Below are 57,671 nucleotides of genomic sequence, written 5' to 3' on the forward strand. Positions count from 1 at the left end.
CGCCCCGGTCTCTTGTTTAAACCACTGCCTTCGCAGCCGAACAGGCTGCGAAGGCACGGCGCAGTACACGCCGCGGTCTACATTGCTATACCCGGTACCAGCAGGAACACCCGCTCCCTCGCGCGATTAAAATAACGAAACCGCGCATGGCAGGCCACCGGTCCTGCATCTCATAGCGCGACACTCCACGCGCCCCGCCATGAACGACGATCAACTCCTCCGCTATTCCCGCCACATCCTCGTCGACGAAATCGGCATCGAGGCGCAGCAGCGCTTTATCGACGCGCACGCGATCATCGTCGGCGCGGGTGGCTTGGGTTCGCCGGCAGCCATGTATCTGGCGGCGGCGGGCGTCGGCCGTCTGACGCTGGTCGATGCGGATACGGTCGACCTGACCAATCTGCAGCGGCAGATTTTGCATGTGAGCGCGTCGGTCGGGCGCAAGAAGGTGGAGTCCGGGCGCGATGCGATCGCCCAGATCAACCCCGAGGTGGTGGTGAATGCGGTCGCCGAACGTGTCGACGATGCATGGCTCGATCGCGAGGTACCGCATGCCACGGTCGTTCTCGATTGCACGGATAACTTCGCGACACGCCACGCGATCAACCGCGCCTGCGTGAAGCATGGTGTGCCGCTGGTCTCTGGCGCGGCCTTGCGTTTTGACGGCCAGATCAGCACCTTCGATTTTCGTGACGCAGCGTCGCCCTGCTACGCGTGCGTGTTCCCGGAAGATCAACCGTTCGAGGAAATCGCGTGTTCGACGATGGGCGTGTTCGCGCCTACGGTCGGCATCATCGGTTCGATGCAAGCGGCTGAAGCGCTAAAAGTGATCGGCGGAATCGGAACGCCGCTAACGGGGCGGCTCACGATGCTCGATTCGCTGCGCATGGAATGGAACACGATGCGCATTGCGCGTCAGCCGGATTGCCCGGTATGCGGGCAACGGCATCGGGGCTGAGCCTGAGTTGGACGCTGGAGCAAAACGCTGAATGAGAAACGCCGCACATGTGCGGCGTTTCTCATTCATTTAAACCCGATCCGGGCTTTCAGTTTTCAAGCCAACACCACACGCTTGAGCGCCGCCTGCACTTCTTCCGGTTCGAACGAAGCCAACACGTCGGCCACCGGCTTCTCGAGCGTCTTCAGATGCGAGCGCAGAACTTCCTGCTTGACCACCAGCAACTGGCTCGGATGCATCGAAAACTCGGTGAGCCCCATGCCGAGCAACAGACGCGTCAACGCCGGATCGCCCGCCATCTCGCCGCATACCGACACCGGCACACCCGCCCGTTTCGCCTCGCGCAGCGTGAAGGCGATCAGATGCAGCACCGCCGGATGCAACGGGTCGTACAGATGCGCGACCGAGTTATCCGCGCGATCGATCGCCAGCGTGTACTGGATCAGATCGTTGGTGCCGATCGACAGGAAATCGAGCCGCTTGAGAAACAGCGGCAACGCAATCGCGGCGGCCGGAATCTCGATCATCGCGCCGACCTGCACGTTCGGATCGTAAGCAATGCCAGCATCGTCCAGCTGACGCTTCGCCTCGCGAATCAGATCGAGCGTCTGATCGATCTCCTGCGCATGCGCGAGCATGGGAATCAGAATCTTCACCTTGCCGAACGCCGACGCGCGGAGAATCGCGCGCAGTTGCGTCAGGAACATCTGCGGCTCCGAGAGGCTCCAGCGAATCGCTCTCAGCCCCAAGGCGGGGTTCGGTGCGGTTTCGTAGCCGTCGCCACCACTCATCGAATCGAGCGGCTTGTCGGCGCCGACGTCGATCGTACGGATCGTCACCGGCAAGCCGTTCATCAACTCGACCGCGCGACGATAGGCCGCAAACTGCTCCTCCTCTTCCGGCAACTGGTGCTTGTGATTCATGAACAGGAACTCAGTGCGGAACAAGCCCACACCGGTCGCGCCCGAATCGACCGCCGCGCGCGCGTCTTCCGGCAACTCGATATTCGCGCACAGTTCGATGCGGGTGCCGCAGAGCGTTTGCGTGGGCGAAAACTTCAGCCGCTGCAGCTTGCGCTGCTCCAGCGCTTTTTCGCTCTGACGGTACGAGTATTCTTCCAGCACGATCGGCGCCGGATCGACGATCACAATGCCATGATCGCCGTCGACAATGATCAGGTCGTCCTGCCGGATTAGCGCGCTCGCATGCTGCACACCGACCGCGGCCGGAATGCCGAGGCTGCGCGCAACAATCGCCGTATGTGAAGTCCGTCCGCCAAGATCGGTGACGAAACCCTGAAACGTTTGCGTCTTGAATTGCATCATGTCGGCCGGCGCGATGTCGTGCGCGACCACGATCATCTCGTCGCAGGTACCGTGCACGCCGTCCACCAGGGCTCCGGAAGCACCCGCGAGCGCCTTCAGCACGCGCTCCACCACCTGCTCGATATCGGCTTTGCGTTCGCGCAGGTATTCGTCTTCGATATCGTCGAAATGGCGCGACAGGCGCTCGAGCTGTTCGGTCAGCGCCCACTCCACGTTGTAACGGCGTGTGCGAATCAGGTCGATGGTTTCCTGCACGAGCATCGCATCGTTCAGGATCATTGAATGAACGTTGATGAACGCGCCCATTTCGCTCGGCGCGTCTGCCGCGAGATCGGCGCGCAGCGTGTCGAGCTCGTGATGCACATGTTGCTGGGCCGTGCGAAAGCGCTCGATCTCGCCCTCGATCTGGGCGGGTTCGATCAGATAGTGGTCTACGTCAAGTGCAGCCGGGGCGATCAGATAAGCCCGCCCGATGGCGATACCGCGTGACACGGGAATTCCATGCAGCGTGAAGGACACGCGCACCTCCTCTAGTTGTGTGATGCCGCGGCAAACCGCTGCAATGCTCTCAGACACTCTTCGCCATTATAAATTCCGAACCCTTTGTCGATACGTTAGGGCTGTGTGCAGCGCAGCACGAAATACCGTAATCGACCACAACAATGCGCCTTCATCCACTTTGCGCGCGAGCAATATGCACCTCCGTACACCGTCGGCCCGGTCGGCTTACGTGCTCTCCCAGCGCTCATGCGCCAATTGTCGCGCGCTAAAAAAAATGCCGCGGACAGCCGCGGCATTTTGCTTCAGACAAGCGGAATGCGCGAATTCACTGACCCTCGCCAAATTTATCGGCAATCAGTTTCAACAATGCGTCCATCGCGTCTTTTTCGTCGGCGCCTTCCGTTTCGATCAGCACCGTGCTGCCTATCCCCGCGGCCAGCATCATCACACCCATGATGCTTTTGGCATTGATACGGCGGCCATTGCGGCTCATCCAGATTTCCGCCTGGTAGTTGCCCGCAAGTTGCGTCAACTTGGCCGACGCGCGCGCGTGCAGCCCCAGCTTGTTCACAATAGTCGTTTCCTGTTGCAGCATGTGATGGTCCGAAGCGCGGGTAAGTGTTGTGGTGAAAGGTGAAACTGCAAACCAGCTGCGATCGGATCACAACCCGATCGCAACCGTTTAAAGCCGTGAAATCCGTTTACAACCCGGTCGACCCGGCTTTTTGCGTCAGGTCGGCCTCAGCCGGCAACGCGGGCAAACAGTCAGCGGCGGCGGCCTCTGGCGGCAAAGCGGGCAAACAGTCGCCGGACTCAGCGGGCGGCGCAACCGGCGCCGGCGTGGCGGGCCCGATTGCGTGCACGCCCTTGGTGGCCCCGGCGAGCGCTTTGTCGACCAGCGTATCGAGCGGTGTCGCGCGATAACAGACGGCGCGCACCAGCATCGGCAGATTGACGCCGCATAGCACGCGGACATTCGGCACCGAAGCGAGCCGCCCGGCGATATTCGCCGGTGTGGCGCCGAACATGTCGGTGAGCACGAGTGCGCCGTTTTCTTCCTTGAGCCGCTCGATTTCCGAATGCGCGAACGCGACCTGCTGTGCCGGATCACAATCCGGCGATACGTCGATCACGCCGATGCGAGCCGGCAAGCCACCATAGATGTGCGAAATACAATCGCGCAACGCGGTGGCGAACGGAGCGTGCGCAATGATCAGAATGCCTGCCATGTCAGCCTTACTGCAAAAGAACGGCCCCGAACCGTGGACCGGGACGAAGCCCGGTTCCTAAGCGCCCTCGACTGGCCGCGGGTCGTGAGGGCCGGAACGCATCACCTGACGAGCGGCCCGCGGCGCCTGATATCACTACAGTACGCGGCGGGGCGGGAAACAGCTCGTTCACAGTCCGCAATCCATGCCAGTGGCGCCTGACAGACACCTTCCAGTCGGCTTGGCGCGGGAGAGCGGGCATTGTATCAGGCTCATTTTCACGCCAAAGCCGGTGTTTTGCTTGATGCGGATTTACTACACAGTTTGGGGGCCATGCCGGCCATTCAAGGGCTGCGCCTCAAGCTGCCGCGCGCTCCAATGCGTCGATGAACATTGCGGCGACGTCGAAGCCGGTCTGATCCATGATCTCGCGGAAACACGTCGGGCTCGTCACGTTTACTTCGGTGAGCCAGTCGCCGATCGCATCGAGCCCGACCAGCAGCAGCCCGCGCGCGGCGAGCACCGGCGCGAGCGTCTCGGCGATCTTGAGATCGTGCTCGGTGAGCGGGCGCGCCACGCCCAGTCCACCCGCCGCAAGATTGCCGCGCACTTCATTACCCTGAGGAATCCGCGCGAGCGAAAACGGCACCGCTTCGCCGCCGATCAGCAGAATGCGCTTGTCACCCTCCTTGATCTCGGGGATGAACTTTTGCGCCATCACCGAGCGCGCGCCGTCGTGGCTCAGCATCTCGATGATCGAGCCGAGATTCATACCGTCGGCCTTCACGCGGAACACACCCATGCCGCCCATGCCGTCGAGCGGCTTCAGGATCACGTCGCCATGTTCTTCATGGAAGGCGCGCAAACGGGTGGCGTCGCGCGTCACCAACGTCGGCGTGACGAACTGCGCGAACTCGCCGATCGCCAGCTTTTCCGAATGATCGCGAATCGCCTGCGGCTTGTTGAAAATGCGCGCGCCGCCGCGCTCGGCCATTTCCAGCAACCACGTCGACGTCACATATTCCATGTCGAACGGCGGGTCTTTGCGCATCACGACCGCGCTGAAACGCTTCAGCGACTTCGGCGTGGCCGCTTCGGCGGCGTACCAGGTCTCGCGATGCAGGTCCGTCACGTCGCCGGTAATCGCAAAGCGCTGCACGTTCGCCTCGACATCGCCGCCGGTCCACGCCAGATGCTTCGGCTCGCAGGTATAGAGCGTATGACCACGGCGCGCGGCTTCGGCCATCATTGCGTAGGTGGAGTCTTTGTAGATCTTGAACTGCGTGAGCGGATCGGCGATGAAAAGAATGTCCATGAGGATTCCGGTGCGCCCTTAGGGCTTGGCATTGATCGTCAATATAGTCGCTGAAAATGACGATGGCGGCACGCGTGCCGCCATCGACCACCTCGCGAGACTTAAACCTGAATGGCTTCCGGATCGGTCTTTTCCAGTTCGACCGATGCGGCCAGCAGCCCGAGCCGCGCCACCACGCCGTACATATAGAAGCGGTTCGGCACCGCCGCGCCGGGCTTGGCGTGCGCATCCGGCAACGCCGTATGCTCGAAGCCGAGCGGCACGAAATGCATGCCGGGCGCGTTCAGATTCTGATCGCGTTCGCGGCTGCCGTGCACGCGGTAGAAGCCGCCCACCACGTAGCGGTCGATCATGTACACGACCGGCTCTGCGACTTCTTCCCCGATCCGCTCGAAGGTGTACACCCCTTCCTGCACGATCACGTCATGCACTTCCAGGCCGTCTTTGGTGGCCGCCATCTTGGCGCGCTCGCGCTTGGTGAGCGCGGCCACTTCCGACGCGTCGTGCACGGTCATCACGCCCATGCCATACGTGCCCGCATCCGACTTGATGACGACATACGGTTTCTCGGAGATCCCGTACTCGCGATACTTCTTGGCGATCTTCTTCAAGACACCGTCGATCGCATCCGCCAGCGCTTCCTCACCCGTGCGCTCCTGGAAATCGACGCCTTCGACATGCGCGAAGTACGGATTGATCATCCACGGATCGATTTCGACCATCTTCGCGAACTTTTTCGCGACGTCGTCATAGCAGGAGAAATGCGTCGATTTGCGGCGAACGGCCCAGCCGGCATGTAGCGGCGGCAGCAGATACTGCTCGTGCAGATTTTCCAGCACGGGCGGAATGCCGCCTGACAGGTCATTGTTCAGCAGAATCGAACACGGGTCGAAATTCTTCAGGCCGAGGCGCCGCTGCGAACGCTCGAGCGGTTCGAGCACGAGCTTCTGGCCGTCGGACAGCGCGATCGTGACCGGCCCGACGATGCTTTCGTCGAGCGTGCCGAAGCGCACGTTCAAGCCGGCCTGACGCATGATCGCGGCCAGACGGGCAACGTTCTCGAGATAAAACGCATTGCGCGTATGGCGCTCGGGGATCACCAGCAGATTCTTCGCGTCCGGGCAGATCTTTTCGATCGACGCCATAGCGGCCTGCACGGCGAGCGGCAGCACTTCCTGCGGCAGATTGTTGAATGCGCCGGGGAACAGATTGGTGTCGACCGGCGCGAGCTTGAAGCCCGCGTTACGCAGGTCGACCGAACAGTAGAACGGCGGCGTGTGCTCCTGCCATTCGAGCCGGAACCAGCGTTCGATGGCGGGGGTAGCGTCGAGGATCTTCCGCTCGAGGTCGAGCAGCGGGCCGTTTAACGCCGTAACTAGGTGCGGAACCATTGATCACTCGCAGACTGGAGAAAAAAGATTGTAGAGCAAATGCTTTGTCCATTTGGGGACGCTTTCTCCATTCGCAAGCCAATGCGAATGCATTCTCGCTATCGCCATGATAGGCAGGGAAAACTGCTGTTACCAAGATAGCCAGCAAGAAAAAAGCCCGCCATAAAGGCGGGCCAAAGTCGCTGCGCTTGATTCGAGATTCGCAAGCCTTGGAACTTGCGAGGGAATCCTTATTCCACGTGTTCGCCGTGCAGGCTCACGTCCAGACCTTCGCGCTCCTCTTCTTCCGTCACGCGCAGGCCCATCACCATGTCGATGATCTTCAGCAGGATGTAGCTCACCACGCCGCTGTAGACCAGCGTCGTCAGCACGCCCTTGGCTTGCAGAATCACGCTGCCGTCCGCGCCGCCGATGTCCTTGACCGCGAACACGCCGGTCAGCAGCGCACCCACGATACCGCCGATGCAGTGCACGCCGAACGCGTCGAGCGAGTCGTCGTAACCGAGCTTGTGCTTGAGCCACGTGGCCGACCAGAAGCAGATCACGCCTGCCGCGATGCCGATCACCAGCGAACCCGCCATACCGACGAAGCCCGAAGCCGGCGTAATCGCCACCAGACCTGCCACGGCGCCCGACACGATACCGAGTACCGACGGCTTACCCTTGGTGGCCCATTCAGCGAACATCCATGCGAGTGCTGCTGCTGCGGTTGCCACCTGGGTTGCGAACATCGCGAAACCGGCACGGCCGTCTGCCGCCACCGCCGAACCCGCGTTGAAACCGAACCAGCCGACCCACAGCATGGCGCCACCGATCAGCGTGAGCGTCAGGTTGTGCGGCGCCATGGCTTCCTTGCCGTAGCCGACGCGCTTGCCGAGCACCAGCGCGCAGACCAGCGCGGCGATACCGGCGTTGATGTGCACCACCGTGCCGCCTGCGAAGTCGAGGATGCCCGCGCTAGCCAGCCAGCCGGTCGGTTCCCAGACCATGTGCGCGATCGGCGAGTAGACGATGATCGACCACAGCGTCATGAACACCAGCATCGCCGAGAACTTCATGCGGTCGGCAAAGGCACCCGTGATCAGCGCCGGGGTGATGATCGCGAACGTCATCTGATAGACGACGTAGACCGTTTCCGGGATCGTCGGCGCGAGGTGGCTGACGGTCAGCGTCGTGGCCTTGTCGCCCTTGATGTAGTTCATGCCCGCCATGAAGAAGCGCGAGAAGCCGCCAATGAACGAGTTGCCCGGCGTGAAGGCGAGGCTGTAGCCCACCACCACCCAGATGATCGACACGAGGCAGGTGATTGCGAAGCTTTGCATCAGGATCGCGAGCACGCTCTTCTTGCGGACCATGCCGCCGTAGAACAGCGCCAGGCCCGGGATCGTCATGAACAGCACGAGCGCGGTGGAGGTCAGCATCCAGGCGGTGTCGCCCGAATTGATCTTCGACGAATCGACCGAGAACGGCGCGGTCGGTGCAGCAGGCGCGGCGTCCGATGCGGCCGGCGCAGCGGCGGCGGCGCTGGCAGCCGGTGCGGCGGACGCATCAGCGGCCGGTGCCGAAGCCGCGGCGGCAGCAGGCGCTGCCGAGGCGTCAGGCGCCGGCGCGCTCGCCGTCGTATCGGAAGCAGCGGCCGAGGCGGCTGCGGGGGCGGAAGCGTCGTCCGCGAGGGCGGCGCCGATACCGCCCGCGAGCAGCGAACCGGCCATCAGCATGGACATCAATAATTTGCGCATCTTCGTTTCCTCTTGTCGCTATCTGTGTCGTGTGTCGCTATCTTGTGGTTTTACAGAGCGTCCGCGCCGGTCTCCCCGGTGCGAATCCGGATCACCTGCTCGATCGGCGTGACAAAAATCTTGCCGTCGCCGATCTTGCCGGTGCGTGCCGCGCGTTCGAGCGCCTCGATCGCCTGGTCGACGATGTCGTCCGAGACCGCAGCCTCGATCTTCACCTTCGGCAGGAAATCGACGACGTATTCAGCGCCCCGATACAGTTCCGTGTGGCCCTTCTGGCGACCGAAGCCTTTCACTTCCGTCACCGTGATGCCTGAGACGCCGATGGCCGACAAGGCTTCGCGCGCCTCATCCAGCTTGAACGGCTTGATGATTGCGGTAATGAGTTTCATGACATCCCTCGCTAAGTTGCGTAACCCGTTGCGTAACCCTGTTTGCTTACCTGTAACCCGTTCGCGTGGTCTCGTTCCGTTGCCGGTAAAAAGCACCCGGCAGTGCGCGCGGGGCAGTAACAGCAACTCGCATGCCATGTTGTGTCAGACTTCGCCTGGGGCACGCTGCAAAAGGGGCGCAGGCGCCCCTGGCTGGATGGCCAACGTTGACGGGGCACGGTGGCGCGGCGTATGGATCGTTGCTAGAGTGTTCGAAGGCTTTTAACGTTTGAGCGCGCACCAAACGGGCTCATGCGGCAGCAGCAGGCAACAGGTCATGCACCAAGGCAGCCCATTCGACGTGACAAAGCACAGACGTAACGAAACATGCACATTTTTTGTGCATTAAGGGGAACACCATGAAACAACCGAACGATGTCTTTAACGATTTTCAGGCCCGCATGAGCGAGCTGTTCAAGAACTCGCCGGCCAAAGATGTCGAACGCAACGTGAAAGCCATGCTGTCGCAAGGCTTTTCCAAGCTCGACCTGGTCACGCGTGAGGAATTCGATACGCAGACTCAGGTGCTGGTGCGCACCCGTGCGCGCCTCGAGGAACTGGAGCGCCGCGTCGCCGAGCTCGAACAGAAGCTGCCGGTCACAACGCCTACACCCTGAAGCTTTGCTCGCAGCGCTTTAGCTGCGCAGTGCTGCACATCACTGGCAAGCGAGCCGTGACGTCATCAGCGTTTTAGGGGACTCGCGCGCGCCTCGGCGCGCCGTCCGACGGGAGAAAACATGTCGCTTGCCGTGGTGCGCAGTCGCGCGCCGGCCTCTGGCCGCGCGCCCGAAGTAACCGTCGAGGTTCACCTCGCGAACGGATTACCCTCTTTTTCGATCGTCGGCCTTCCGGATCTGGAAGTGCGCGAAAGCCGCGAGCGCGTGCGCGCGGCGCTGCAGAACTGCAGCTTCGATTTCCCCGTGCGGCGCATCACCGTCAATCTCGCGCCTGCGGATTTGCCCAAAGAGTCCGGCCGCTTCGATCTGCCGATCGCCTTAGGCATTCTGGCCGCGAGCGGGCAGATTCCAGCCGAGTCCCTGCTGCACCGCGAATTCGCCGGCGAACTGTCATTGACGGGCGCGTTACGGCCGATGCGCGGGGCTTTCGCGATGGCCTGCGGGACGGCCCGCAGCGGTGCTTCTCAGGGTGGACTGGGGAGCGTGTCTGTTTCTACTGGTGTTACTTCAGCCACACCGGCAACGCCCGTGACGTCCGCTCAATCTACCCCGCAGCTTTATCTGCCCGCGGCGAGCGCGGCCGAGGCGGCGCTTGTGCCGGGTGTCGATGTTTATGGCGCCACCGATCTGCCATCGCTGTGCGCGCATTTGGCCGGAGCGCCCGACGCTCGCCTCTACCCCGTAGCGGCGCCCGACCTCAGCGAGACCGCGCCCGCCGCCGTTGCCGACATGACCGACGTGATCGGCCAGCGCGGCGCGCGCCGCGCGCTTGAAGTCGCCGCAGCCGGTGGACACCACGTCTTGCTGATCGGGCCGCCTGGCGCAGGCAAATCGATGCTCGCCGCTCGCCTGCCAGGCCTGCTCCCGCCCATGACCGACGACGAGGCACTCAGCTCGGCAGCACTGCTGTCCGCTAGCCGCGCCGGCTTTACGCCCTCGCAATGGCGGCAACGGCCATTTCGCGCGCCGCATCATTCGTCGAGCGCACCGGCGCTGGTCGGCGGACGCAATCCGCCGCAACCCGGCGAAATCACCCTGGCGCATCTGGGTGTGCTGTTTCTCGATGAGCCGGACGGTTCGCTTTTTGGGTCGTCTTTATCAAATGGCCAGCTCATCGCTGCAGCCGGGCGGCCGAGTCGCATCCCTCGGAAAAAGTCCGTTGACAATCGTCAAATCGTCGTATGTTGACAACACCAGTTAGCAAGCTGCGCCGACACTCGCGAAAGAGCGCTAACGCTTCTAGAAGCGACCTATGAACCCCCACCGTTAAACAGTTAATAATAATTATTGACATACGGATTCAATAGTTATTATTTATTTTAGATAAAATTTTGCGACAAGCTCCGGTGCATGACTCTGTAGCACTCGTGCCCTGCCCGTATGCCAAAACCTAAGGATTCCTAAGTCTAGATACGATAATCGCGGACCCGTATTCCACTTCCGAATTGACAACGTTGCTCTGCTGGTTCCTGCAACTGACCACCTTTAGATTTTTGAGAAAACCTCTAAAATTTTAGCTATCGAACTTAAATTTTAAATAGTTAAAATCTTTTTAGATTGGATTTCGATTTGGCGAATCAACTGGCTGAGGGGAGGCGACGAAGTTAGAAAGGGACATTGCGTCCCGAATGTAAACGCCATGAAAACGAAAGCGGAAATCCACTCACCAGCAATTATTCGCGATGTTTCCCTGCTCGGGCAACGCCTTCCGCGCGACCTACCGGGACACGTGCGTGAAAAAATCGTGAGCACTTGTGAGAACCTTCGCCAGAAGTCCTATCGCGAATACGGCAGTCGTTTGGTGACAACGTTCTCCTGCTATCTGGCGGTAACCGGAGATGCTATATCTGACCATCTCCCAGACCACAAAAACTCCGTCGTGTGGTTACGCCTCATCGGCGCCCTCAACTCCGCCACGTTCGTCGAGTTACCTGCACAGACCCGTTACCTGTATTCGCGGGTTGCTATCGAAGTCGGGAGAGAGCTTTGGCCCGAAGAAGGAGCTTTCCACAACATCACAATATCGTCACTCGCGCCGACTCCATCGATAAAAGCGCTGGTGAAGAAATTTGAAGCAATCAAGCTCAATGATGAGCAAGTACTGTTGTGGCGCGGCTGGCCACTTGAGGATGCCGGCGGTCACATACGCTGGCTTCCGTTGCACTCAGTAGCCATTCGGCACGGGATGCCATTCGCCAGCAAGCTCTACGAAATCATTGCCAATTACTGGTCGGGTAGCCGGCGTCAAAAAATTGGCGCGTTGGCGCTGTTCATAGAGGCGTTGGCTACCTTTCCTGACCTAACGACGGAATGCCTTCGTAACCGAGAAACCGTGCGTCCATTCTGGCAGAAGTTTTGGGATTTCTACACAGAAAAACGAAGTGAGACTTGCAGACAAACAACGGTTATCAATGACTGGACGCGCGAATGGACACAGTTCGTTCGAGGTGTTCTCGAAGGAAGCGGGTTATTCGCATATTGCGTTGGACAATTCCCCGGTCCGGACAGTGACAGCGACAATCGAAATCCAAAGTCCTTAGAGAACCTGTTATGCGCTCTGCCCACAGAGCGTTTGAGCGACGAGGAAGCACTTAAATTTTTGAGCATCAAAATACCGGAGGCGCTCGAATGCGTAAAGGCGTGGGCCCAAAAAAAGACGTCAGAAATAATGGGCCGGCGAAGGTCCCGCAAACGAGCCGCACTTACCGGACAAATTCGTGTGCTTGGGAACTCGAGGAAACTGGTCAGTCGGGACAATCCCGACCACTATGCGAATGCCTGCGCCACATTCGAACACCACGGATTCCTGACGAGAAATGAGATGAAAAGTCTGTTCGTTCTATATCCGGCCGACTTAGGGTTGGTTGCAGAGGAACTAGGCTTACCCACTACTACGTCCTTGCTCCCCCACGCTGCTTTGCTAGTTGCCGAGCATTCTGAGTTGACGCCGTCGATGCTTGAAAATCTCGAGCTTTGGAACGAGCGAGGAAAGCTGACCGGCCTATCACGTCAACAGCAGGGTCTCTACTACCTCAGAGCCCCCAAATTTCGGTCAGGCAAAAGGACAGGATATAAGACCATCCTTCTGAATCGCCGGTCACTTCGCATCATTCGCGAGATTCTTGTACTGACTCGTGAAATTCGCGACTACCTGCGCGTACGACACCGTCCCGATTGGCGCAAGCTATTCATCACTTGCGGAGAAGCATTCTCACCCCCAACGGCGGTCGGCCGCTTCAGCACCTTGACATCCTCGGGTGAATACACCGCAAAGCTGGTCCAAGAGTTTTCGAAAACTCTGCGCATCCCCACCGCTTCGGCAGCCGAGTTCGTTCGCCGTTTCAGCCTGCGCTCCGTTCGCTCGACCAAGGCCCTATGTGTTTTTCTCAACACGCATAGCGAGGCGGAAATGGCCAAGGCACTTGGACAGACCGGTGTGAGAAACGACGTCCTCGAGCGTTACCTCCCCCCCACTCTCAGGATGTTCTTCCGTGAGCGATGGATTCGAATATTTCACTCATATCAAATCATATCGACAATGAGAGGGAGCCCGCACCTGCTACCGGCGACCGGCTTCAAGAACGTAGCGGAAGTAGACGCGTTCATGCTGAAGCACGCTTTTCCCACGGTCAGCACTTTCGCATCAAGCATGCGCCCCCCTGAAGAACCGGCTCGCCGACAACAGGCCCGCGTTGTGTTCAATGCAAGCCCAGACGTCTTAAGACTGATGGCAAGCCTGGAACTTGCGAGCAAGCAGAATCGGCCTGTCAGTAACGTCGTGTACGAGTACTGGAGCGACGTGTCTCATGCGGTCCTTTCTTATCTTGGGGAGCGCATTGGACTGCAGCCGTCCATCGACCGAGCGCTGCAAGCCGCTCGTGAAACCGCAGACGTACAACTGGTTGCAAACATGCTATGAACGACGGCCTTAAGAGTATAGCGGCAGAGCCTTGGTCAGATAGGTTCCTATTAGAGATACGCGACGCGGCCAGCTGGTTGCAGTCTCCTTTTAACTCGCCTGTGCTCAAGGCGGATTTCGGTAAAGGTCAAACTCTCCTCGTTGACTTCCGAATTGACGTGGGCGGACAAGGACAGCTCGTCGACTCGCGCCACAGGGTACTTTTCGAAGATATTCAGTACTTCATCCTTTTACAGACGCATCCTTGCGTCAGAGGTCGCGGATATCTGTCACCGGAAACTCAGCGTCTGCACGTCATCCGTGGCCTTCACGTCGTCGACCACTTCCTGCTCAACTCCAATAGCACGAAGCTAGCGCAATATGGATTTCGGGGCGTCGTTTCACATGAATTGAAGTCGATGCTTGCTGAGCGGGCATGCAACCCTGACGTAGAAGAGTCAGTCTATCGATGGAAGACATTTCTGGCAAAGACGTTGAGGGAGAAAGGTGCGACCCTGACTCAGGCAGATATCACGGGCGTCTCTGCTTCTCACCCTGAAATTCTCGATGTCCCAATTCACGAGAACGATTGGTCTCTTGACCTTGAGCTCAAAGAGCTTCAGCGAGCCAGAATCTGGCTTCTCCTTAACAAAGGCTACGTTAAACCACACAAGGTCGACTATCGCCTTTCGCCATCCGGCTCGTTCCTTTCAAAACTGATTTATCGCGACACTCTATGGGGCAGTAATCCACAGGTTTCACGAACGGCCTTCGAAGAACTTTGTGTCTCCCCAAAGGAGAATACGTACCGAGAATACGACGAAGTTCCCGTTAAGCCCGGTTCGCTAGACGAAGCATGTTCGCGCAAACACTTCGAGAAGTATCGGAGTACGTTGGTTTCATTCCAACACTTGTCACGTCTAGACCGCGGTATCCCAGAGTCATCGCTGGTTGGATTATCGACCTTCGATATCGAGGCTGCCCAGCGATTGAAAGCAGACTGCACCATCGGTATCGCGCCATTCGACTATGTGCAGAATGTCGTGAGACAAGCAATTGATTTCTATTTCGCACGCAACGCTACCCTGTTCACATGCTGCGCCAATGTACTCAGGGCGGCCAGACAGGCTGGCGTTTCTGCCAAAAAATTCTTCTCCTCCAGGTCCATCCAACCATACCTAACGAGGAACGGGTGGCGTCTTGGCATTCGTTTCTGGTCGTTGGCTTATCAGATGAGCTTCATCGAGAGCAATCCGAACCGGAATGAAACTCACCTGCCCAAGCAGGACTACTTCGACAGGCTGCGCCGGAATGAGGGTCTGCTGGAGATGATGAGGGTGTTGTATGGTGCCATGCAACTCATTGTCGGATGGTTGATGGCACTTCGCGTTGGCGAAATGATTGACCTGAACGCCTTATCTCTAAGCGACAACAACAGATGGCTTGCGGTGCAAACCCGAAAAAGCGGGCCCGGCAAGTTTCGGCGAACCGACCAGATTCCGGCACCAGCATTAGTCGCGCGGATAGTGCGTCGGCTTATTGCATTCAGGAAGATGCTTTCCGCATGCGGTGTAACGATACATGAATCACTATTCGCGGTGCCCACCTTGGACGGAGACCGTCTCACAATGGCTTATTCGGCGTACAACGCGCGAATCGATTGCTTCATCGACTACATTGAAGCACCCGTGACTGAATCCGGATTACGCTATTACATCCGTCAACATCAACTACGGAAGAATTTTGCCTTATGGTTCTATGCCGAGGCGCCGTTCGAAACGACGGATACTCTGCAGTGGTTCCTTCGACAGAGCGACTCTGAGCAAACGGAACACTATCTCAAAGCCAACTTCTCCGGCCAGGTTCTCCGAACGCTGCAATCAACAGCGGCAACGTTGATGGTGAGGGATGGGAGAAAAGAAGCCGACGACTTGGCGGCAATCGCACTGCGAAGATTTGGCGCCGACCGCCATAGCGTAATGGATGAACGCGGATTTGCGGAGTACACGCGATACGTAGAGAAGCTTCGTCAAGAGGGTTCACTTATCTTCAACGTCCATCACATGTGTGATTCAGACCAAAAGAGTCATGTGGTTTCGCTAGTAGTATTTGACCATGAAGAAGAGGATGTCGATGATGAATCCGTTAGCTCTTAAACAAGTAACGGCGCGCGAGACATTGTTAAAAGACGTTGCAAAAGAGCCCGCACTGTTCGCACATGACACTGTCGTGAGCGTCGCTATCCAGACTCAGGGAAATCTCGCAAAACTAAAGTACCCCGCGCGAGAAATCTTACCCATGTCTTTGAATACGCTCAAAGCGCATGCGAACGACTGGCAATTGCAAGGATGGCAGGAGCTCGATGAACTACGCCTGCACGCATTCGAAAAGGTCATCTCCACGCGCGCCGCGGACAATAGTCCGAAACCCGGAACCAAGGCCGACCTCGAGCAGCGCGTCGACAATCTCACCAAAGAGCGCGACGATGCATTGGAGGACCTGGCGCTTCTCACGGCCGCTTACCATCGTACGATGCAAAATGCCCGCTCCTATGCCAAAGGGTCCAAGAGGCCGGACCTAATTCAGAGGTGCGCAGACGATGAGGTCGAGCTGCGCGCGATGACTGCTATCCTTCATACCCGGCTTGGAGGCAAGAGATGAAATTTGAGCGAATAAACGGAGAACCATTACTCGTTCTAGCTTCACAACTGCACAGCCATGCTCGCGACGACTTCAAATTCTTCAGCCACTTTCTGGGAATGGAGCCGGAGTTAGTGGCAGCAGCCCGGTTTCCGTTGGCAAGGTGGCCGAACGGGCATTGGTGCATGGAAGTAAATCTCTTTATGACAGAGTGCTTCAAAAAGGGATTCTCACTTCGTGGCTCACAGGGCGGAACGCTCGGCACATACTGCTCCTACCTCGCTCCGCTTATCCGCTATGTGAACAGCAACATGGACGGGTTTGCCAAAATGACCGATTCACACTTTGCTCTCGCCGTCCGACAGCTCAGAGTGAAGGTAGCAAGAGGAGAAGACTTCAGTCCAAAAAATAAGGTGACATCGACGGTAAAAATCGCGTCGGTCTGGCTGGACTTCCTCGTATTCGTGGGCGACTACTATGCAACTCCAAGCTTCGTGTCTAAAGAAGGAACAATTAGAGCCTACCGCATACGCAAGTCACACCGATTGCCTAACGGAAGAACCATCGAAACATATGCGTGGAACCACTGGTCTTTCCCAACGGAGGAAGACCTGGAGCATGTACGGCTCCCGATAGACGATAAAACTCTTCTCGCGCTGCGTACTGCGGCCGACGATGTGTCGCGCAACACTTCCGAGTCCGCGTACATCCATTCACGCAGGCTCGTCATGTTCGCACTCTTTGATGAAGTTGGGCTCCGCAGAATGGAGTCTGCTACGAAACTGACACGACGTAATGTAGTTGAAGCTCTCGAAGCGCGTGACAAAGCACGTGCATCCGGCGAGCATCAGGTACCCATGCTCTCGTTTGACACAGTTAAGCATACGCGCTCCCCGCACAGAGAGGTCCCTGTCAGTCCGATATTGCTAGATTTCCTAGAGGAATATCTGGTTTCGAGCCGTCGCAGGCTGAGGCATATAGGCGTTCGAGTTCGTCTAGATACCCCCCTGCTGTTCAACGCGAAAACCGGGGAAGCACTACGCCCGAACACCATCACTCAGGAATTTGCGCAACTTGCTAAGCGAGCCGGCATAAAGGTCCCCGCAAGCCCACACCTGATGAGGCATCGATACATCACGAATGCCCTCGTTCGACTCATCATTGCCCATAACGTCAACACGAAGTCAGATTTCCAAAAGCTTATCCTCGACGACACAGATTTCAAACGAAAGGTTAAAGAGGTGACCGGCCACGCCTCAGTTGCCGGTTTAGAGCCGTATCTGACGCTTGCCTTTGATATTGTCGGAAAGCTTGATATGACGGTCGAGCGCGCACGCATACTGGCTGCACTCGACGCCTTGCATAGGGCGGTCGAGGACCATGATTCTTGCGTCAAACGGGGGGTTGATGCATCAGGCGCCAAGGCGCGCCTTGCGGAAGCGTCGATTGCGATTGACAGCATGTACCGCCATTCCGACCTGTATCCCGACTCGCCGACGGTCTAGTACCGGAGCCTATCGATTGTTGCGGGGGCATCGCGCATTCGGCGCAGGTCTGCTCATGCAACCAGCGGCCTCGACATCAACCCAAGTCAGAGCCCCGCACCTCAGCCTCCGCAAGCCGTGAAATCCGTCCCGCTCGGAAATGGATGGCGCGACATATTAACGTCTGGAACACGATGCGCATCGATTGCAATAAAAGTCGCCGATGCCATGGTGCGCGCAACCGCGCCGACCAGACTTTACAACGCAGACACAGTAATTTGCCACAATCCCATTACCGTTCTCGCCGTAGACGCTTGACTGGGGCAGCCGTTGACCCTCGCGACTCGTCCCACCGACCTCGCAGTTTGTCCTTCCCGACGAAGCTCACGCAGGCCGCCACACGGCCCCTTCACGACTGTCGCTTTGGGACACAGGCCGCCCGGACTTTACCTAGTTGCGCTCATGTGCCTGAACTACGTCTTCGGCGCCGAACAAATCGAGTTCAAGCATCGTGTCGAGCACGTCGAGAATCCGTGTCCGACGTGTTGGATTTCTCTCTGACCCCGCGTATTCGCGGCTCAGAAGCGCTCGAACCTGCTGAAGGTCTGTCGCGCGTCTGCTCTTTCGGTCCAACTTGCGGGCATTTTTAACGACCTGCTCGGCTACCCTGACGACAATCTCGCTGACATCGCCGGTCGCCCGCTCCAATCCATACAAAAGTGAGAACGCACCGTGTTGCAACGAGGTCGACGCAATGTACGCCAGGGCCAAAGGGGCGATTCTGTGGAAGCTTACAGGCGCCACATTTCGAAACGCCTCGCTAGCGCTCTCATGAACATCTGCATCTGTAGATTCAAAAAATTCCGTTAGTTTCTTAAGTGCTCGCTCGGTCAGTTCGCCGTCTTTTATCGCATGCGTGGCGCAAGTTGCACCGAGACGAGCGTAGTCGGCACTGGTCCGCATCAATACATCGGCCTCCGTGATGTACTCGTCAAAGTAAAAGCTCGCATGAATGATGTGCCATGCTCCCAGAGCCCGCAAATCTGCCTCCTCAGAGGCCAACATTGCGTCAACAAGATAGCGCCCCGATTGGACAACGTTACGAAGCAGATATGCGACGACATGAGTCGCTTCATTGGTGGCCAGTACATGCACGCTTGAAGGGAGCAACTTTGCGCCCGAACTCGACGGTCGTTTCACCAATTCCTTCAACAATTCAGCGCTTTGATACTTATCATCCTGAATCAGCGGTTTGATGCAAGAGACGAGCACGACTCGGACACTGGCGTCTTCCTCCCGAAGGACGCGACTCTGCAGCAGGTCCCATACTTTTGGCAGCTTGCCGTTTACATGCCATTGCACCGCGCTGAGGGTACGGAGCGCTTGCCCTCGCTGCCCACTCAACGCTTCTAAGTAGAGTCGTTCGCTACGAGCCATCAACCGCTGAATTGTTATCGGGCCGTCCTTTTCCTCGGGCGTTTCTCTCTTCATATCATGCAACGTACCGTTCTCCGCATACCAGTAGAGAATCTCAAATACGTCAGCTTCGAGCGCAAACGTCGGATGTTTTTCTATTACCCCTGCGATTGCCTCTCCGAAGTGCTGCCCTGGCCGAGAATGGGCATTTCGAATCGCGTCGAGGACGAGCCGTTTGGTTGTCCGCGCCGATTGCATACTGCCCAACCTCTTCCACCGGAGCTTTCCTTGTACTCGTTTGTGTGAGGATGTTTTGTGTCGGCGACGCTGCGGACAGCGCATCCCGTAACGCCGGTTGCTCTCATCTTTAATACTGGCTGCAGCAATACCCGTCAGGATACTTTGTATATAGACTGTCGGATACTCATTCGGGATTTTTGGTACCAAGGCAGCAAAACGCGCGGGTTGTTGCTCCGCCACATGAGACAGCTGACTGGCCAGATGAAATGGAGCGGAGTCTATGGGAAGGCGTGCGTTGCTTTGTGATTTCGCACGATAAGTATCGAAGGCGTTGAGCCAATCGTCGTCCCCCATTTTCTGCACGGCCGATTGGCTGATAGGCGAGCCAACGGTGTGTACCCGCAACGCCTCCGGCTTGGAAACGGTTCTCCCGACGAACTTCCGGCGCAGTTCGTCTAGCCTTTGCCGCGCTCCAACTGAGAGGTTTTCTTCTCCGAGCATTTCGAGGACCGTCCATACTTCCTCCCCCGAGAGGCTGAGTAGGGAAAGTGCATATTGCCTCTTGTCGCCGCCCCAGTAGAAGTGCGTCGCGGCCAACGCCGAAGAAGCGGCATCAAGCTCCGGCTGATGTCCGAGAATTCTCTCCTCTACTTCCGACCATTGCGCGCTATCGAGATGAGGTCTAGTCGCATGCGCAGCATTCGCGAACGAAGCTGCTGACGCGTTGCTCCATCCTGCCTCAAACAGGCGCTTCTGTTTGAGAAGAGGCAGTAACATAACACCCAATGCGCGACCGTTAGCTGCGATTGTCTCAAGATGAAGATGAAGAATCGCGATGTGGATTGCCGGGTTCAATCGGTTCAGGTATTCGATGGCCTTCGTCACATCATCTCGGGCCAGCGTTTGAAGCGACCTTCGGAAGAGCGCTAGGAATTTATCGTCGGACAAGTACTGCTCGCCGAACTGACGGTAGTAAAAAGTCGCGTCTGACTTCCTTGAATCGAGTCGCGTGGACACGCAGTCGACCGTCCTGCGTAACGCTTCGAGTGTGGCGGACAGAAATGCATCGGGATTCCTGGTCGCCAATTTTTCCAACGCTTCGATGTCGAATCGAATTTCTCGTTCGAGAAAGGGATGGTCATCTGGATGCCGTGCAAACCAGGCGTCAAAGTACGTCTTGATGGCGAAGACAACAAAGTCAGTGTCGGTGTTACCCAAGGAGTCAAGCAACGGAGCAGACCGGTATCTGTTTTCCGCGACAAGCAAATAATCGGGTATCGCGTGTACTGCCTTTCGGCCCAGCTCCAGCAACTGTGGAGCGATGGTTGTTCCTCGCAGCGACGTGAGCCACTCGAGAAAGCGCTCAGTTCGACGTGCGTCAGCGTTCAGCCAGTCATCCAATAATTCGGCAACTTCCGCCGGTCGGGTCTGAGCTGTCTTTGTCAGAAGCCACAGGACCATGTCCAACCGCTCATCGGTACCTTCCATCAGAACTGTTTTGAAGAAGTCAGACCCGGTGAAGAACAGGTCGAACCAGCCGACGCTACCAAGCAACACAGCCCGAAATAGAGGATTTAGATATTCCGGGGAATCGTCCAGACTCAACGCTATCGTTAGCTCTTCGAAACTCGGGTCCCTTATCGAGCCTAACCATTGGGCAACAGCTAGCTTAATATGGAATCTGACCCGCGCGTTCTCCAGCAGCATCCGAATCTCGTCCAGATACCGAACGTAATCATCCTGACGAAGCACTTCCAGAATCTGACGGACCTGCGTTCTGCGGAACAGATGTTGCTCGCCCCTTAGCAGCAAATCGACAAGTGTCTCCGAGCCATTCTGAAAGTGACGCGCGAACAAGAAATCAAAGAAACTCTCGTGGAAGAAGTTTGCGTTGTTCCCGGTGATTGCAATGAGGTTTGCAGAAGCTAGGATGTCTGCAGCGCCGTCGAACTCATTGAGGGTGGACAACGGAGCCTGCAAGGTCTGGTTCTGGCTCATCCTTTGCGCGAGTCGCTGCAGTGCGGCTTCGACGCTCCATGCCGGATTCGCAATCCTCGCAATATCCCGCTTCGCTTTCTGCGTCAGTTTTCGGAACAGGTCGGTGCGACTGATAGCCAGGTCTTCGTCGCATCCGACCTCTAGAAACAATGAAAGATTCAGCGGTGAGGACAGCAGGACTTTCTGTGACGGCGAGAACCGACTAGCGGCGATACCTTTTGCTCGTAAGACTGGTTCGACATCCTTTTCCCAAACAAGCGGTGGAACATCGATACGTCGAACGATGAAGTCGTCGCCCATTGCCCTGAGGCGCTCATCGGTTTCTATATCGAACGAGCGGCACACGCAAACAACCCGTACCGAAGGAAGATGATTGGCATCGTGGACCATTCTTAAGAGATGCTGCTTAAGGTTGGGGTCGCGTCCAGAGACTTCACTCACCGCATCAATTTGGTCAATTATCAAAACAGCTGTCGAAGACTCGGAGATACGCTGTAATGTCACGACAGGGGACTCGCGTTCTCCGGTCAGGTTTTCGCCAATATCCTCTGGGCGTTGTCCCATATGGGCGTCTGCTCTGAACGCCAGATGCGTTATCTGACGCGTGCGCAACTCGTCGATAAGAAGGCGAATAACCCCGGACTTGCCACTACCTGCCGTTCCCGTCACTAGGATTGTTTTTGCTCCGCCGGGGGCCGATAGCTCCTCGGCCGCGTCCAAGGCTTCCTGACGAACTATGCGCGACGCAGCCGGAAATGTCGGATAGCTGGAAAGGTACTGATTTGTCGCTGTCGCCAGCCGCTCCTTTACCGTTGGGTCCAAATCCCAGGCCCGGATGGGAATTCCGGCGCGTGGAAGTTCGTCCCGAACGCTTTCAATTGTGAGCGTACGATTCATCCTCTGCTCCAAATAGTCACGGAGCAACGCGAATATCTCCTTGGTGTGAGCAGCGACACAGATTCGTCCGTGGGACTCTATCGCCTCCTCAATGGCCTGCTCGCTTTCTATCCGAAATGCTGACCTGCGCAGCCATTCGAGAGCCTGGTCATCGCTCACATCCCAACATTCGACCAAGTCGTTGAACGCCTTGGTCAGGACGCTGCTTAACGATGAACGGAACTGCTCGAGCGAAGATATGCGGAATGCACGTTCAGCTAGGTCCCGCAGAGTGTGCGCAGCGTCTTGCGAAACGAAGTGACACGTGTCGAAATCGGTGGTCTTAAATTTAGCCTTGAAGGACCCCAGCACCCCTTCGCTTCGTAACCGGCCGACAGTCCAGTTCCCACTAGTCGTGGAAATCTTGGCTTGATGCCACTGGGTATTACCGTCGACGACGACTGAGAACTCAAAGCCGGCAAATTCGTCACCGATACCCTCGAAGTGCAAATTAGTTGCGCGCCCGAGAATAACGTCAATCAGCTTACGAACCAACCATTTCGCTTCGTAGCGGTTACCGAGCTTGTCCGCAATTCCACCTGGTATCATTTTCTTTGGTTCTAACTTAGGTAACGAGTGAAGTCTGGGCCGGACCATCGTCCGCGAGCCGAGTGGGTAACCGGAGTTCGTCAAATATACAATGGTCTACGCGTCTTAGGTCGTGGGACGCCCCCAGGCGAGCAACCGCGGGAACGCAATACCCTCTGGCAGCAAGAAGTAAGAGTAAGTCGGCGTCGCGCGGTACCTCGCTCAAGTAAGTGCCCGGTCTGCCGTTATCGTATGCGGGGCAATCACAAAGAGAGAACAATGGCGCAGGAGTACAACGCAGAAATCGGCCGCGCGCTTGGCTGGGACTTGGCGTATCACGGCTGGGAGCCGAAAGAAGACGCACCCGCTGATGTCATTGAAGGGCGCACCGCAGGCAAAGCTCACTTTGGCGGTAAGCGCAAGCACCCGACGCGCTTTGAGCGTAAGTGGCTGCAACTGCGTCAGAACGCCCTCCGACGAGGCCGAGTCGTTCACGAGGCCGTCACTCCTGCATACATTGAGTTCATTGATTACCCGACATGCCCGGTGACGCTGGTCGAATTGACCCATGGTACCGGCGAAGATACCGACTGGTCCGTGGACCGTGTGAACAATGACGCCGCTTATGCTGACGGCAACCTCATTGTCATGAGCACGCGAGCAAACAAAGCCAAGGGAAACAAAAGTTTCCTTGAACTATCGTCGCTTGTGGCTGACGGCGAGTCGCTACCCGGTCTCTCCAATAGGGAAACGGTGCGTTTGCGCTGTTTGATGGAAGGTCCATGCGGAATCGCGGAGACTGGGGAGCGTAGGAATGTGCTCTGGACTCTATCTGCCGGGGAAGCACCCGCACCAACTATCATAGTCTTCAACATATCCTGTTGATGGCGACAAGCGTGGCCTCGTCTTCGCGCAACGTTGTCTTTCGCAAGCCGGTGGCTCTCGCGCATACCGACAGTCGCCAAAGCGCGAATCTTTTACAAGTGGCGTTCGAGAAGTTAAAAATCCGCCTCAGGACAGCCCAGTATCCGTACGACGCGTGCGGGGACGAAGATTTTCAGACGATATTGAAGCGATGGGTCGAAACTATCCCGAGCAGCCGGAAAGCAGAATTCGACACGGAGCTTGAATCGCTCACGGGCGGCCGCCTCATTTCTAATGAGACTGTTCGAAGCTGGTCGTTGGATACTAGGGGACGATACGCCGTCTGATGGCGTTGCGTCACCACTCGATGTTGGCGCTACCGCAATCATCCTTGCGTTCAAGCCGCCCGCCAGCGACAGGCGCAGACTACGACACCAATTTGGACGACGGGTCCCGGTGCGGATTGGTGAGAGCTATTGAATGAGCAACGTGATTTTCATACCGTGGATTGGCTCCAAGTACGAGGCAGAGGGGTTTCGTGGATTGCGGGTGCTTGTCGTTGCAGAGTCCCACTATGGAAACAGACGAAGCGAGCGGCCAACAGCAACGCCCGAACTCGTGAAGGCACTGGGTCAACGGCTCAAACATCCGGACGCAACTGCGCGACTGCGGAAGCATCCGCACTTTGCGCGAATCGTCACCGCGGTGAGCGGTGCAGCGAGCGCATCGGTATTCACGACGCAGGAGCGGGCGGACTTTTGGGAGCGCGTTTGCTATTACAACTTCCTTCAGGAGTTCGTGCCTGCTGCGCGCGTCGCTCCACCGGCTGAATCATGGAGCGCTGGCAAAGCGGCGTTCATTGATGTGCTCGCGACTCTGCGGCCAGATGTTGTCATTGCTTTCAGTAAGCGCCTCGGCCGAACTTTGATACCGCTGTGTGACGAGGTGCCCTTGGCAAGGGTGCGCCATCCCTCGACTGGCTTTGCCTACGTGAAGTGGAACCCGGTTATTGCGGAAGCCCTGGATGAAGCAGGTGCTCGGCGCCGTTCGTCGAATGCCGGCGTTCTCGCCTTAACTGAGAGCGCGATTTACCGGGCATGGTACGAGGCGTCGGCGAACGCGAGGCCTGCTCATGGCCCTCACCTGCCACCAGAACAGCTCGCTGATGTCCATTCTCGATGGGCTTGCGAGATGGTGGCAGCAAGGGAAGGTGCCATGACGCTTGTCTAGCCCACCCGTCTGCTAAATTAGAGCGTTCAACCTTCCCCTCTATTGTGGAGTCGTCGACAACGAACTCGAAGCGGACATCGCCTTGCCGGGATTATTCGCCAAGTTCGCAGCAATAGGTGATGAACTCGGGTCAATCCTTAGGTTTCTCAGTTGGTCGACGTTGCTCGACTCGGCGGTCGCCGATGCGACTGCCGGCTCGGAACCGGACTTCAAGGCTAGCAGGTTGGGATAGAAGGTCAGGGCAAGGGTGAGCACAATCGTCGCGAATGCTGCGGCAATGAGCGCTTTTTGAGCGCGATGAACCCAACGCGCCTTTTCACTGCTGACGCGACTCACGGAAGCGTTGGCCTGCAACAATTTCTCGAGTAGGAAATCGAGAAGCTCAGTTTCTGCGACGCAAAAGTTATCGGTTGTAGTCTTCGTTATTAAATTTTTGTACTTTGGCTCCGTCTCGGCGCCGCTGGCCGGCAGTTCCGAATCGCGCGCATACATCGCATATAGCGCCATTAGAACGCTGCACCCCAAGGTCAGCGTGATTGCAACCAACATGAATTGGGCAATAAGGCTGGGCTCACTGAGCCTGGATACAAAACCCAAGTCTGCCGCAAGTAGCGCACCCGCAATTGTCGTCGTCGCCTGGCCCTTTCGGTCGGCCGTGTCAAACACGTCGCATTGGACTTTGTATTCTTTCTCCGCCCGCTCGATTGCCGAACGGCGGGCGGAGTTGTGCAGGTCCGAGAGGTCTGTGCTCAATTTATTTCTCACCGATTTGAAATGTGCCGCCTAACGATGGGGCTGATAGCAAGTGAAACAAGCGTATGATGGACCGGACCCGGCTAATGAGGACATCAAATGAGCGATGCGAGCTGCCGAGCTTGAGCCGCATTCACCGAGCCTACATATCCGAGAATCCCCTCTTGCTGGTGCTCGTTTGTCGACGCCAGTAGGGCCTCAAGGAACTCGCGCTGCCTCTCGGCAGTGATGACCAGCGAGTTTTGGGATAGCTCGATGTTAAATGCGTTGATGGCCGGTGCCGGGCCCTCCTGCTTCGTCGGATTAAGCCGAAACCCGGATTTGTCAGCGGCTGCCTCGGCGTTGCGAAGAATGTCTTCCGCAGAAGCATCCGTGCACATCGAGATTATGATGTCGTCGACATACACGCTGACAGCGATGTCTTTGCAACGCGAAAGGTGCTTTATGTAATTCCCGAGTGCGCTTTTATGAAAGCAAAGGGCCGCCAAAATCATCGATTGCACAAATCCATAAGGCAAGATGAATCTGCGCTCGGTCATGTTAGGCCGTATGACGGTGGACGCGCTGGCAATGTCACGCGCCTCACTATAGCTGTATAGGCCCTTCAGGCATCGTGTGACCCGGGTTCGGTTGACGCTGCCAAAGAAATCCTGAATATCTAGGTGGATAAAGCTGGCGTGATGCATGTGCGCCTTGAGAGCTGCTACGTGACCACCTTTCTTCAAATGAAAGAAATAGCTAGGTGGTTTCCAGCGGCCTTGAATGTCGGATTTTATGTCTTGGCCAATTTTGACCGTTTCTTCGGTTGGGACAAACACCCACTTGCCGGGTTTTATCTCAAACTTGGACGTCCACCTTGGTTCCATACTGTTTGTAATTATTGGTCAAGTACTTGAGAGCAATCTCTGCCAGTCGAACTAATTCGATGGCGAGAGTCATGCCCGCAAGAACTAGACGCTGAGTGAAAGTAAATTTTTCCATTTCAGCTTCTCCATTCAATCCCGGCTTGTCTAGCGCAAAAACGCATGACCTACAATTAACTAGATATGACATCATGAAATACATAGATTCCGGAATGCTATATCGCGATATCACATAGTGACGGAATGGAGGATAGGCGGCCCACAATGTGCCTATCGCCGGGAACGTGCACGTTATCAAGTCTCATCGAACTGTGCAACCTAAGCGTGGCCGCTAGCCGTCAGTAGGTGCGATGGCGTCGGGAAGGCCGGCGAAACGCTTTGCGATGTGAGTGAGCGGAAACTTGCGGCAGAATACATTGTTGGCGGCGGTTGGTGTTTCCGTTGTCACTATTGCGATGCCATTTGTGGGGGAGGTACCGATGAGCGAGTCGGCGTCCGGTTTCCCAATCCAACGAACTGCCCGCAGAAGGCCCCTCGCTTCACCAATTCAGACGTCGTCCACTGCGCGCAGACTTGCGTTCGTGGGAGCAACGGCAGTTTGGGCGTTCGGAAGCGATTTCGGGTATCTGCGCGGCGTCGGCTTAGTCACGGAAGGGCGAGGATAGCGGCAATCTGAACCGGCTCCGTTCCGAGGTCACTTTCTTTCGGCCGTAATATACTTCCCGAAAATGACGGCGATGACCGAATGAGTCAACCCGCATAATCATAAGACGCGAGAGATTGAGACCATGGGCCGGAAGGCGAAAAAATCGGGTTCTGGCGCGGGCACGCTGGTTGTGGCCATTGTCATGGCCATCATATTTGCCCCGAAGGACGAGTGGACCGTGTTCCTCGTCTTTGTGCTCGGCTGCGTGCTTGTGGCTATCTTCGGCAAGAAGAAGGAACAAGGACCTGCTACCAGCAGCAACCATCCGCCTTCTGCCGTACCACACGGCCCTAGCTCAAGCTCCGCGATGCCGCCCACTCACCTCGGCCCTCGCGTTCGGTCCGATGACGGATTCTTGACTGTTTGCCGGGCGCATGCCGCGAACCGTAAATCCCGAGGGCTAGGTCGGACGCCTTTTAACTTGGGTTATCCAAGCTATCTCGCATTCCGGACTCGAACAGACCAGCGACGCAGATTCGTTCTAGTCGCCGTTTTTTAGCGTTCCTGATAACTAGGATTAACCGGGGAAGACCTTGTCGGTCATCAAAGAAGAATATCAAAGTCTCGCCCCCCAGGGCGAGTCCCTTTCAGACATTGTCGTTCTAGCGCAGGCTTGGAAGAAGTCGCACACTTATATCCGCCGCCACAACTGGTATGCAGATGTCCTCGAACTGGATAGTTCTACGGTCGACCTTGAAAGCCGGCTCGGACAATGGGCAAACGATGTCATCCAGCCATACTTTTTGCCTACCGAGCTTCTCCTCGTCCCAGCCCCGAAGAACAAGCGGTGGGAATTCAGGCGACGTCCGGGCTTCCCTGCAGCAGCCGATTTTCTAAACTTCAATCTCGACGATTTAGGCTCGGAGCCGTCTTTCGACGATTGGACCCCAAGCCCAGACGAAAAGAGCTCGCCTCTTGACCCGACCTCGCAGGAGCAAAAATTACGCCCACTGGCCCATGTGTCAATCCGCGACCAAACGCTAGCTACCGCCGTGATGATGTGCCTAGCTGAAGTTGTCGAAGGGGCGCAGGGTGACCCGAGCGAGAAGGACGTAATGAAGGCACGCGAGGCAGGTGTCGCGAGCTATGGCAACCGACTGCAGTGTCGCTGGATAGAGAAACCCGATGGCTCCAAACGAGCTCACTTTTCGTGGGGTAACAGTCGTACATACCGACAGTACTTCGACGATTACCGCAACTTTCTCGCTCGCCCCCGCCGCGTTTGCGCGGAACTATCGTCCCGGACAATAGGGCGTAAGGAGCTATTTGTTGTTTCACTCGATATCAAATCGTTCTTCGATTGCATCGACAGAACCGCGTTGCTCCGCGAACTCTTCCGGCTAGAGACCGCATACCAACTAAGTCAAGGGCTAAACACGCGCTCAACGTCGGACCAGCTTTTCTGGGACCGAACCTCCCGTATTTTCAGTTGGCGTTGGCGCGACAGTGACAATCAAGCCGCCGGGCTGATATATGAGCAGGGTGCAAAAATGCTGAAGTTGGGCCTTCCGCAAGGATTGGTCGCTTCGGGGTTCTTTGCAAATGCGTACCTCTTGGGTTTTGACGCAGACCTTCGGAAGTTTTGCAGCGATGGGTTTGAAATCGCAGAGGATACGAAGGTACTGGATTACTGTCGATATGTGGACGACCTGCGTATCGTTGTGGAAGCGCCGTCCTCGTCTAATTCCACCAAGAGCGAGCGCACGCTTCAGTTGGTCAAGGATTTTGTTAGCCGCCTTTTACGAGACCACTGCATCCGCCTAGGAGCGCCAGAGGCACTCCTGCTTTCGGACAAGAAATGCACCATTACGCCGTATCGGTCTATCTCAGCGCAGAGTAACGTGTCCACATTAATGGAGGTATTGAACGCCGAGCTAAGCGGCACGTTCGACCTTGAGTCGCTCACTCAAACCGCCGGAGGCCTAGAGGGGTTGCTGTGGATGTCAGACCAAATTGAGGATACCGGTCCTCCAAAGCTATCAAGGCTTGCTCTCGCAAGTATTGCCGTCCCTAACACTGACGTTCGAGACGACACTGTAAAACGCTTCGTCGCCACAAGACTAGCTCAACTGATGCGCCATCGGTTAGCGATGACGGACACCTCGGCGCCGTCAGAAGCAGACACGTCCCTATCCGAGGGTGTAAGCAATGGCATCGCTCTTTCGCATGAGTTCGAGCAAACTGCACGGAAACTCATAAAATGTTGGGCAGACAATCCCTCACTCGCATTACTTCTCCGATGCGGACTTGACCTTTTCCCGCATCCCAAGTTGCTCGCGCCAGTCATAGAGGCATTAACATCAAAGCTCCCAGCTACCTTGGAGTTCCTTACCGAAGAGCAAGTAAAACAGGTGCGGACGGCCGAGTATGTCGCGGCTGACTTATTGCGAGCCGGAGCCGTCGAGACAGGGTACCGCGAAGCAGAGGAATACCCCGAGTCAATTGACATCGACGGATATCGGGAAGACTTAGGTTCATTCGCACGTCGAATCCTTTTGGAATATGACAACGCTCCCTGGTACCTAGTTCAGCAGGCGCGCCTGTTTCTGTGTTCTATTGCCGACCTTTCCCTAGCTCCGAAAAGCGCCCCCCCTGGGCTGCAGGATACGTACGCTACACTTCAGCAAGCAATGCTCTATCAATCTGCCCAGTCGGCGGGATTGCTTCAAGTGCTGCCCTTCGCTCTCGTAGCACAACAATTAAACCCCAATCCACGACGGTTCGGGGTTTGGCTGACAGAGTGCCTTCGTCTGACAAAAAGCGAAGAGGAGCAAGCAAGAGCCGTAATGACCGTGGCTCTGAACCGACCAGATTTGGTTTTAGAAGCGCTCACTTCACGGGCTATCAAAACGACTGGATGGAAGAAATTCGTCCCAACCGCGCTTTTAGAAACGAGCCGCAGAGAAACCAAGCAAAGCAAGACGAAGAGTGGCGAACGTACCCTCTTGCGCTGCATGCTAGACGACGAAAATGTCTTCGGCCAAGAAAACGGGCTACTTGTCCTAGCCCGCGCGTTGCTACTCGTTCCCAATGTTCAGGAGCGCTTGTCAAGTGGCCTCAGTGCAAGCGAAATCACAGTTCTTTGCAATGATTGGTCCCGAATCCAGTCGATTCCGGAGAGTGCGGACTATCTCACCGTCCGCTTGCACAGCGCCAAGGAAATCTCGAACCCTCTATATGCAACTCCGCAATGGGTTGAAGCGGATAAAGCATGGCTTTATGGACTCGGTCGCGTCCTTCGCGCGGCATTGACGGGTGAATTCGACTTTACGAGCCGAAGATACCTCGTTACGGAAGAAGGCGGCAGGTATGCCGGTCTCCGAAGCACGTGGTTCAAGCGGCGGTTCGGCATGTTGAACTCAGGCCATGGACTACTCGACGAGCCTGCCCCCCTCTCGCCCTGGCTTTCCGGCCTCCTATCGACGTTACTTCAATGGCCAGGCGTCGAATTCAAAGCTAACGGCGCAGCGGCGGCAGCCGCCGCCAATACGCCGACCGAGTTGCTCGCTCTGATTGAGCGGAGAATAGACGAGCAGAGAGTGCTGTATGGCTCGCGCTGCAAAACACCGATGTACGTTGTACCTGTAGCGGATGGTGAGGCGCCGCTCCAAGACCGACCATTACGCATTGCAGTCGTGCAGCCGCTCCGTCCGAGACATGAGGATTTTGACGTCAAGGACCCAACGCACTGGACGCCTCGCCTGCTCAAAGAGCACCGCCGACACCTCGCCGAGGTTTGTAGGCTTGCCCAACAGCAGCTTCGCGCCTGGGCCTCGGCCCAACCCATTACCGATAAGACCGAAGAAGGACCGATAGTCGATGTCATCCTTTTCCCGGAGCTTGCAGTACACCCCGAGCACGTGGCATTGCTTCGACGGCTATCTGACAAGCTGCGGGCGAATATCTTCGCCGGTCTCACATTCATACATTCTGCGAAGGTTGGGGGTCCGATAAACCAAGGGCTCTGGCTGCTCCGAAACGAACCCCCCGGACACGGACGAAACATTCAATACGTGTGGCAAGGCAAGAAACACCCGATGAAGCTGGAGCGCCTCATGGGCGTGAGGTCCTACCGCCCACACATAACGCTTGTAGAACTTCCTATAGGTATCAAGTCGTCAACCCGGATAGCGGCGGCCATTTGCTATGACGCGACAGACTTGGACCTAGTAGCGGACCTGCGAGATAAGTCTGATGTTTTCCTTGTCGCCGCATTAAATCAAGATGTTCAGACGTTTGATAACATGGTGGCCGCTTTGCATTTTCACATGTACCAACCCGTCATCCTTGCAAACTCTGGCGAGTTCGGCGGCTCTACTGCGCAAGTGCCGCTTCCCAAGCATGAGCGCCTCGTCGCCCATGTGCATGGGAACAATCAAATAGCGGTGAGCGTCTTCGAAATCGACCCCGCCCCCTTCAAGACGACAGCGGTACCGAAAACTGTTAAGGAGCTAAAAGCACCCCCAGCTGGTTATACGGGGCGTCCCGGCTAGCGGGGGAGAATGAGCGCATGTCGCTCGCGAGGCAGCGCAAACGCAGGTCGTCTCGGCCAGACGCAGAATACTGATGTCAGGCCGTCGCAAAGAGCCATAGGGCGGCCAACGTGTCGACGGAAAACTCATGAGCATAAAGCAGATTATCGTCATCGATTGTCCGCAATGCGAAGTCCGCATAAAATCCGAGGCGACCACATGGGTTGGCGATGCAGAGGAGCATGCGTACGTCCTAGTCGAATGCCCCTCGTGTCACCAAGCTCTATTTGGCGCGACGTCCGTCTTCAGGGACGAATACGGTAACTGGGGATGGGATACCGCTGAGCGCCTATGGCCCGCCCCCGCAGTGGCCGCCCTTGGACCGTCGGTGCCGGCGGCCGCACGACGTGACGTCAGCGCAGCGCAGAAGTGTTTCAACCACGGAATTTACCCCGCAGCAGCCGTGATGTGTGGGCGTGCGCTTGAGCGACTCATCAAGGAAAAGACCGGGAAATCACAGATGCTTGCCAAGGGTCTAGCCGACCTGAAGTTGCAAGGTGTAATTGATGAACGCCTTCGTGAATGGGCTGATGCCTTGCGTGTCGAGCGGAATATCGGAGCACATGCATCCGATACCGAGACGACGAAGGAAGATGCGCAAGACATTATCGACTTTACGGTGGCAATCTTCGACTATGTCTACACGCTCGCAGAAAAATACGACAAGTACCTACGCCGTAAGTCACCTAACGAATAATCGGGCAGTCGTGCCGCAAGCGTGCGTGCCTTGACGGCACATCGCAAACGGATGACCACAACAGTAAAAAAGACACAATTTCGCAGGCAGAGCAGGAATGAAAATCAAAATCGAATGGACCACGCCGGTTACGCTCAGGAAGGACCCCGCCCTCATCTATAGTACTGCCGTGGTCGAAGACATCGTCGACGCCCCGGGCGTGTATGTATTTGCTCGCAGGTACGGAGACAGCATCACACCACTATACATCGGCAAGGCATCCAACCTAAGAAGCCGAATCAAGCAGCAGCTAAATAACCTCAAGCTGATGCGACAAGTCCAGAGTTGGAACAAAAATGGGGCCCGCGTGCTCCTGCTTGGTTATCTGCAGACTCACGGCTCACAGGATGAAGGTAAAGTCCTGGATATCGCCGAACGAGCTTTGATTGAGCACGGGCTTGCTGAGGGTCACCCGCTGGTTAATGTTCAAGGCACTCGCAAACCAGTACACACCTTAAGCTTCAGTGGTGGCAGGCTTTCCGAACAGGTTGCACCACGAGAAATGTTTTTGAAAGCATAGCGCGTCAACAACAACATACCCACGCCGCCGAGCGCGGCATTGCTCGAAACGGGGAAAAGATGGCAGAAACCAAGGTAAATGTGCACACCCCGACGCTCGTCGGCCTGTGTTCATCCAAATCGTTGCGGATGCCCGTTTTTCAGCGCCCATACGGATGGCCGCCTGAGAAAGCGGTCGAATATTTTCGGGATTTCCTTACCAACACCGCGGCAAACAATCTGTTTGGCTCGGTTTTTGGCTACTCACAACGGGCGTGGCTTCGTTCACCCCGCGACGCGGGCGAGAACGAACTATACGTGACTGACGGCCAACATCGTTTGGTTACCTCGGCAGTTGCGGCGATTGCCTTGCTCGCCGAACGTGAAAGCCGTCTTACTGTCGCCGAAACGTTGGATTCGATTAGCCCGGACACGGCGTATGCACTCGAACAGTTGCGCAACAGCGCTGAGCTCAACGACTTGCTAAAGATTGCTGCGACCAATCTCGAGTTCATGGTCGATTCTGACGGCCGCACCGCCTCCGTGCATGACTTTCTTGTGCAAACCGATGGCGCGCTCGCTCAGTTGCACGCCCAAATCGAGAGTACTCGCCGCCCCTTGTCAGAAGCGAAGGCGCGTGTGACTGGTCGCCGTCGGTCCCCAATCTACTTCAGACTGCTGCAGAAGCACGCTGCACAGGGGCTAACGCCGGAAGAGTCTGTCGATTTCGAGAGACATGCAGCACTCGCCAAACAAATTCAGGATGAACGCGACATCCTTGATGTCCTGTCGCGTCACACATCCGCCGAAATTGCGCGGCTCGAAACCGAAGTTAGAGCGCTGTCCGATATTCCACTGTACGCGGCATACGTTGGCTTAAAGACTTTTCTTCATGCCGCGCCGACGGCACAGCTATCCGCACTGCTGACAAATTTCTCACGTCGACAGAAAAGTTTCGCAGTCGCGCTCCTTATTCTCGAGCCGAGCATCAGCGAAGTCGACGATATTGCGGTCATGGATGACGAAGCAGCTGAAATTTTCGCCCAAATCAACGGCCAGACCAAACCGCTCACACCGGGTGAGCTGCTGAATTCCCTGTTCCGCAGTTTCAAGGGCTTCCATGGCGATAAGCCAAGCGAAATCGTCGACCACTTGAATAACAGCGAACTGTTCGCGCTCGACGGAGAACGCATCGTTGACTATCTGGCTAGATACGTCACCACCAACGGCAACACCAAGACATCTCAGTGGGTGCGCCAGCTGCTTGCCAATGTGCGTGCGGTAGGCGGCGCCACAGCGACGCAGGCCCGTCAAACGGTCATAGCGGGACTGCACGCGCTAGAAGGCTTCGAGAAGCACCTGCTCGATAACGCAAATACAACGATGGCAGCCTATGCGCATCTCTACAAGGCTCACGCCCGCGCACCTTTTGTCTCGTCCCTATGGGTCATGGTGGCGCGTATCTGGGAAGCTGCTCAGAAAAGCGACCATCCTCTCGCAAAGAATACCGTCGTCCAAGACCTGTATCGGGTCATTTTGCTTTTACGTCTCGCGAGCATAAATAATCGCAGCACGGTTAATCTGACGCGCGACTTGGCCAACAAGAAGTCACTGGAAGAAGTGTTCATCTATATTGCCAACGGCCTTGGGTACGGACGCGACAAGCCATCAATAACGCCCGAAATGGTTGAACACGTCCGGCGTGAAATTCGCGAGGTTCTGGTCACCGGAGAGTTCGGCTTGAGTCAGCATCGCAATTTTGCACGTGTACTGCTCGCGACGGCTGATTTCGAGGCGAGCAGTCTGCGTGTGTCGTTCCAACAACTCTTCCAGTATCAGTTTGAGCACGTCTTGCCGCAATCGTTGAAGACGCTGCAGCTCAATCTTGAAACTGAAGACGATACATCTGACGTCCGGCAAGCGCAAAGTTCAATTGTCGCAATGTTAGAACTACCCGAGACAGAGCGCGCATCGCTCATCAATCGATTGGGTAATGGCGCGTTGCTTGAGCAGGCGGCCAACATCTCGCTTGGAAATATCTCGCCCTACGAAAAACTGCTCGCCATCGACGCGAAGGGATTGCACAACGGCTACTGGCCGTCACACCTGCAGGCTCTGCGCGACTCGCGTGGCATTATTGGCAAAGAAGAAATCGTTTCGCGTACGGAAGCGCTGTCTGACCAAATTTTGGAATTCCTGTTCAACATGAGCTTCCTTCGCGAGGTTATCGCACTCGCAGCCTAAGAGCGTGCGGCGCAGTCGGCTTGCAACCCCTCGTCGGTGGTGATTTCATGTGATTTCCGATTACCCAGTTGGGAATTGCCCAAACAAACGTTTCCGTGAAATTCGTCGCTCAAGTGTTTCGGAAGTCTTGCTTCGGGAAAACGTCGAATGCTGGAGGTCGACCGATGCTATTAGGCTGAAAGCCCCACTGGCATCGGCCTGTGCATGCTGGCTTTAAGCGCTCATTTACTGCGCTACTTCTGGGACAGCGGTAGCGTCAGTTGTTGCCGTAGCCTTTTTAACGACAGACACTTTATCCACCGCAGCTTGCTTTGCAAGCGGCGCCGGGGCCTTCTGCGCTGCGACGACTTTCTTTGCCACTGCCTTCTTGGCAACAACACCGCTCTTGCGGGCAGTCATCGGCATGCTCGCGTTGCTGACAGCGCCAGCTTCCGACGAAGCCATTGCCGGCCCAGCATCAACTAAAAACTTCGTCCGGTCTTTGGCACCAGCCAGCCACCCGGGCGCCCGTCCACGCCCACTCCAGGTCGCGCCGCTCTCGGGGTCACGGTAAAGCGCCGGCTGCGGTCCTTTGTGTTGCCCCTTACCACCGGTCGCGCCAACAGCTTTCGATGCCTTCTTTGTCGCAGCCTTCGCCTTGCTCACAACACCGGCCGTCGCCGCGCCAGTCGCTTCGGCACCACCTGCAATCAGAAATTTGCTGCGGTCCTTGACGTTAGCAAGCCAAGCCGGAGCGCGACCGCGGCCGCTCCATGTCGCGCCTGATTTGGGGGCCTGATGCATCGCCGGCTGCGGACCGCGGACATAAGCTCCCGCCGACTTCGCCTCCTTGGCAGGCAGCGGCTTCACTGCGGCCGCACCCGCATCGACCAAGTATTTGTCGCGGTTCTTAGCAGCCGCAATCCATTGTGGCGCGCGCCCGTGCCCAGACCACGTTGCGCCGCTTTTCGGGTCCCGGTATTTGGCGACAGACGTAGCGGGCTTCGCGGCGGTCTTTGCCGTCGCGTGTTTCGCGCGCTGCTTGCCGCCAGCGGGCGCGCCAATGTCAGCGGCGGTTATGCCGTGTTTTGCCATCAACTCGCGAATCTTTTCGATAACGCCCGACGATTGCTTTGCAATCAGCGCATCCGCTTGGGCCTTCAATTTATCCATCTTCGCTTGGATTGCTTCCAAAGTCGTTGCCATCGAGTAACCTCCTTATGAACGTGGCCGCAATATGCCACGGTCGCGTTAGAAAGCGCTAGTACAGTGACTGGAGCGGCTTATCAGGAAAAATCACACGACTGCGTCATCGCACTCCACGCCCTCAATGTTGTCCGTTCAAGGCTTGCCCTTGCCGCGAACATTACTTGGTGGTTCCGTTCGTCGACCAGTTCAAGACGCGGGTTGCGCTGCTTGCCCTCTTTGTCGGCTCGATGTGGGCGACGTTCTTTCTGTCGGTTTCAATGCCTTTCCTGCACCTAAACCGTCACGGTGTTGTCCCGCGCACGCTGGGCGGCCTGCGGGGCATCCCGTTCGCGCCGTGGCTGCATGCCGGGCTCTGGCATATCGCGGCCAATACGGGCGGCTTGCTCGTGCTCGGCTGGCTCGCGATGTGGCCGCGCATCACCAACTTCTGGCAGGCGACGGTCGGCGGCCTTACGACGGTCAGTCGCAACTTCCGCTGAAAAGTGAGGAGTTTTTGCTTCACTAGGTTAGCAAAAGTACAAACCTTGCTAGCCCATAGCGAAGCAGAATGGCCGTTCGACGCGTCGAAACTCTGACACGAGAGCCAGTTGATTGGTATTGAAGCGCGCGCCCGAACCAGCGGATAGAAATCCAAAATTGGCTGGATAGTGGGCGCAAGGCATTCCCTGTCCAATGAGGTCATTCGATAGCCCACGTCGCAGGTGCGACAAGGATGACCCCACATGAATGACACGACCTCGACTAAAGATTGGAGCCAGTTCGTCGGCAGCTGCCTCGACTTCCGTCCGGCGGAAGGCGTCTACCGCATCGCTCGCGAGATGTTCACGGAGCCCGAGTTGTTCGCCCTCGAGATGGAACACATCTTCGAGAAGAACTGGATTTACGCCTGCCATGAGAGCGAAATTCCGAACAACAACGACTTCCTGACGATGCGCGCCGGTCGTCAGCCGCTCATCATCTCGCGAGATGGGAACGGCAGTCTGAACGCAATGGTCAATGCCTGCCAGCACCGCGGTGCGACGCTCACCCGCATGACCAAGGGAAATCAGACGACGTTCACCTGCCCGTTCCACGCATGGTGCTACAAGAATGACGGTCGCCTCATCAAGGTCAAGGCACCGGGTGAGTATTGTGAGGACTTCGACAAGAACCAACGGGGCCTCAAAAAAGCGCGAGTATCGAGCTATAAAGGCTTTGTGTTCGTCAGCCTCGATGTGGAAGCGACCAACAGGCTCGAAGACTACTTGGGGGACGCACGCATCTTCTTCGACATGATGGTTGCCCAGTCGTCGACGGGCGAACTCGAGGTTCTGCCTGGTCGCTCGACGTACACGTTCGACGGGAACTGGAAGCTCCAGAACGAGAATGGCCTCGATGGCTATCACGTCAGCACAGTCCACTACAACTACGTCGCGACGGTCCAGCATAGACAGGAGACCAACTCCAAGAACGGCGAAGCGGCGAATGGCACTCTCGATTACAGCAAGCTCGGTGCCGGCGATGCAGAGACCGACGACGGCTGGTTCGCTTTCAAGAACGGTCACAGCGTATTGTTCAGCGATATGCCGAACCCGGAGGTGCGCCCCGGCTACGACACCGTTATGCCCCGTCTCGTCGAGGCATACGGTCAGGAAAAGGCTGAATGGATGATGCATCGGCTTCGAAACCTGAACGTCTATCCGAGCCTGTTCTTCATGGACCAAATCAGCTCGCAATTGCGTATCGTTCGGCCGCTCGCTTGGAACAAGACCGAAATCATCAGCCAATGTATCGGCGTAAGGGGCGAGTCGGCGAAAGACCGCGAAAGCCGCATCCGGCAGTTCGAAGACTTCTTCAACGTCTCCGGCCTGGGCACGCCCGACGACCTGTCCGAGTTCAGAGAGCAGCAGCGCGGCTTCCAAGCTCGACTTGAGCGTTGGAGCGACATCTCCCGCGGCCATCACAAGTGGGAAACGAATGGCACGACCAGCACCGAGCTGCTCGGAATCTCGCCCGCGTTGACCGGCACCGAGATGACGCATGAAGGCCTGTACGTCAATCAACATAGCGCGTGGCGGGATGCACTGCTGAATGGCCTCGCCAAATCGTCGAACAAAGAGGGAGAGTAACCATGAGCGTGCTGCGAGAATCAGTCGAGGATTTCCTGTACCGCAAGGCCGAGCTCTGCGACCGTCAGCAGTGGGACGAGTATCTCGAACTGTTCGACCCGACGAGCGTTTTTCACGTTCCTCAATGGGACTCCGAGCATTTGTATACGGTGGACCCGAAGCAAGGCATGTCCCTCATCTACTATGCGGACCGCTCGGGTCTCGAGGACCGCGTCTATCGAATCAGGACCGGTAAATCGGCTGCGTCTACCCCGCTGCCTCGGACGATGCACCAAATCACCAACGTCCGAGTCACTGAACTCTCGGCGACGACCGTCCAGGCAGGTACCAACTGGTCCACGTTCCACACTAGGCATGGCGAAACTGGCTATTTCTACGGTCACGCTACCTACGAACTGCGCCGCATCGACGATACCTGGCGTATCTCGAGCAAGCATGCCCTTCTGCTTAACGACAGGATTAACGAAGTCCTCGACTTCTACCATCTGTAACTGGGGAGCAACGACCATGATGCATAAGGTCGCGTTGAACTTTGCAGACGGCAAGTCCGTCTTTTTCAACATTCGGGAGAACGAGGTCCTGCTGGACGCCGCGCTCAAAAATGGTGTCAAGATTCCCTTGGACTGTCGCGAGGGCGTCTGTGGGACCTGCCAAGGTCTATGTGAAAGCGGCGTCTACTCTCAAGACTACGTTGATGAAGAAACGCTGAGCCCAGATGACTTGAAGCAGCGCAAGATTCTTTCGTGCCAAACGCGCGTGAAGTCTGACGCGTCGTTCTACTTCGACTTCGATTCCACTCTTCTCGAAGGCAAGGGGACGTCTTCGATTTCCGGACGTGTCAAGAAGGTCGAGCTTGTGTCGCCGACGACCGCCATCTTGCACCTCGACGCAAGTGGACATGCTGAACAACTCGACTTCCATCCGGGACAGTATGCTCGCCTGAAGGTACCTGACACTGAGGAGTGGCGGTCGTATTCGTTTTCCAATTGCCCCAACGCACAGAACCAGCTGCAGTTTCTCATTCGGCTGCTCGAAAACGGCGCCATGAGCAACTATCTGCGCGACCGCTGCAAAGTTGGCCAGACAGTCGAAATGGAAGCACCGTTCGGCGCCTTTTATATGCGCCACGTCGAACGCCCACTCGTCATGGCGGCCGGCGGCACGGGCCTCTCGGCATTCCTCGGAATGCTCGACCAGTTAGCGAAACATGGCGGAGCCTCAAAGCCCATTCGACTGTACTACGGTGTCACTAACGCTGCGGACCTGTGTGAAGTGGACCGTCTGCGCAAATACGCAGAATCGATTGGCCAGTACCATCTCGAAATCGTTGTGATGCGTCCGGACGCAGGCTGGACTGGTCGGACCGGCGTCATCCCCGAGCATTTTGACCGGGCTTTCCTGGCAGCTAACGAGTTCGATATGTATGTCTGCGGGCCTCCGCCGATGGTAGAAGCCATCAAGACCTGGCTTGTAGATGCGAATATCACAGGCTATCGACTCTTCTATGAGAAGTTTGCTGAGAGCAACACTCGATAGTGAATTCCTGCGAGGGCGGCACCCGTCGGCAACGTTGGCGAACACACCGGCTCGCAACTAGACGGCAGACCCGCCCGATGGTCGCCGCTCCTCAGACACATCCCGCTTTACTGGCGAGTAGCTGCCGGCCTCGTTTCAACGTATCCGACGGTGACTCGCCGAACATCTCTTTGTATTCAATCGAGAAGCGTCCCAGGTGCGTGATGCCCCAGCCCATAGCGGTTGCAGACACGCTTTGTACCTGTTTGCTGGAGCTGAGTTCATCGCGCACCGATTTGAGGCGATACTTTCGCAAGTAGCCCATGGGCGGGCATCCAAGATGCCGCTTGAAGCCTTCGAATAGCTTGGGCCGGAGCACGCCCGCTGCGCGCTCAATATCGTTCAAGGTGATTGGGTCCCGTGCATTCTCGTGAACGAAATCGCGAGCCTTTGTGACGTAGTGAGGCGTCGCACGCTCCAGTGCCTTCGAAAGGCTGTCCGAGTAATTGTTGGGTTGCGATAAGAGTAACGTCTTCAGTAGCGTTATCTCGAACTCGCTCGACATGTACAACCTGACCAGCTCCGGGCTTGCTCGCTCCAATTCCCCAATTAGAAACTTCACCATGCGCCACCAAGATGCCTGGTCACCCATTGTCGCGTCCATCTCAGGATGAAAGACAATGGGCGCGTCGGCGGAGCGTCGCAGCATAGTTTCGAGCACGTGGTGGATTGCGCTTCGTGAAATTGCTACATGCACTTTCCGGCAGTTGCCTGAAATCTCCAGGTCCTGACTGTCGTCAGGGCTCACAATCAGCCCGTGGTTTTGGTCGGACAGCCAGTGCTTGCCGCGCGGGCTGAGTTCTTGATGCCCGACCACAGGTAGGCTGAGACTGTAGCGAGATAGCGGCTCTTCCTTTCGCACTGCGACTGTCACATCTGTCCCATACTCGACGTATCCGAGCATCGTAGACATCGTCCCGAAAACCGCTCCGGACTGGTGGAAGTGCAGACCCTTGGGTCGCATCGCCCGAAGCGAGTGAGGGCCGCAGATGGCTGCCATCCAGTCACGCGCACCATTCAAATCGTCGTGAGCCGCGCAGAGCTCCCGATTGGTGCCTGTTATGCTCGTGTGCATATGATGCCGCCTAATGGAAATCGCGCACCTGCGTCAGTACGCCTGGTGCGCGGCAAGTTGCAAGGCCGTCCATGAATTCTTTCGAGTTCAGGGCAACTCTTGCCCCACGTCGAAGATAGCAGAGAAAATTCAGAACCGGTGGGCAATACCGGCCGTAAGCGCAAGCTGGTGATTCGTAGCCGACGGGCTCATGTATCCGATTTGAGCGACGGCTGGCTTACCCAACGAATTCGTTCCGGCCGCCTGTTCCCAGGCAGCAAGAACGTACAAATCGGTCCGCTTACTCAACGCATAGTCGCCGCCCAGCGAGACTTGGTGGTAATGCGAAGTGCCTAGGTTTCCGACGCTCGAAACCCACGCATAGTCGTAAGCAGCGCCCACGTAAAATAAGGGAGTGACGTGATGTTGGATGCTAACCTCTGCATTGTTCACATGAACGCTTCCTTGAAGGTGCAGCGAATTCGGCCCGGATTGACTGGTGTTGCCAAGTCCTTCGAATGCAGTTCGCGTGAATACAGCGCCGAATTGCTCGGCGCCCATTGTGTACGTCATGCCGACGGCGACTTCTTCGAGCGTGTTCGCTGACGCAAAGCCCGCAATGATGGGAGCATTCTGCGCCGATGTGGCTGACCCGGCCGAACCTAGATTATTGCCAGTGACGCCGCTCGAACTCGGGTTGATTCCATATGCAGAGATATTTGGATTGCGCGCGTTGAGGTAGCTCACGGCTGCCTGCAGGCCGGAAACGTTGTAACGAAGTCCTCCGCTGACTACCGAGTTTTGCGAAACCGAACCCGGTACTCCCCCGAGGCCAACGAGCGCACCAAAACTCAGTCCATGAAAATCAGGGCTCTGGTACTTGACCGAGTTGTTCGCGCGCCGGATGTTCAGAAGCCCGTCCACGTTTCCCGGATGCGTCGAGAATTCGCCGCCGAACGTCGTCACTGCGGAGAGAGCGCCGACGTATTCCGTGGTGAATTCGTACTGGCGCCCTGCCGAGAGTGTGCCGAGCTTGTTTGATTTCAAGCCGACCCACGCTTGCCGTCCAAACTCAGCGCCTCCTTGTGCAAACGCTCCGTTTGCCATTGAGAAGCCATTTTCAAGGTTGAAAATGGCCTCAAGCCCGCCACCGAGGTCTTCTTTACCACGGAGACCCCAACGACTTCCCATCTTGCCCGCGTTTAGGCCGTCGGCTACGTAAACCTGCCGGTGCCCGACCGGAACACCGTTCGCACCAACCGACGTCTGTGTGTTCGATGAATAGTTAATGCCGATGTCGACGACCCCATATAGGGTGACTGCAGATTGTGCGTGACTCTGAGCTGCGACCGCGAGTGCGACAGCAGCGACTGCCGCTCGAATCGGAGTGAGATACGTTTGCATGTTCGTACGCCTTGAAGTTATTTGCGGTTTGCGAGGTGTTTAGACAGGTTCCTTGAACTTGGCGTCGGCGTCGTACGGCAATTGATGCACGCCGGTATCGTCGACAACGAACGACATCAGGTCATCGCCGATGACAAACGGACCGTCGTAGTGCTCCGCGATTCGGCTGCGCAACTCGTCCATGCTCGCGCGAGGAATGCCGTAGCGGCTGTAGAGCGAAATGTGCGCGAGGACAGCAAGTTTCGGCCGTGATTCGCTGAAAATCTTCGCGGTCGTGTCCGGATTCGCAAGATAGCTGTAGAAGTGGTTCGCGTAGGCCATGTCACGCTTTTCAAGCTCGCGGCTCGCAATGGCGACGCTTTGAACCATCAGGTCTGCACCCCTCGCATTTTTGGTCAAATTCTCGGAGTACGAGCAGTCGTCCGTAATGACGACCGAGTGACCTTGATACTCAACGCGGTAACCATAGTCCGGCTGGGTTACGCCATGGGGAATCAGAAACGCACTCACCTTGACACCGTCTTTCTCGTACACCAAGCCAGGATGCGTGGTGTGGGCTTCGATAGAAATCGCGCCAGGGTTGGTTTCGTGAGCGAGCAGACGCAGTCGATTGTTATCCTTCAACATCAGCTGCAAACCAGCGGCGACGTTATCGATGCCAACCGGGCCGTACATGATGAACGGCCTGGTCCGTCGTCCGTCGTCGGTGGGGTGCGGCGCCGAAGCGTAGAGGTCCGTCAGCCCGGTGACGTGGTCCGAGTTCATCAGGCTGATGAATACCGCGTCGACATCCCGCAATGGCACTTTGGCTTGGTGGAGCCGCATCGCCACGCCGCGGCCCGCGTCGAAGAGAAGCTTCTGGCCGCCAGCCTCGACCAGCATGCTGATACCGAAGCGGTTGATGTTGAGGATAGGGGTGCCAGTTCCGAGCAGGGTGACCTTGATGGATTGGCCAAAGGCCGACGTCGCTGCCGCAGCGGTCAGGACCAGCGCCGCTGCGAGTTTCGCTACTTTATTCATGTAGTTTTCCTACGTTGTGTCAGGGGGATGACGAGAATCTACCGGTCGCTGAAATCCGTAAAAATACTCAATTTTTATCGGGGGATAACGAGCCGTTATGCACGCCCAAAAAGCCGAGGACGCGACGCGCCGGCCGTTGCTTGCCGGCGTCGTTTTCACGTTGCTCTGAAGTCGGGCCCACCATTGCGGCCTCAAGGTCAAGATGTCGTGCGCGCCTCGTCCCCGAGCATGGAGACCTGCAATCGACGTTCGCGCTCATGCGAAGCGGACTTGCTGTGGTTAATCGCAAGGACGGCCAGCGACGCAATCAATCCGGTGCTAGAAATCAGAATGAAATTGGCCTGCATCGTGAAATTCTGCTCGACGAAGAAGCCGATAAGCAGCGGCGAAAGCATCGCGCCCAGTCGCCCCATTCCAAGCATCCAACCCACCCCGGTCGCTCGTGTAGCGTTCGGATAGAATTGACCTGCGTACGCGCAGCCAACAATCTGCGTGCCGATAGTCGATGCGCCCGCGAGCGCGACGAAAACGTAGAGCAGCCCTTGGCTCAACCCCAACCCCAGTACCGAAATCGACAGCGCAGCCACGAGATACATCGAAGCTAATACGTACTTGATGTGCAGCTTGTCGGCTAACCAGCCTCCACCGATTGCGCCAACGATACCTCCGGCATTCAGCACAATAATGAATGTGAGAGCAGAGCCGAGGCTGTATCCCGCACTCGCCATCATCTTGGCAAGCCACGAACTCAGCGCGTACACCATGAAGAGACACATGAAGCACTGGACCCAGAGCATGACGCTACTGAGTGCCTTTCCCCCTGAGAAGAGGCTCGGCACTGAGGCCACTTTGCTGCTCTTTTGTGTCTGAGCCGAGAGCTCAATCTCGGCCGACGCGACTTCTGCGTCTGGAGCAACGCGTCGCAGAATAGCCTTTAGTTCAAGCCCTTTCTCCTGCTTCCAAAGGAACAAAGCCGACTCGGGCATTGCTGCGAATAGAAGCGGGAGCAGGAGGAGCGGCACGCCAGCGGCGAAGAAGAGATAGGACCACCCGTACTCAGCCATCACGCCCTTGCCAAGGCTAGCTGCCAAAACTCCCCCAACGGAATACCCGCTAAACATAAGCGTGACGAGTAAGCTTCGCACCCTCTTCGGGGAATACTCCGTCATCTGCGCGATGACGTTAGGCATCACGCCGCCGATGCCAATCCCTGCCAGGAACCGGGCCACAACAAACTGCGTCGGAGACGTGCTCGCGCCGGCCACCGCCGTGAAGAGGCTAAACAATGCAACGAAGAGCACGATGGAGCGACGCCGGCCGAAGCGCGTGGCTAGGGCACCACTCGATAGATTGCCGAGCATCATGCCAACCAAGGCGCTGCTGACCATTACTCCGGCAAACGTAGGTGTCAGGTGCATCTGCTCCATGATTTTCGGCAGAGCGATGCCCACCACCGCGAGGTCATACCCGTCGAAGACGATGATGAGAGCGCACCATAGAAGAAGCTTGAGGTGAAATGAATTAAATCTCGCGTCATCGATGACGTTTTCGGCAACTATCTTCATGTTTGCTTTTCTGTGTGGGGCGTGGGGAAGTCCGCCGCAGCGTGCAATCGCCTGCGGCGTCCGTGGCTACCTGGAAGGAGAAAGTAGCTTCGACTGTTTAGTTGATGGGCTCGAGCTGACGCTGCGCGGGTTGATAGGGCGTACGCACGACGCCGTTCGATGACACGACAAAGCGCATCAGGTCTTGGCCGACGACAAACTTGCCGTCGTAGTTCTTGCTGATACGCTCAACGATTTCCTGGTCGGTAGCTCGCGCAATGTTCCCGCGGCTATAGAGAGAGATGTGGGAAAGGACCGCATCGCGCGGTCGTGCTTCGCCGAGGATTCGTGAGACCATTTCGGGATTGGCGAGATAGTCGTAGAAGTGCTTCACGTACGCCGGGTAGGCGGCCTCGAGTTCACGACTTCCGACGGAAACGCAGTGAACAAGCAAGTCGGTGCCCTTCGCGTTGGACACCAAGTTCGGCGCGTAGGTCGTGTCGCCGGAAAGGACGACTGACCGGCCGGCGTAGTCGATGCGATACCCGTACGCCGGATGAACGTGACCGTGGTCTACGAGAAATGCTCGGACGACGACACCGTCCTTTTCGTAGACCACGCCACCGTTTGCGGCAATCGCATGGGCGTTAATCGAAGTCGCCTCGTGGTCGACTTCCTTGCCGCCTTCCCGAATCCGATTGTTCTCGACGAACATGGTCTGAATGCCGCTCGCAACGGAATCGATTCCCTCGGGGCCATACAGCTCCAGCGGCTTGGTCCGACGCCCGTCGTCCGTCGGCAACGGCGCGCTGGCGTAGATGTCGGGAAGTCCCGTCAGATGGTCTGAATGCAGGTGGGTGATGAAAACCGCATCGAGGTCGCGCAGGGGCATCGAGATTTGATGAAGACGAATGGCTGCGCCGCGCCCCGCGTCGAAAAGAAGCTTCTGCTTGCCGGCTTCAACGAGAGTGCTCATGCCGAAGCGGTTGACGTTCAGGATGGGGGTACCGGTGCCCAGCAGAGTAACGGCAATCTCGCCTTCCGCGGCATGTGCCAGCGGCGCAGCGAGGAGGCTCAGACAGGTGGCCAGCGATGCGGCCAAGGTTTTTATCAACGTGGCTGTTCGCATAATTAGACGTATAAAATGGTTGGGTCGGTTCGTCCGGACCTTACTGTCGCGAGCGGTTCGAACGGTTGGTATCCGCGAGCGCTGTGCGTCTCAGCTCATCGCTGCTGATAGCGGGATGTAAGAAATTTAGCGCGCACCAGTGAACATAAAAATACTGAATGCTCATCAGGTGATAACAGCAGGTTATTGGGGTACACATGAACGAACGACACCTCATCGCTCGGCTGAGAATCAAGCATCTTGAAATGCTTCTGGTGCTGGCAGAGGAGCGCAGTGTCCACAAAGCAGCGCAAAAGTTGCAGATGAGTCAGCCCGGGGCAAGCAAGATGCTTCAGGAGCTCGAGGCGTTGTTTGAAGCCCCATTGTTTGTGCGAGACGCGAGCGGGCTTGAACCGACTGCGGTCGGCGAACGCCTTATTGACCGCGCGCGGATTATGTTGGGAGAAGTGCGCCTCATGAAGGCTGACACCGACGAAGCCGCATTCGGAGTGACGGGACGGGTCCGCGTTGGTATGGCGGCTGTCGCGGCAACGACGCTCCTAAGTACCGTCGTCCACAGCATGCGGAACGAGGCGCCTCGTGTGACAGTCGAACTTCAGGAAGGGTCCATAACCTGGCTTATTGAAGCCTTGCTCAACGGTGTCGTCGACTGTGTGCTCGCGCGCCTGTCAGAACACACGTCATCGCCGAAGCTGACGCGCGAGAGTCTTTACGACGAACGAGTTGCGACTGTTGCCAGAGTTGCCCATCCAATCCTTGATGCACCGGTAGCTTCGGCCAAGGAGCTCGCGAACGTAGATTGGATATTGCCTGCCCGCGGCGCGCCGATGCGAGAGTCGATAAACCAATTCTTTGCCGCTCATCGTTTGCTGATGCCACAACCAGTTGTCGAGTCCGTCAGCGTGGTGGCAAATCTGTCCATCGTTCAAAACTCAGACCTGCTTTGCTTTTTCCCTCTCCCAGTGGCGGAAGAGTTCGACCGTTTGACGGCAGTCAAGATTGTTCGAACGGATTTGAATCTGGTGATGCCGCCCGTCGGCTTGGTCACAAGAAGCCAGTCACCCTTGTCGCTCGCAACGCAGCTCTTCGTGAAACTGACCAAAGAAGCCGTCGCAAGCAGCGACAGATGGAAGCTGGATTAGCGGCCGAGGACAATTCCAGCACACGGGGCAGCGACGGGACAGCGCTGCCGTGAGCATTAGATTGTCCGGTGTGCCAAATCGTATGCTTAGTGTCCGACGCTGGGAATTTCCGAACGGTTGCGGAACATGGCTGGGCAGGGGACGCAGATAGTCCCCTGTGCTGCCATTCATAACTGGGCCTCGAGCAGTTTAAGTGTGATGGCCGCAGTGCCTTCTAAGCCAACACCATGCGCTGAGTTCGTATTCGATTCTCGAGGATTTATCCGAATGAGCCTCTGGTAACTTCGGCGCAACCAGAAACTCCGGCGTGTATTACGCAAACGGTACGGTAGAGGGTATGTACGGAAGAGCGTTCGTTGCAATGTTGTATGCGCCTGGAACAGGGATGGTCTTGATAACGGCCAATGAGGTCGTATCAAGCACAATGACCTGTCCATTACCCGGGTCTGCGACGTATACTGTTTTCCCATCCGGGGATAGCGCAATCCCTTCAGCGGTCGAACCGCTTGGCAGCTGCATCGTCCCATTCAGCGCGTTCGTGGCTGCATTAACAATCAAGACCCTGCCATATTGCCCAAGGAAAATGCTTTTCCCATCAGCCGTCACAGCAATACTATCGATGTCAAGATTGTCGAATTGAGTCGCGGGCTGTGCGACATATGAGTTCGCGTTGACGACCGAAAAATTACCAGCGAGCCCGCCAGCATATGCAATCGGCTGCGAAGGCGACGCTGCGACGGCGTAATAGGCGTACGGAACCGTCACAGATGCCAAAGTCGCAAGAGTTGTTGTATCGAATACCAAAAGAACCGTTGTACTCGTGTCAACCAGGAAAAGCTTTTTGCCGTCCGCACTTAGAGCCAAGAATGGAAGTCCGTTCTGCTGCGCCGGCAATGCCACATATTGCACGACGGCTTTGCTTCCGATGTCGATGATGCTGAGATGAGGCGGTGTGCCACCTAGTCCAAACGTGATGTAAGTGGTCTTCCCATCAACGGACAGAGCGAGGCTGAACGCGTAAGCGCCTATCTGTATCGGGGAATCGATATTTGTCGCCGTGTTGATAACGTGAATGACTCCAGCCGTATCCCCCGCCTCTAATACCACAGCGCGAGAGCCGTCGGAAGAGACCGCAACACTCGTTGTGTCGTTTGTAGCCGGGATACTGGCCATAACAGTGGTGGTCGCGCTATCAATCGCATATATGGCATTCGGACTTGATACAGAAGATACATAGAAAAGTGCTGCTTGCGCCGAAGACGAAGCCATGAATGAAGTCACGACTGCCACGAGAAGACATCTGCACAGCGCATTTCCTATTCTCCGACTTAGCGGGTCCTTGACGTCTCCCTTTCATGTTGATTGCAGACTTTTCTCTGCCGCGCAGGTAGTTGGCGCCGCGTGAGAGGATATTAGGAGACGCCATCGGCGCGTTCTGCGCCTAATGCTACCTGTCCGTGCGGTACCGAACACTTCGATAAGCCAGGCCCTCGAGTGCCTTTCCTGACTCGAGGTTCCACGCATCGACAATGAAATAACGAAGCGCTTAATCCGCGAATCTCTGTGCATTCGACATGGAATTTCGTGGGATGGCGAGTCTGCGTTGCGTCACGGCTTGCTGACATGAAGCAACTTAAATCCGACGCCTGTCTTATAAACTCGAGGAGTCTGGCGCTGTTCTCTGGCAATGGGCGTGCGTGCCGGTGAACGGTCAAGTTCCTTTACTGCAGAACTCGAATCGGCGACCGGAGGCCGCGGCCTCCCAATCAAAGCAGAGTGCATCTCCACAGCAGCGGCAGTCCAGGCGGCGCGTCTGCACACATCCGTCGACCACGAGTCTGGTAGTCGGAACCGAACTGCGCAGTGCTTTATCATCTTTGCAAGCTGTGTTGGACACGCTGCACATCCTTGACGGCGACCAGCGATAGATATGTCTGTCCGGATTGGGTAACGTGACAATGACCGCTTGACCTGCGCCGAACCGCGGTCACGGCGGTGATTCGCGGAGCTGCGAAAAGCCAACGTCCTCATCTTCCAACTTGCACACAGCTTAGGTCCGGCCGAACGACGTACTTGAACCACAACCGCTTCCGCACAAGACTCGGTCTTGTGGCGTTGTGACACGACTCTCCTTGACTTCCCCTGCAAAAACACTATCACTGACCTGTGCTGCAACCGGACATGTCAAATGCCTTCCGGACGGAGTCGACGAGCAAGTCCATCTGTGCCTGTCCGTGCCGCGCAGTACATACGCATGTCTACGGACCACCAGGAATACTCCCCCGTCTTCCAAAGACAAGCTATCGCGGCGTATGCCGTTGCCCATCACATCCGCATTGTCAGTGTGTACGAAGACGCTGGCATAAGTGGCTTAACGTTGCGAGAGCGTCCTGCACTCATCCAGCTGTTGTTGGACGTTGATAACCCGAAGCGCAAGTTCACCACGGTGCTTGTGTACGACGTCAGTCGCTGGGGCCGTTTTCAGGACGTTGACGAGGCCGCATTCTATGAATATGCCTGCCGGCGTGCAGGAGTCAATGTTGTATATGTTGCGGAGCCTTTTGAGAACGACGGAAGTCCAGCAACGTCAATATTAAAGGCGCTAAAACGGGCGATGGCCGCAGAGTTCAGTCGCGAGATGTCCCGCAAGGTTTTCCTGGGGCACTGTCTCAATGTCGAACGAGGCTTTCATACCGGTGGTCCACCAGGCTACGGATTACGCCGCATCCTTCTCGACGCTGACCATCACGCCCGACACCCCCTCGACAGGTACGAATACAAAAGTGTTCAGACCGACCGCGTCATCATCGCCCCGGCCCCCGGTGCCGAAGCGGCAGTGGTTCGAAAGATTTTTGAATGGTACGCGACGCAACCAGTCACCGCGGCTGCCATAGCAAGGCGCCTAAACGATTTCGGAATTCACAACGGCTTCGGTCGAGTGTGGCAGGCGCAAAACATTCTGAACATCCTCCGCAACGAAATGTACATCGGCACGAATGTCTACAGTCGCACCACCTCCAAACTGGCCGGTCCATGGGCGCGGGTTCCAGAAAAGGATTGGATTCGTGTCCCGGGAGCGTTTGAGCCGGTCGTCGACAAGCACATCTTCACCGCTGTTCAGCAAAAAATGGAACGAGCCCGGCGTAGGCCCACGAGGGATGAGATTACCGCCGGTCTACACAAAGTCATCAAACGAGCAGGCAAGCTCAACCAGGTAACACTGAGGCACTACCGCAGCGCGCCATCTGTCGAGCAGATAATGCGCGAGTTTGGAGGCATGAACGAGGCATACAAGGCCATAGGTTACGTACCGAACCTCGACCCAGCCCGCTCTGAGAATCGTTCGGTCGAACGCCGGATGGAAAAGCGGGTCGCCAACGTGACCATCGAAGTTCTGCAAAGTCTGGGTCACGAGGTGCGATACGAAAAGCACACGGATACGATGTGTGTCGACGGCTCGTTGAGACTGAAGCTCGTTGTTCGCAGTCCGTGGCTTATAGGCGGCAGCATTCCCTACTGGGTCGCACGTTGGCCAAACTGTTTCCCCATCGATTTCCTTATATATGGCCGCATAGAGCGCGCGCGTTCGGAGCTCCTCGACTTCCATATCTTCCCGCGTGGAAGCCTCGTTCCCGGGGCGTACACGGTAATCTACCGGCACGGCCAGGCACATTTCAAAGCGTATCAGCATTCAAATCTGACACGCTTGCTTGACATCGCTGAGAGCGTCCCCCTGGTAACACTGGTAAGCACGACATCCTGTGGGAGAGCCCCTTGATACGCCCGCGTCGACCAGGCATCGGTCCCTCTGGAATTAAGCCAAATCTGCTCAAGCAAGATGGCAAATCAAACCGAGCAGAGCTTCGACCTGAACGTCGTCGTGCCGGTGGACGCGCGACACCGGAGACGAAGGCCAAAGAGGTCCTCATGCTGGAGCGTGCGCGCCAGCAAACTACAATCAGACATATGAGGGCGACATGCGGCGAGGCGACCCTGACGACAAAGGTCCTGCTGGAGCTGCTGTCGGACCCAGCCTTCGTGGCGCTGTTACGCGCCGAGGGGTTCACCTCAATACCGAAGCTCCTTCATCAACGGCTCGTGGAGCAACACTGATGACCCAAGCTCAACCTGCAAGGTTCATACGTCGCTCAAGCACTGTCCGCGGCGGGTGCGAAAAGCCGTCCGAAATCTGTGCGGAGGCGTTCGCGCTGGTTGCCGGGAAAACGCTTCCGAAACGGACAGTCGCGGCCCTCGCGAGGATGACTCCGGCGCGTCAGGTGGCAGCTGTCCAGACTATGACCGCAGTAGACAATCTCTGCGGAGATTTCGCTCGGGCCCTGCTGGCAGCGACGCCATCCAGTGAGAGGGTCGATGATGCACGGGGACGACAGTCTCACCCTGATTACGCTGGCCGACTGGCCAGGATGGAACGGGGACTTGTTCAAATGCAACTCGAAGCCACAGAGCTGCGCTCGCATTACGACGGAGACCTGTTTCATCTGGCACTTGCCGCCAGTTATGTGCGGGGCTGGATGCGGAATGAAGTGGTTACAACCTGGCTTTCCTCGCACCATCCGGAGTTCGCCGTCGTACTTGAGCGTCTGGCGAAGGCCGCGGACTCTGCAATTGAGCCAGCGCGCTCCATGAAGCTCCCATACTCGCCGGCTGCCCGTCCCGCAGTGTCGCGCAAAGGCAAAGCAGGAAGACACCCAACGACAGGCATCCAGACCCGTTAAAACCACCGCGTACCAGCAAGGTGGGTCAAACAGTGCTGGTAGATGGTCCGCGCCATTTCTGAACGAAAATCGAGCCTCAGATTCTCACAGAACAGCGTGGTAATCATCTGCCGCGAAAAAACGGGCAATCGTGCCGTCTCCAACTGTCGGGCCAGTTCCAGAGCGCGACTCGACAGCATGACCCGTTGCATGACATCAGCGCCGCCACCATTGGTCTTTAGCCACAAGGTCGTGGACTCCACGACGTGGCCATGTGACAGCCATTCGCCAGTCAGTTGCTTCGCGAGCAGGTGAGAGGAGACAAGATAGGCAAGCAGTTCGGCTCGCGCCCGGAGGTCGAGGTTGAGTGGATTCTTCACGCTTTGACGCAATCAGTGGACCCAATGAAGATGATACAGCGGTCATGGCCAGCGGCAGCATTTCTGGTGGTGGCTGATTCGAAGCGGCAGCAAAGGACAAGGAATCCGGTCCATCCGATTCCGGGCATCTCGACTTAGGACACGCAACGAACATGTCCTGTGCTGGATGTGTGCGGAATTCCAGAACCACGTTCACGTGTTTCTCCTTCTGCAAAATCTCAATCTTCCAGTCAGATTCAGCTTCATGTCTGTAACCACATACGCGGCAGACGCATTGGGGCATGACCGGCGCGCGAATTTTCTTTTAGCGTTCTCGCGGGGCACTGGCGGGTCTTGCGGTTGAGGCCCCAACTGAAACGCCGGAATGCGGCATCTATCTTCCTTGACTTGGGCTACCACAGGCCTATCACTAATTACCGCGTCAGACGGGAGATGGAAATGCCGCAAGCGGATGGAACATTGACGTCCCTTGCTGGCAGGCTCGCAGCGCAGTATGTACGGATGTCTACGGACTACCAGCAGTACTCAACTGAAAACCAGAAACTGGCCATCGCTGAGTTCGCCGCAATACAGGGAATATCCATCATCGCCACCTACGAGGACACAGGAAAAAGCGGTGTGACACTTAAAGGCAGACCTGCTCTGCTTCAGCTACTTCAGGATGCACAGGCTCCTGGACATGCCTTCAGTCTGGTGCTTGTGTATGACGTCAGCCGTTGGGGCCGCTTTCAGGACACCGATGAGAGTGCACACTACGAATACCTGTGCCGACAGGCTGGCGTACAGGTTGTGTATTGTGCAGAAATCTTCTCGTACGACGGTGGCGCAGCGGCGATGTTGATGAAAACGCTCAAGCGCGCGATGGCCGGAGAATACAGTCGTGAGTTATCCCGCAAGGTTTTCATCGGCCAATACAAACTTGCTGAGCGAGGTTTCTGGCAAGGTGCGGCTCCGGGATATGGCCTGCAGCGCGTACTGGTCGACTCCGATGGGAATGTCAAAGGTCCTTTGCACCATCGGGAGCACAAAAGCATCCAGACAGACAGAGTTATCGTGACGCCCGGTGATGAACATGAAGTCGCGCTTGTTCGCCGCATTTACGACTGGTACGTTTGTCAGGGAGTGGGGTGCAAGCGTATCGCGGGCCGGCTAAACGCATTCGGAATGTGCAATGCTTACGGTCGTCCGTGGAATCCACAGAACATCACCGGAATTTTGAGTGGCGAAAAATATGTCGGGACCAATGTCTACGCCAGGACATCCAGGAAGCTCAATGCCAACTGGCATAGGAATCCCCCCTCCGAGTGGGCTCGTTCGGAGGGCGCATTTCCACCTCTCGTTGACCACGCAACGTTCGAGGCCGCTGAGAGAATCCGGACGAACCGAACACAAAACCTCAGCGACGACGAGATTCTGAAAAGATTGGGCGAGTTCGTGCGCTCCTCTGATGTAGTGAACGCCAAGGAAATCGACCGGGCCCGGGCACTTCCCGCAGGAAAGACGTATTCCGTACGATTCGGCTGCATCAAGAACGCGTACGCGCTGGTCGGATACGAGCCAAGCTATCACATGGGGGGGCCTGAAGTCTTCCGGGCATCCCGAGCCGCCCAGCAGGAGTGCATTGGGAAGACTACCGCTGCCCTGACGGCTCAGGGCCATCGCGTGGAAATTTCCGCGGACGAAACTACCATACGGGTAGACGATGAACTGGTCATCAGATTCGCCGTTCGTCCGATTCTTCATTACGACCGCCGTGGCCCGCGCTGGAGAGTGCGCTGGCCAACCTACTCGTCGCCCGACCTTCTCGTCGTATTGAGGTTGGACTCCGCGTTTGAAACTCCAATCGATTTTTATATTTTTCCTCGGGGCAGTCTGGTGCCCGGTTACGATTTCTCGCTGTCCATCCGCAGCGGCAGTAGCGAACCTTTCGAAATGTTCCGGTTCCCCGACGAGAGGATTGTGCTTGAACTGACAGCGCGGACTCGCATGGAGGCATTCGATGGAAACCAATCCCCTCATTCCAATCGCAGACATCCAGATTCACCAGATTCGGGTACTTAATCCCCGGACCCGCAGCAGGCGTCAAAAGCAGGCACTTATTGATAGCATTGCGGCGGTGGGATTAAAGAAACCGATAACCGTAAGCCGTCGGATGGCCTCCGACGATACGGCTGTGTTTGACCTGGTTTGCGGCCAGGGACGACTCGAAGCGGTGCAGGCTCTCGGTCATGACACCATCCCCGCACATGTTGTCGACAGTGCCGAAGATGAGTGTCTCGTCATGAGCCTCGTCGAAAATATCGCGAGACGGAATCATTCCACTCTGGAGTTACTCAGGGACATTCAGAGCCTCAGGACAGGCGGATACACGGACAGCCTCATTGCCGGGAAGGTAGGCTTGTCCGTTGCTTATCTGGAAAGCCTGATGTTTCTCCTCGACCGCGGGGAAGAGCGGCTTATAACAGCCGTCGAGGCCGGGAGCATCCCCATAGCTATCGCGATGCAAATCGCGCGCGCCGATGACACAGAGGTGCAATCTGCACTGGTTGAAGCCTACGAAGATGGAACGTTGAAAGGGCGACAACTTGCGGTAGTCCGTAAGCTGCTTGACCGCCGTGGAAGGTCAGGAGGCAAGCTGCTGCCTGTTTTCAAGGGCCCCAGCGCTCCCCGGTCCCGCGAACTGGCTCCCGAGCAGTTACGTCGTCTGTATATGCGCGAGAGCGACCGGCAAAGAGTGCTTGCAAAGAAAGTCGAGGTTACTCATGCGCAGTTGCTGTTCATTGTTCATGCCCTTCGTCAGCTGATGCGCGAAGAAGGTTTCATCGGCCTTCTCGAACAGGAGGGACTCACAACACTCCCACGCGTGCTCGACCAGCGTATCAGGGCGGAGGCACAATCATGGTCCAGTTGACCGGGCAGCCCCTCAAGGCAGCATTTGAGCGCCAGCCGACAATGTTGCGGCTGGATGCATTGGTTTCATCACGGCCCCTGCCCCACAATGTCATATCGAGTAGGAAGTTCCTGCAGATTCTGGCTTCCGTCGCTACCGTTGGTCTTGTCGAAGCAGTTATTGTCGCGCGCATCGCAGACGACGAAGGCAAGTTCCGGATTCTCGATGGTAGGTTGCGAGTGGAAGCTGTTCGTCGCCTGAATTTCACAGAAGTCTTGTGTCTTGTCGCGACTGACGATGAAGCGTATACGTACAACAAGCATATAAGCCGGCTGACTTCGGCGCAGGACGCACGCATGATTGCCAAGGCAATAGAACGTGGCGTCCCACGGGAGCGGATTGCCCTGGTACTGGGAATCGACATCGGTACGGTCAAGCGCCGGGCGCAGCTGCTGGACGGGATATCCGGCGAGGCCGCAGCCCTGCTCGCAGACAAGGCATGTCCGGCGACGACCTTCAATACCCTGAAGCGAATGAAGCCGCTGCGGCAGTTGCAGGCGGTGGAGCTTATGTGTGGCCAGGGAAACTTCACTTCAGCTTTCGCGCGTGCCATCGTGGCTGCGACGCCACCAGACCAACTCGAACAGAGTCCCGGTACCCGCAAAAAATCGGAAAACGAGGTGATGACGCAGCTCGGCAAACTCGAACGGGAACTGGCTACGCTTCAGGCCACCGTGGCTCAAACTGATGAGAGGTACGGCATTGAGCACCTGCATCTCACGGTATCGGCTGCGTATGTCGCAACGCTTGTAAGCAATGAGCATGTGTCTTGCTGGCTGAACGAGCGGCATCCCGACTTTGCTGCGCAGTTCGAGACTATCAGCAAGGAAGCGCGCAACGCCCGTTCAGCATCCAACTCGAGCGGCCCAAGGTCCAAGAGTTTCCGACGCGTTGGTGGAGATACTGCTCAACCACCTCGCTAAACCGGATTGCGCCGAAGGTGAACGTGAGGCGCAATCGCGTTATCGCGTTGTGGGCCAGCGGCCACGCAGCCAGCCGATGCTCGTAGTATGGACAGTCCCTGTCATCAAGAATCGCATACTGCGTCGCCATGTCTGACGCATCAGGGTTGAGCCAGGCATCTATGCTTTCCGGCTTAATAGGAATAATGCGCCGGTCGTGTCTCGCCGCCACGACCTCCAGCGGCTCGTCGGTTACCGAACTTGACGGTGGTGTGAACGGATATTCTTTTACATCGGTTACTAGAGTCAGCGGTAGCTCAATGTTGCATCGTCCGGGACACTTCTTCGAATACGGCGGCCGCAGCCGCATGAAGTCGCGGCAGTGCGTCGCGCACTGCGTGAGGCTCGTCCCTGACGCCAATGGCACCGGCAGCGTCAATCATGTCCACACATGCGGCCATAGCCCGCGAACAACCCTCATCAATTACACGACCCGCCTCGAACCGCTCAGCGGTCGACTTTGGTTCACCTTTTCCCGTCTGATGCCCTCCGTCCTTTGAACGATGCAGTCGGGATAAGCCATTTTGCCCATCCGCCCAAAGTCTGCATAAAAATGACCGCTTACCTGGAACCGCTTCAAAGCATCCTTACAGAAACTGAGCGCCTCCAACGATACCTTTGAAAAAACCTTCTCAGAATACATGACCACGAGGGAGGAAGAAAACTAGGAAGTCGACGGGTCCGGCCACTGCCGTTGCCTCTAACGGTCCCATGCGCTTTGCTCTCATTGCAGATTTTTGAACAGCTGCCCACGCAAGGTCGACGCTATCTGCTCCAGGATATCGGGCAGCAAAACTTGCGCATCGAGTGGTCCTACGACGGAATATCCTGAGCCCGCATCGCCTTCGATGATAACGACCGCAGCGCACCGGGCACCCGTTGCCTGCCGAACGTCATTACATTCTCCATCGAACTGGCCTGCTTCGCCGCCGCCTTTCACAACTTTCGCGCCCGCCTTTTCCATCATGTCAGCCCCTCAGAGTGGTGAATAGCTCAGGGGCATTCTATGCCGGCAGCGTGGTGTCCCGATTCATGGGAACGAGGGCTCCAGTCTTACTGCAGGCGGATGGGAGCAGCACTTAGCCAAAATGCCGTTGTTACTCGAAAAGGTGCTCGTGCCGGCGGTCAGCAGAAGTTCCGGCTCGCAGTAATCAAGTCACCAAGCAGGTGCGACATGTCGACAAGCCGTTGCGCGACGAGGTGGCGAACTTCACCCTGACATTGCCAGGTTCCGTACAGCGTCTCGGACGATTGCGCCGCAAGGTGTAGAGGCCGAAGCGATGAAGCCTGTGCGTATTGCGTCCAAAAAATCAGCGCACTGCAGCTACCTGCACGGAGAATTTGCTCCGCCGACCAGAGTGCATCCGCGGTCTTCTGCGCCTTGATGCGCAG

General features: G+C 56.8%; 42 protein-coding genes and 3 pseudogenes (1 of these 45 running past the window's edge). 23 read left to right on the forward strand and 22 right to left on the reverse strand.

Translation table 11 applies throughout. The features are described 5' to 3' along the window. Nucleotides 1–199 precede the first annotated feature (199 nt). Complete coding sequence (locus PQQ95_RS20890) at nt 200–958, forward strand: HesA/MoeB/ThiF family protein (protein ID WP_408440084.1); 759 nt, start codon at nt 200–202, stop codon at nt 956–958. A gap of 95 nt (nt 959–1,053) precedes the next feature. Here the strand turns inward: PQQ95_RS20890 and ptsP are convergent, their stop codons facing one another. From ptsP to PQQ95_RS20925, 7 genes are all read right to left on the reverse strand, one after another. Next, nucleotides 1,054–2,802, reverse strand: a complete 1,749-nt coding sequence (gene ptsP, locus PQQ95_RS20895) for a phosphoenolpyruvate--protein phosphotransferase (RefSeq protein WP_408440087.1) — start codon at nt 2,800–2,802, stop codon at nt 1,054–1,056. Nucleotides 2,803–3,109: 307 nt separating this feature from the next. Further along, nucleotides 3,110–3,379, reverse strand: a complete 270-nt coding sequence (locus PQQ95_RS20900; protein ID WP_085482323.1) for an HPr family phosphocarrier protein — start codon at nt 3,377–3,379, stop codon at nt 3,110–3,112. A 106-nt stretch (nt 3,380–3,485) separates the two neighbouring features. After that, nucleotides 3,486–4,013 (reverse strand): PTS sugar transporter subunit IIA, encoded by a 528-nt coding sequence (locus PQQ95_RS20905; RefSeq protein WP_408264359.1) that lies wholly within the window; start codon nt 4,011–4,013, stop codon nt 3,486–3,488. Between the two features lie 337 nt (nt 4,014–4,350). After that, nucleotides 4,351–5,307 carry a glutathione synthase gene (gene gshB / locus PQQ95_RS20910; RefSeq protein ID WP_408440090.1) on the reverse strand — a complete coding sequence of 319 codons (957 nt, stop codon included), beginning with the start codon at nt 5,305–5,307 and terminating at the stop codon, nt 4,351–4,353. A 101-nt stretch (nt 5,308–5,408) separates the two neighbouring features. After that, nucleotides 5,409–6,698: a glutamate--cysteine ligase gene (gene gshA, locus PQQ95_RS20915; RefSeq protein WP_028199027.1), complete on the reverse strand. Its 1,290-nt coding sequence runs from the start codon at nt 6,696–6,698 to the stop codon at nt 5,409–5,411. 230 nt (nt 6,699–6,928) lie between these two features. Further along, nucleotides 6,929–8,437, reverse strand: a complete 1,509-nt coding sequence (locus PQQ95_RS20920) for an ammonium transporter (RefSeq protein WP_408440093.1) — start codon at nt 8,435–8,437, stop codon at nt 6,929–6,931. A gap of 50 nt (nt 8,438–8,487) precedes the next feature. Continuing rightward, the gene (locus PQQ95_RS20925; RefSeq protein ID WP_006048089.1) at nt 8,488–8,826 is read right to left on the reverse strand and encodes a P-II family nitrogen regulator; all 339 of its coding nucleotides are present in this window, start codon (nt 8,824–8,826) and stop codon (nt 8,488–8,490) included. 398 nt (nt 8,827–9,224) lie between these two features. On the opposite strand from PQQ95_RS20925, the gene PQQ95_RS20930 reads away from it, so the two are divergent. From PQQ95_RS20930 to PQQ95_RS20955, 6 genes and pseudogenes are all read left to right on the forward strand, one after another. After that, on the forward strand, nt 9,225–9,482 hold the full coding sequence (locus tag PQQ95_RS20930; protein ID WP_175051982.1) for an accessory factor UbiK family protein: 258 nt from the start codon (nt 9,225–9,227) through the stop codon (nt 9,480–9,482). 120 nt (nt 9,483–9,602) lie between these two features. Next, nucleotides 9,603–10,610 (forward strand): annotated as a pseudogene (locus PQQ95_RS20935) (YifB family Mg chelatase-like AAA ATPase); the annotation flags it as partial. Between the two features lie 571 nt (nt 10,611–11,181). After that, nucleotides 11,182–13,461, forward strand: coding sequence for a hypothetical protein (locus PQQ95_RS20940; protein WP_408440095.1), 2,280 nt, complete (start codon nt 11,182–11,184; stop codon nt 13,459–13,461). Then, nucleotides 13,458–15,596, forward strand: a complete 2,139-nt coding sequence (locus PQQ95_RS20945) for a site-specific integrase (RefSeq protein ID WP_408440097.1) — start codon at nt 13,458–13,460, stop codon at nt 15,594–15,596. Before PQQ95_RS20940 ends, PQQ95_RS20945 begins: the two co-directional genes overlap by 4 nt. After that, the gene (locus PQQ95_RS20950; protein ID WP_408440099.1) at nt 15,568–16,101 is read left to right on the forward strand and encodes a hypothetical protein; all 534 of its coding nucleotides are present in this window, start codon (nt 15,568–15,570) and stop codon (nt 16,099–16,101) included. The genes PQQ95_RS20945 and PQQ95_RS20950 overlap by 29 nt, the downstream gene beginning before the upstream one ends. After that, entirely contained in the window at nt 16,098–17,585 is a 1,488-nt protein-coding gene (locus tag PQQ95_RS20955) for a site-specific integrase (protein WP_408440102.1), read from the forward strand. Before PQQ95_RS20950 ends, PQQ95_RS20955 begins: the two co-directional genes overlap by 4 nt. 429 nt (nt 17,586–18,014) lie before the next feature. On the opposite strand, the gene PQQ95_RS20960 is transcribed toward PQQ95_RS20955, so the two are convergent. Next, nucleotides 18,015–22,703 (reverse strand): AAA family ATPase, encoded by a 4,689-nt coding sequence (locus PQQ95_RS20960; protein ID WP_408440105.1) that lies wholly within the window; start codon nt 22,701–22,703, stop codon nt 18,015–18,017. A gap of 258 nt (nt 22,704–22,961) precedes the next feature. Here PQQ95_RS20960 and PQQ95_RS20965 point away from each other — a divergent pair, with 258 nt between their 5' ends. Then, the gene (locus PQQ95_RS20965) at nt 22,962–23,567 is read left to right on the forward strand and encodes a hypothetical protein (RefSeq protein WP_408440108.1); all 606 of its coding nucleotides are present in this window, start codon (nt 22,962–22,964) and stop codon (nt 23,565–23,567) included. Between the two features lie 459 nt (nt 23,568–24,026). After that, complete coding sequence (locus PQQ95_RS20970; RefSeq protein WP_408440110.1) at nt 24,027–24,776, forward strand: cytidine/deoxycytidylate deaminase family protein; 750 nt, start codon at nt 24,027–24,029, stop codon at nt 24,774–24,776. A gap of 39 nt (nt 24,777–24,815) precedes the next feature. Here PQQ95_RS20970 and PQQ95_RS20975 read toward each other — a convergent pair whose 3' ends face one another. From PQQ95_RS20975 to PQQ95_RS20985, 3 genes are all read right to left on the reverse strand, one after another. Then, nucleotides 24,816–25,529, reverse strand: a complete 714-nt coding sequence (locus PQQ95_RS20975) for a Pycsar system effector family protein (protein ID WP_408440113.1) — start codon at nt 25,527–25,529, stop codon at nt 24,816–24,818. A 95-nt stretch (nt 25,530–25,624) separates the two neighbouring features. After that, nucleotides 25,625–26,347, reverse strand: a complete 723-nt coding sequence (locus tag PQQ95_RS20980) for a reverse transcriptase domain-containing protein (protein ID WP_408440115.1) — start codon at nt 26,345–26,347, stop codon at nt 25,625–25,627. 19 nt (nt 26,348–26,366) lie between these two features. Further along, nucleotides 26,367–26,510 (reverse strand): hypothetical protein, encoded by a 144-nt coding sequence (locus PQQ95_RS20985; RefSeq protein WP_408440118.1) that lies wholly within the window; start codon nt 26,508–26,510, stop codon nt 26,367–26,369. A 1,121-nt stretch (nt 26,511–27,631) separates the two neighbouring features. Between PQQ95_RS20985 and PQQ95_RS20990 the strand changes: the two genes are divergently transcribed. The 4 genes from PQQ95_RS20990 (at nt 27,632) to PQQ95_RS21005 (ending at nt 35,108) form a co-directional block, all read left to right on the forward strand. Next, nucleotides 27,632–31,591 carry a reverse transcriptase domain-containing protein gene (locus PQQ95_RS20990; protein WP_408440121.1) on the forward strand — a complete coding sequence of 1,320 codons (3,960 nt, stop codon included), beginning with the start codon at nt 27,632–27,634 and terminating at the stop codon, nt 31,589–31,591. 127 nt (nt 31,592–31,718) lie between these two features. Then, nucleotides 31,719–32,327 carry a DUF4145 domain-containing protein gene (locus tag PQQ95_RS20995; protein WP_408440124.1) on the forward strand — a complete coding sequence of 203 codons (609 nt, stop codon included), beginning with the start codon at nt 31,719–31,721 and terminating at the stop codon, nt 32,325–32,327. A gap of 97 nt (nt 32,328–32,424) precedes the next feature. Then, on the forward strand, nt 32,425–32,886 hold the full coding sequence (locus PQQ95_RS21000; RefSeq protein WP_408440127.1) for a GIY-YIG nuclease family protein: 462 nt from the start codon (nt 32,425–32,427) through the stop codon (nt 32,884–32,886). 59 nt (nt 32,887–32,945) lie between these two features. Then, nucleotides 32,946–35,108, forward strand: a complete 2,163-nt coding sequence (locus PQQ95_RS21005) for a GmrSD restriction endonuclease domain-containing protein (protein ID WP_408440130.1) — start codon at nt 32,946–32,948, stop codon at nt 35,106–35,108. A gap of 225 nt (nt 35,109–35,333) precedes the next feature. On the opposite strand, the gene PQQ95_RS21010 is transcribed toward PQQ95_RS21005, so the two are convergent. After that, nucleotides 35,334–36,293, reverse strand: coding sequence for an H-NS family nucleoid-associated regulatory protein (locus PQQ95_RS21010; protein ID WP_408440133.1), 960 nt, complete (start codon nt 36,291–36,293; stop codon nt 35,334–35,336). A gap of 164 nt (nt 36,294–36,457) precedes the next feature. Here PQQ95_RS21010 and PQQ95_RS21015 point away from each other — a divergent pair, with 164 nt between their 5' ends. From PQQ95_RS21015 to antC, 4 genes are all read left to right on the forward strand, one after another. Next, nucleotides 36,458–36,775 carry a hypothetical protein gene (locus PQQ95_RS21015; protein WP_408440135.1) on the forward strand — a complete coding sequence of 106 codons (318 nt, stop codon included), beginning with the start codon at nt 36,458–36,460 and terminating at the stop codon, nt 36,773–36,775. Nucleotides 36,776–37,018: 243 nt separating this feature from the next. Next, complete coding sequence (antA, locus tag PQQ95_RS21020; RefSeq protein ID WP_408440137.1) at nt 37,019–38,404, forward strand: anthranilate 1,2-dioxygenase large subunit; 1,386 nt, start codon at nt 37,019–37,021, stop codon at nt 38,402–38,404. A gap of 2 nt (nt 38,405–38,406) precedes the next feature. Continuing rightward, nucleotides 38,407–38,895 (forward strand): anthranilate 1,2-dioxygenase small subunit, encoded by a 489-nt coding sequence (antB, locus tag PQQ95_RS21025; protein WP_408440140.1) that lies wholly within the window; start codon nt 38,407–38,409, stop codon nt 38,893–38,895. Nucleotides 38,896–38,911: 16 nt separating this feature from the next. Beyond that, the gene (antC, locus tag PQQ95_RS21030; RefSeq protein ID WP_408440143.1) at nt 38,912–39,940 is read left to right on the forward strand and encodes an anthranilate 1,2-dioxygenase electron transfer component AntC; all 1,029 of its coding nucleotides are present in this window, start codon (nt 38,912–38,914) and stop codon (nt 39,938–39,940) included. A 91-nt stretch (nt 39,941–40,031) separates the two neighbouring features. Here the strand turns inward: antC and PQQ95_RS21035 are convergent, their stop codons facing one another. The 5 genes from PQQ95_RS21035 to PQQ95_RS21055 all read right to left on the reverse strand — a co-directional run bounded on the left by PQQ95_RS21035 (nt 40,032) and on the right by PQQ95_RS21055 (nt 46,103). After that, nucleotides 40,032–41,054, reverse strand: coding sequence for an AraC family transcriptional regulator (locus PQQ95_RS21035; RefSeq protein WP_408440146.1), 1,023 nt, complete (start codon nt 41,052–41,054; stop codon nt 40,032–40,034). Between the two features lie 129 nt (nt 41,055–41,183). Continuing rightward, a complete protein-coding gene (locus PQQ95_RS21040; RefSeq protein WP_408440147.1) occupies nt 41,184–42,437 on the reverse strand; it encodes a porin in 1,254 nt (417 codons plus the stop codon). A 39-nt stretch (nt 42,438–42,476) separates the two neighbouring features. Further along, nucleotides 42,477–43,457: an MBL fold metallo-hydrolase gene (locus tag PQQ95_RS21045; RefSeq protein WP_408440150.1), complete on the reverse strand. Its 981-nt coding sequence runs from the start codon at nt 43,455–43,457 to the stop codon at nt 42,477–42,479. A 197-nt stretch (nt 43,458–43,654) separates the two neighbouring features. Then, the gene (locus tag PQQ95_RS21050; protein ID WP_408440151.1) at nt 43,655–45,022 is read right to left on the reverse strand and encodes an MFS transporter; all 1,368 of its coding nucleotides are present in this window, start codon (nt 45,020–45,022) and stop codon (nt 43,655–43,657) included. A gap of 97 nt (nt 45,023–45,119) precedes the next feature. Next, entirely contained in the window at nt 45,120–46,103 is a 984-nt protein-coding gene (locus tag PQQ95_RS21055; RefSeq protein ID WP_408440154.1) for an MBL fold metallo-hydrolase, read from the reverse strand. Between the two features lie 224 nt (nt 46,104–46,327). Here PQQ95_RS21055 and PQQ95_RS21060 point away from each other — a divergent pair, with 224 nt between their 5' ends. Beyond that, on the forward strand, nt 46,328–47,272 hold the full coding sequence (locus PQQ95_RS21060) for a LysR substrate-binding domain-containing protein (protein WP_408440157.1): 945 nt from the start codon (nt 46,328–46,330) through the stop codon (nt 47,270–47,272). 312 nt (nt 47,273–47,584) lie between these two features. Here PQQ95_RS21060 and PQQ95_RS21065 read toward each other — a convergent pair whose 3' ends face one another. Continuing rightward, on the reverse strand, nt 47,585–48,562 hold the full coding sequence (locus tag PQQ95_RS21065) for a beta-propeller fold lactonase family protein (protein ID WP_408440159.1): 978 nt from the start codon (nt 48,560–48,562) through the stop codon (nt 47,585–47,587). Between the two features lie 964 nt (nt 48,563–49,526). Here PQQ95_RS21065 and PQQ95_RS21070 point away from each other — a divergent pair. Together PQQ95_RS21070 and PQQ95_RS21075 are read left to right on the forward strand one after the other, a co-directional pair. Further along, nucleotides 49,527–51,050: a recombinase family protein gene (locus PQQ95_RS21070; RefSeq protein WP_408440162.1), complete on the forward strand. Its 1,524-nt coding sequence runs from the start codon at nt 49,527–49,529 to the stop codon at nt 51,048–51,050. Nucleotides 51,051–51,384: 334 nt separating this feature from the next. Next, entirely contained in the window at nt 51,385–52,008 is a 624-nt protein-coding gene (locus PQQ95_RS21075) for a plasmid partitioning protein RepB C-terminal domain-containing protein (RefSeq protein WP_408440165.1), read from the forward strand. Here PQQ95_RS21075 and PQQ95_RS21080 read toward each other — a convergent pair. Further along, a complete protein-coding gene (locus PQQ95_RS21080) occupies nt 52,005–52,367 on the reverse strand; it encodes a hypothetical protein (RefSeq protein ID WP_408440168.1) in 363 nt (120 codons plus the stop codon). The genes PQQ95_RS21075 and PQQ95_RS21080 overlap by 4 nt on opposite strands. A gap of 438 nt (nt 52,368–52,805) precedes the next feature. Here PQQ95_RS21080 and PQQ95_RS21085 point away from each other — a divergent pair, with 438 nt between their 5' ends. Genes PQQ95_RS21085 through PQQ95_RS21095 form a run of 3 tightly spaced genes read left to right on the forward strand, consistent with a single transcriptional unit; the run spans nt 52,806 to nt 56,240 of the window. Continuing rightward, on the forward strand, nt 52,806–54,428 hold the full coding sequence (locus PQQ95_RS21085) for a recombinase family protein (RefSeq protein WP_408440170.1): 1,623 nt from the start codon (nt 52,806–52,808) through the stop codon (nt 54,426–54,428). Then, nucleotides 54,367–55,278, forward strand: a complete 912-nt coding sequence (locus tag PQQ95_RS21090) for a plasmid partitioning protein RepB C-terminal domain-containing protein (RefSeq protein WP_408440173.1) — start codon at nt 54,367–54,369, stop codon at nt 55,276–55,278. Before PQQ95_RS21085 ends, PQQ95_RS21090 begins: the two co-directional genes overlap by 62 nt. After that, nucleotides 55,266–56,240, forward strand: a complete 975-nt coding sequence (locus PQQ95_RS21095) for a plasmid partitioning protein RepB C-terminal domain-containing protein (RefSeq protein ID WP_408440175.1) — start codon at nt 55,266–55,268, stop codon at nt 56,238–56,240. Before PQQ95_RS21090 ends, PQQ95_RS21095 begins: the two co-directional genes overlap by 13 nt. 64 nt (nt 56,241–56,304) lie before the next feature. Here PQQ95_RS21095 and PQQ95_RS36610 read toward each other — a convergent pair. The 3 genes and pseudogenes from PQQ95_RS36610 to imuA all read right to left on the reverse strand — a co-directional run. After that, nucleotides 56,305–56,481 (reverse strand): annotated as a pseudogene (locus PQQ95_RS36610) (SOS response-associated peptidase family protein); the annotation flags it as partial. A gap of 522 nt (nt 56,482–57,003) precedes the next feature. Continuing rightward, nucleotides 57,004–57,246 carry a hypothetical protein gene (locus PQQ95_RS21100; protein WP_408440178.1) on the reverse strand — a complete coding sequence of 81 codons (243 nt, stop codon included), beginning with the start codon at nt 57,244–57,246 and terminating at the stop codon, nt 57,004–57,006. Between the two features lie 266 nt (nt 57,247–57,512). After that, a pseudogene (gene imuA / locus PQQ95_RS21105) lies at nt 57,513–57,671 on the reverse strand (translesion DNA synthesis-associated protein ImuA) (its annotated part continues 306 nt past the right edge of the window); the annotation flags it as partial.

It is taken from the genome of Paraburkholderia caffeinilytica (assembly GCF_046030355.1).
Lineage (GTDB): Bacteria > Pseudomonadota > Gammaproteobacteria > Burkholderiales > Burkholderiaceae > Paraburkholderia > Paraburkholderia caffeinilytica_B.

Excerpts from the sequence above, each read along its gene's own strand:
- PQQ95_RS21050 (WP_408440151.1), bottom strand. The coding sequence starts at position 45,022 with ATGAAGATAGTTGCCGAAAACGTCATCGATGACGCGAGATTTAATTCA.
- PQQ95_RS21045 (WP_408440150.1), bottom strand. The coding sequence starts at position 43,457 with ATGAATAAAGTAGCGAAACTCGCAGCGGCGCTGGTCCTGACCGCTGCG.
- PQQ95_RS20960 (WP_408440105.1), bottom strand. The coding sequence starts at position 22,703 with ATGATACCAGGTGGAATTGCGGACAAGCTCGGTAACCGCTACGAAGCG.
- PQQ95_RS21085 (WP_408440170.1), top strand. The coding sequence starts at position 52,806 with ATGCCGCAAGCGGATGGAACATTGACGTCCCTTGCTGGCAGGCTCGCA.
- PQQ95_RS21075 (WP_408440165.1), top strand. The coding sequence starts at position 51,385 with ATGACCCAAGCTCAACCTGCAAGGTTCATACGTCGCTCAAGCACTGTC.
- PQQ95_RS20905 (WP_408264359.1), bottom strand. The coding sequence starts at position 4,013 with ATGGCAGGCATTCTGATCATTGCGCACGCTCCGTTCGCCACCGCGTTG.
- PQQ95_RS20985 (WP_408440118.1), bottom strand. The coding sequence starts at position 26,510 with ATGGAAAAATTTACTTTCACTCAGCGTCTAGTTCTTGCGGGCATGACT.
- PQQ95_RS20940 (WP_408440095.1), top strand. The coding sequence starts at position 11,182 with ATGAAAACGAAAGCGGAAATCCACTCACCAGCAATTATTCGCGATGTT.
- gshB (WP_408440090.1), bottom strand. The coding sequence starts at position 5,307 with ATGGACATTCTTTTCATCGCCGATCCGCTCACGCAGTTCAAGATCTAC.
- PQQ95_RS21060 (WP_408440157.1), top strand. The coding sequence starts at position 46,328 with ATGAACGAACGACACCTCATCGCTCGGCTGAGAATCAAGCATCTTGAA.
- PQQ95_RS21095 (WP_408440175.1), top strand. The coding sequence starts at position 55,266 with ATGGTCCAGTTGACCGGGCAGCCCCTCAAGGCAGCATTTGAGCGCCAG.
- PQQ95_RS20965 (WP_408440108.1), top strand. The coding sequence starts at position 22,962 with ATGGCGCAGGAGTACAACGCAGAAATCGGCCGCGCGCTTGGCTGGGAC.
- PQQ95_RS20950 (WP_408440099.1), top strand. The coding sequence starts at position 15,568 with ATGTCGATGATGAATCCGTTAGCTCTTAAACAAGTAACGGCGCGCGAG.
- PQQ95_RS20955 (WP_408440102.1), top strand. The coding sequence starts at position 16,098 with ATGAAATTTGAGCGAATAAACGGAGAACCATTACTCGTTCTAGCTTCA.
- PQQ95_RS20925 (WP_006048089.1), bottom strand. The coding sequence starts at position 8,826 with ATGAAACTCATTACCGCAATCATCAAGCCGTTCAAGCTGGATGAGGCG.
- PQQ95_RS20945 (WP_408440097.1), top strand. The coding sequence starts at position 13,458 with ATGAACGACGGCCTTAAGAGTATAGCGGCAGAGCCTTGGTCAGATAGG.
- PQQ95_RS20900 (WP_085482323.1), bottom strand. The coding sequence starts at position 3,379 with ATGCTGCAACAGGAAACGACTATTGTGAACAAGCTGGGGCTGCACGCG.
- PQQ95_RS20930 (WP_175051982.1), top strand. The coding sequence starts at position 9,225 with ATGAAACAACCGAACGATGTCTTTAACGATTTTCAGGCCCGCATGAGC.
- PQQ95_RS20890 (WP_408440084.1), top strand. The coding sequence starts at position 200 with ATGAACGACGATCAACTCCTCCGCTATTCCCGCCACATCCTCGTCGAC.
- antC (WP_408440143.1), top strand. The coding sequence starts at position 38,912 with ATGATGCATAAGGTCGCGTTGAACTTTGCAGACGGCAAGTCCGTCTTT.
- gshA (WP_028199027.1), bottom strand. The coding sequence starts at position 6,698 with ATGGTTCCGCACCTAGTTACGGCGTTAAACGGCCCGCTGCTCGACCTC.
- PQQ95_RS21000 (WP_408440127.1), top strand. The coding sequence starts at position 32,425 with ATGAAAATCAAAATCGAATGGACCACGCCGGTTACGCTCAGGAAGGAC.
- antB (WP_408440140.1), top strand. The coding sequence starts at position 38,407 with ATGAGCGTGCTGCGAGAATCAGTCGAGGATTTCCTGTACCGCAAGGCC.
- PQQ95_RS21100 (WP_408440178.1), bottom strand. The coding sequence starts at position 57,246 with ATGATGGAAAAGGCGGGCGCGAAAGTTGTGAAAGGCGGCGGCGAAGCA.
- PQQ95_RS21040 (WP_408440147.1), bottom strand. The coding sequence starts at position 42,437 with ATGCAAACGTATCTCACTCCGATTCGAGCGGCAGTCGCTGCTGTCGCA.
- PQQ95_RS20995 (WP_408440124.1), top strand. The coding sequence starts at position 31,719 with ATGAGCATAAAGCAGATTATCGTCATCGATTGTCCGCAATGCGAAGTC.
- PQQ95_RS20920 (WP_408440093.1), bottom strand. The coding sequence starts at position 8,437 with ATGCGCAAATTATTGATGTCCATGCTGATGGCCGGTTCGCTGCTCGCG.
- PQQ95_RS20970 (WP_408440110.1), top strand. The coding sequence starts at position 24,027 with ATGAGCAACGTGATTTTCATACCGTGGATTGGCTCCAAGTACGAGGCA.
- PQQ95_RS21090 (WP_408440173.1), top strand. The coding sequence starts at position 54,367 with ATGGAAACCAATCCCCTCATTCCAATCGCAGACATCCAGATTCACCAG.
- PQQ95_RS21035 (WP_408440146.1), bottom strand. The coding sequence starts at position 41,054 with ATGCACACGAGCATAACAGGCACCAATCGGGAGCTCTGCGCGGCTCAC.
- antA (WP_408440137.1), top strand. The coding sequence starts at position 37,019 with ATGAATGACACGACCTCGACTAAAGATTGGAGCCAGTTCGTCGGCAGC.
- PQQ95_RS21070 (WP_408440162.1), top strand. The coding sequence starts at position 49,527 with ATGTCTACGGACCACCAGGAATACTCCCCCGTCTTCCAAAGACAAGCT.
- PQQ95_RS21005 (WP_408440130.1), top strand. The coding sequence starts at position 32,946 with ATGGCAGAAACCAAGGTAAATGTGCACACCCCGACGCTCGTCGGCCTG.
- PQQ95_RS21010 (WP_408440133.1), bottom strand. The coding sequence starts at position 36,293 with ATGGCAACGACTTTGGAAGCAATCCAAGCGAAGATGGATAAATTGAAG.